Below are 56,272 nucleotides of genomic sequence, written 5' to 3'. Positions count from 1 at the left end.
TCGGCTTGCCCTCGAACAGCACGCTGGTGCAGCCATGCAGAAGCGGTCCGTAGACCATGTACGAATGGCCGACCACCCAGCCGACGTCGGAAGCTGCCCAGAACACTTCGCCCGGCTTGACGCCGAACTCGTTGTCCATGGTCCATTTCAGCGCGACCATATGGCCGCCATTGTCGCGCACGATGCCCTTCGGCTGGCCGGTCGTGCCGGAGGTGTAGATGATGTAGAGCGGGTCGGTGGCCAGCACCGGCACGCAGTCGACATTGGCGCCGGCGGCGCGCTCGCGGGCGACCGCATCGGCATAGTCGATGTCGTAATTGTCCTTCATCTCGCAGCGCAGTTGCTCGCGCTGCAGGATGAGGCAGGCGTCGGGCTTGTGCTTCGACATCTCGATCGCCTTGTCGAGCAGCGGCTTGTAGGCGACGATGCGACCGGGCTCCAAGCCGCAGGAAGCGCTGACGATCAGCTTCGGCTTGGCGTCGTCGATACGGGTGGCGAGCTCATGCGAGGCGAAGCCTCCGAACACCACCGAATGCACTGCGCCTAGCCTCGCGCAGGCCAGCATCGCGATCGCCGCTTCCGCCACCATCGGCATGTAGATGATGACGCGGTCGCCCTTGCCGACGCCGCGATGCCGCATCACCGAGGCCAGCGCCACCACCTCGCGCTTCAGTTCGGCATAGGTGAATTTCCGGATCGTTCCGGTGATCGCGCTGTCATGGATCAGCGCCAGCTGGTCGGCGCGTCCGCCGGCGACATGGCGGTCGATGGCGTTGTAGCAGGTGTTGCAGGAAGCGCCGACGAACCAGCGGCCATAGACGCCTTGCGCCGGATCGAAGACCTTCTCGGCCGGCTTGTCCCAGTCGATCGCCTTCGCCGCTTCGGCCCAGAACCCTACGGGGTCGCGCTTCCAGCCCTCATAGACTTCGTGATAGCGTGAGGCCATCGACATTCCCTCCCAGGACATTTTTTTGCCGTCTGGGAATAGCCTAAGTCGCTTTCATAGGCCATGTCTTCCTGACTTTCGTCGATATCGCCAGTCAAGCTCACCTGTCCGGCGCCGCCATGGCGTCGCCGCTCTTGCTGTCCGTGATGTAAGCCGGCTTAGAGCGGCAGCGCCGCCAGCATCAGCCCGACGCCGCCGGCGATCAGGATCGCCGCCGCAAGCGCCTTCCGATGGCGTTCGAACGCCGTCGGAGCCCGTTCCCAGTTGTAACGCATACAGATCATTCCCCCAAAGCCCGGCGGACTCATAGCTTACGCTAGGGCAGGAAGGCAAGACCTCGCTAATATTCGCCCCACGGCGGGCCGCGCGGCACGGCCTGTCGTTCCCTCCGCCGTCCATGGCGATGGACAGCCTCGCGGTCCCGCGCTATTTGCTCCCGGGCGAAGGGGAGCGGGCGCATGGCCGAGATTGGTTCCAAAACGGTGCTTCGGATGGCCGACGATGCGTCGGTGCAGCATGTCGGCGATGGCGCCGTCGTGCTGTTGGCGCGCAGCGGTCAGCTCTACACCTGCAACGACACGACCGAGGCCTTTCTCGACAAGGTTGATGGCGCGCGCAGCCTCGACCAGATCATTGACCTGTTGTCGGACGAATTCGAGGTCGACAAGGCAACGCTCGACGAGGATATGGCCGAATTGGCCGCCGAGTTGGTGGCTGAAGGCATCCTCGCCGACCCGGGCGTGTGATGACCGACGGGCCGGTCCTGCGCGCCCTGTTCCGCGCCCATTTGTGGCTCAGCGCCAGGCTGCTGCCGGTGCTGGTCGGCCGGCGCGATTTTGAAAGCGTGTTGAAACTGGCGCCGCTGCGCTCGCCCGCGCCCTATCGTGACTTGCCCTGGACCTATATCGTCCAGCGCGTTAACCGAACGGTGCGGCGGCCCTGGTTCATGCGCGACCGCAGATGTCTTCGCGAGGGTCTGCTCGGCTTCCGTTTTCTGCGCATGGCCGGTCTCGACCCGGAGCTGCGTTTCGGCGTCGATGCCAAATCGATGCACGAGCCCCGCCTGTCGGCGCATTGCTGGGTCTGCCTCGACGGCAAGCCGGTGGTCAGCGACAGTCAGCCAGGCATGGTGGAAATCTACCGCCATCCGCCCAGCGTGAAGGCGTCCGCTGCTTGAGCGACCGGACAACGACTTTCTTCTACGATCTCAAAGGGCAGGTCATAAGCGTCACTGCCGCCCGCGCCGACCTCTGGCCGAGCTTCGACCTGATGCTCGGCGCGCTGCGTGTGAGCGAGGCTGCCCGGCCCGGCTTTCGTGTCGATATCATCGAAACGCTTGATCTGCAGGAAAACCCTGAAGGGAAATTGGCTTTCGATGGCGAAGTGCCCTTCGACGGCCATTGCCGGATGATCGACGCCGGAGACGTCTTCCACCTCGTCTTTCCAGGTCAGCAGACGCTGTCGATCCTCGACAAGGAAAGCTGCGCCGAAATCCGCGTCCATCCGGACAGCAAGATCAAATGGACGCTGCTGATGATGGTGCTGGATGCCGCGCTCGATGCCGGAGGGCAGCACATGCTGCACACGGCCGGCCTGACGCTGCCGGGCAGCGAAGCGCTTGTGCTGATCCATGCGCCGAGCGGCACCGGCAAGTCGACGACGTCGCTGGCGCTCGCCTCGCAGGGCTTCGGCCTCTGTTCCGACGACGTCATGATCCTCAGGGCGACACAGGACGGCGTCACGGCCTGGGGCATGCCGCGTAAAGTGAAGATCCATCGCAACACCGCGGCGATGCTGCCTTTCGTGTCGCCCTACCTTGGCGAGACATGGGATGCTGAGGGCGAGCAGGCCGTGTCGCTCGATCGCCTTGGCGAGATCATCCGTGTCGAGGATGTTCGCGCCAGGCCGGTCGCGGCTCTTCTTCATCTTGCCCGCTCGGCCGATGGCAAGACAAGGCTGGTGCCCATGGCCAGGACCGATGCCATGGTGGCTTTGGCCGCCGACAATGTGAGGACCGGCATGACCGGCCTTTTGCCGCTGCAGAAAAGGCGAATGGCGACGATCGCAATATTGGTCAAGACGGTGCCGACCTTCACGCTGGAAGTGGGCGCGAGGCCGGTCGAAGCGGCGCAGCTGATCCGCGCCGCTCTGGGTCAAGCCGGATAGGGCCGTGCCCGCGCCAGCCTCTGCACCCAGCGGAAAGCGTCGCGGCTGAGGCGCGAGCGCAGCTTTTCGCGCGAGTTGACGCGCAGCAGCATGTTGCCGGTGATCAGCCATTTCGCCAGCCTTATCGAGAGGTTCGGCTTGATGCGGTTCGCAAGCTCGATCGCGCGCGGCGCGCCGAACAGACGTCCGGTGACGTTGAGGACCGTCGCCAGCTCAAGCTCTATGCAGGTCATGCGGGCCGCCTCCAGCAGGCGCGCTTCATCTTCCGGCGATCTCAGCGCCCGCACGCCTTGCAGCACGTCGACACATAGCTGCAGCCGGTGGAATTTGTGGCCGCCGGCGGCATGGACGATGGCGATGGTCAGAAGCGCGGCGGGCGTATCGGTTTCGCCGCCGTCGATCGCCTGCAGCTCGGGGACGCCGAGCGACAGGCGCCGGCGCATGCCGGTGTCGTGCACCAGATTGCCGTGCAGCTCGATCAGCAGGCTGGAATTCTCTTTCTCCAGCCATTTGAATTCCTGCAGCTCGTGCGAGAGGGTCTCGCCGCTGCCGAGCTCAAAGCCGCATTCGGCGATCGTCCTGTTGGCTTCCTCGATGCCGGTCGGGTCGACGAGAATGTCGATATCGGTGAACGGCCGGTCGGCAAGTTGGCTATAGAGCCTGCGCGCGAATACCGGCCCCTTGACGATCCGGGCCGGAACGCCTTTCGCCGCCAGCGCCTTCATAATGCGATCGCCGTGATATTGCAGCAGCATCGACTGCCCGGTCGCCATCGTCATCTGGTCGCGCAACTCGGCAAGCTTTTGCCGCAGACCCGCGTCTTTCGGCAGATTGGCGTCGCCGCGTTCCCTGAACTTGCGCAGCACGATCGGCAGCACGCCGTGGAACTCCGCATTGGCGAGCAGCGCCAACAGGTCACCTGCGGAAACGTCCTTGCCCCAATCGGAGGGCGCCTCGGGGTCGGCAAGGTTGATCAGCAGTTTTTCCTGGGCAGGCGAAAGCTCGGGCAGCATCGTTGAGGCAACAGTGGCAAGGTTCCGCGCATGCTTGCCAGAAAAGTACCGGTGAAGCCAGAGACGCCTAGAGCGGTTCACCGTTTCAGGGAAACGCAGAACCGCTCTATCTCGTTGTTTTGGCGCAATTCCGGACGGAAAACCGCTTCACACTTTTCCTGGAATTGCGCTACATCCCCCAGCGCAGCGCCGCCGTGTGCACCGGAGCATCCCACAGCGCGGTCATGTCATCGTCGAGCATGGTCAGCGTGATCGAGCATCCTGCCATGTCGAGCGAGGTCACATACGAACCGACGAGCGAGCGGATCACCGTCACGCCCTGTTTCTCGAATATCCTGCGGGCGCTGTTGTACATCAGGTAGAGCTCCATCGACGGCGTGCCGCCGAAGCCGTTGACGAACAGCAGCGCCGGCCCTTTGGCGCGTTCACCCAAGTCGCCGGCAATCGCGGCGCAGACCTCCTCGGCGATGGCGTCGGCGCTCTTCAGCGCGTCGCGCCGCCGGCCGGGCTCGCCATGAATGCCGACGCCGAACTCCATCTCGCCGTCGTCGATCTCGAAGGTGGGCTTGCCGGCGGCGGGCACCGTACCGCTGGTCAACGCCACGCCCATCGAGCGCGTCGCGGCGTTGACGTGGTCGCCCAGCGCTTTGAGCGCGGGCAGCGCCATGCCTTGCTCGGCGGCGGCGCCGACGATCTTTTCCACCACCAGCGTGCCGGCGACACCGCGCCGTCCGGTCGTGTAGGACGAGTTCTCGACCGCGACGTCGTCATTGGTCACGACCTGCAGCACGCCGTCCGCCATCTCGGCCGCCATGTCGAAATTCATCACATCGCCTTCGTAATTCTTGACGATGAACAGGCAGCCGGCGCCGGTGTCGACGGCCTGCACGGCCGCGAGCATCTGATCCGGTGTCGGCGAGGTGAAGACCTGGCCGGGACAGGCGGCGTCGAGCATGCCGTGACCGACCAGCCCGCCATGCAGCGGCTCATGGCCCGAGCCGCCGCCCGAGATCAGCGCCACCTTGCCCGGCTTCAGCTTCTTGCGGCGGATGAATTTGTGGTCGTCGCCAAGCACGAGGATATCGGCGTGAGCCGCCGCGAAGCCATCGAGGCTTTCGGTCAGCACCGTCTCCACCGAGTTGATGAATTTCTTCATGGCGTCCTCCCAAACAGCCCGGCAACAAAGGTCAGCCGCTGCCCTTGCCGGCGATGCTGGTTATTTTCTGGATGAAGTCGTTGATCGCCCGGTCGAGCGCCGCGTTCTGCTTGTCATCGCCGAAATCCGGCACGATCAGCGAGACGTGGCGTGTCTTGCGCGGCCCGGACGCCGCGGGCGCCTTGCCGGGATGCGCCTGGTGATAGGCGGCCATGAACTGGTCGCGCTCGGCCTGGCTGAAATGGCAGACGGAAAAGATGGAAGGCAGATGCTTTGACGGGATCGGGATCGAATAGGCGGGGCTCGATATCTGCGTGACGAAGCTGCGGTGCTTGCCGAGCGCGTCGGCCAGTCGCTGGCGCATGCCGGACGGGCGCTGGTCGATGACCTGCGACAGGATCGTCTTGTAGGCGCGGATTGCCTCTTCCGAGCCTGCTTCCGGTATTCTTTCCATCCTGGCCATGCGCCTACACCGCAACGCCCGCGATGGCCGCCTTGGCCATCGCCAGTTGAGCAGGGGCGACCGAGAGGTCGCGCAAACCGGCCTCGAGCAGCGCCGGGATGGTTGCAGGGTCGCCACCGGCATCGCCGCAGAGGCTGACTGGAATTCCCTTCTCCAGTCCGAACGCGGCAACCGCCGCGATCAGCCGCAGCACCGCCGGGTGGCGAACGGAATTGAGATGCGCGACCGCCGCGTTGTCCCGCGCGGCCGCCATCACATATTGCGTCAGGTCGTTGGAGCCGATCGAGAAGAAGGCAATGTCGGCGAAATCCTCCGGCGCCAGCGCCACGGACGGCACCTCGACCATGATGCCGAGCGGCGGCAGCTTGTGCGCTACGCCCTGCGCGACAAGCGCGGCCTGTTCCTGCGCGAACAGCGCGGCAGCTTGGCTGTATTCGTCAGGCGTGGCGATCATCGGGAACATCACCCTCAGATTGCCGTGGATGGCGGCGCGCAGCAATGCCCGGATCTGCACGCGGAAGATATCGAGCCGCTTGAGTGACAGCCTGATGCCGCGCAGGCCGAGAAACGGATTGGTCTCCTCGACGGTGAAACCCGGCACCGGCTTGTCGCCACCGGCATCGACGGTGCGGATGGTCACCGGCTTGCCGCCGGCCCATTCCAGCACCTTGCGGTAGGCGTGGTATTGCGTCTCCTCGTCCGGCAGTGTCTTGCCGAACAGGAATTCCGTTCGCATCAGGCCGACGCCGTCGCAGGTCTCGATATCGATGCCTTCGACATCGGAAGGGTAGGCGACGTTGACCTGCACGCGCACCGCGGTGCCGGCTTTGGTCACCGCCGGCGCCGTCAGGAATGTCCGCGCCGCGCCCTGGCGGTCGGCGAAGGAGGAGGCCGATTGGCGGAAGGTTTCGACCTCGGCCGGCAATGGTGAGAAAATGATCGCGCCGTGTTCGGCATCGAGCAGCGCGTCGCCCGCGGGCGGTGCGGCCAAGGCGCCGAGACCGACGACCATTGGCACGCCGCGCGAGCGCGCCAGCATGGCGACATGGCTGGCCGTGCTGCCGCGCTTGAGCGCGATGCCGCCGCCTTTGCTCCAATCGGTTTCGAGGAAGCGCGTCGGCGCGATGTCCTCGCCATGGAGGATCGCGCCCGGAGGCGCCGCGGCCTCGCCATCCTCGCTCAGCGCCCGCAGGACCTGGTCGCGGATGTCGCCCAGATCGGCGGCGCGGGCGCGGAAATAATCCTGGTCCGACGCTTCATAGCCGGCGATCTCACGGTCGAGCGCCGCGCGCCAGGCGGCGTCCGCCGGCTGCCCGGAGCCGATCGCCGCCAAGGCCGGACCGCTCAAGGCATCGTCCTCCAGCATGGCGATGTGGAATTCGAGGATGCCGGCGGCCTCCCCATCGGCGGTTTCGGCCAGAACCGCCAGCCGGCCGACAGCCTTGCCGATTGCGCTCACCAGTGCGGCTTGTTCTTCCCCGGCGCTCGCCTTGGCCTTGTAGCTGACCGGAGGCTGGTCGAGATCGAACAGCGGACCTTCGGCATAACCGGGAGAGGCGGGGATACCCTCAATCCGCATGACCCGGTTTCCCACGGACATGCGGATCCGTTTCAAGCGGACCGGGCATGATCCGCGTCCTCGTCGAAGTCACGCTGCACCAGATCAACCAGCGCTTTCACCGCCTGGGTCGCGCCGTCGCCCTTGGCCCGGATATGCAGCATGGTCCCTTTCGGCGCCTTCGCCGCCATCACCTTGACGATGCTCTTGGCGTCGAACCAGGGGCCGTTGGCGGCCACCGCCACCTCCACCTCGGCCGCGAACGTCTTGGCGAGCTTCGTGAACTTCACCGAAGGGCGCGCATGCAGGCCCGCCGCGTGGGTGATCAGGACCGTTGCTTCGGCGGATGCGGACATTCAGTCAGTTCCTGTTCGTTCACGACGGCGACAATTCATGCGCCGTCGCCACCACTTCCTTGAGCGAGGCGCCGCCGGAGGATTCGGTCGCGGCCATCACCGCGCCTTCGACGATCGGCGCGTTGCAGACCACGATCTTATGCGAGCGCGGCTCGCCGATCATCTCGACCGCCATCTCCGAGTTGGTCTCGGCGCCGCCGAGATCCACCAGGATGGCGACGCCCGCTTCCGACCAGGCCTTGTCGATCGCGCCCATGATCGCCTCGACGCTGGTGCCGAGCCCGCCATGGCCGTTTCCGCCACACCATGCAAGCGGCACTTCGTCGCCCACCATCTGGCGCACCATGTCGGCCGTGCCCTCGGCGACGAGGGGCGAATGCGACACGATGACGATCCCGACATTGCTCATCAATTGCCCTCTATCGCTTCCGCGACCGCGCGCACCAGAAGCGCGGTCGAGCGCGCTCCGGCGTCCATATGCCCGATCGAGCGTTCACCCAGGAAGGAAGCGCGCCCGCGCAGGGCCTTCATCGGCACGGTGGCCTCCGCCGCCTTGTCGGCTGCGTCGGCGATCTCGCCGGCCGTCTTGCCCTGCGCCAGCGCCTCATACACCGGCTGCAGCACGTCGAGCATGGTTTTTTGTCCCGGCTGCGATTTGCCGCGCGCGGCCACCGCCTCGATCGCCCTGCCGAACGCAGCCGTCAGCCCGTCTCTATCCGGTGCCGCCGGCAGGTCCTTGCCGAGCGCCATGAACAACGTGCCAAACAGCGGCCCGGAGGCGCCGCCCACCGTCATCACCAGCTTGGTGCCCACCGCTTTCAGCGCTTCGGGCAGCGGCTTCGCTGAAAAGACGTCCGCCTCCGCGCGCACCGCCTCGAAGCCGCGCTTCATGTTCAGCCCGTGGTCGCCGTCGCCGATCGCCTGGTCGAGCGCGGTCAATTCATCGGCATGCGCCGCGATCGTATCGGCCGCCGCCGCGATCAGTCTGGAGAACTCGACTGCGGCCATTGTCCGTCCTTCATGCCGGGGCGAACAGCGCCGCCACGGCTGCGAAAACCTCGGCAACCGCGAAGGCGCCCGGATCCGCTGTGTCGAGTTGCCTGCCGATGTAGGCGGAGCGGCCCGCTTTTGCCTTCTGCATCGTGGCGGTCGCCTCGGCGCCCTGCCGGGCCGCCTTGGCGGCCGCTTCCAGCCCGCTCGCGTCAAGGGCTTTCAGCGCCGGCTCGAGCGCGTCGACCATGGTCCGGTCGCCGACCTTGGCGCCGCCATAGAAGGTCATCCGGTCGAGCCCGGCGAGCAAGGCCTTGGTGAGCGGGGCGCCGGCGCCGAGCGATTGCGAGGCCGCGGTGAGGAAGATCGACAACAGCACGCCGCTGGAACCGCCCATCGAGGTGCCGAGCGTATCGCCGATCGCGGCAGCGGTTGCGGCCCTGTCGGCAAGCGGCAGCGCATCGATGCGCTCGAGAATGCTGCGAGCCCCGGTCGCAACGGTCGAGCCGGTGTCGCCGTCGCCAGCCTTGGCGTCGAGCGCGTTGAGCGGCTCTTCGAGCGCGATCAGCCTCTGGCAGACGGCTCTGATCAGCCGCTCGGCGGCCGCATCGCGGCTGGCGGGCTTTGTGGCTGTGCCGCTGGCAGGCTTGGCCATCGCCACGGCGACCGGTGCGCGAACCGGCTTTGCCGGCAGCCAGGCATGCGGGCCGACGGGCGCCAGCAGCGCTTTCTCGCGTTCCGCATCCAGATTGATCAGCGACAGCGAGAAGCCGTTCATGTTGAGCGCCGTCATCAGGTGCCCCGGCCCGATCGTCAGCGCCACCGCCTTTGCCAGCGATGAAGACAGCACGGCATTCGCGATCAGCGCCATTTCGAGCGGCGGCACCGAGCCGAGATTGTTGATCAACAGGGCGTAGCGGCTGTGCGGATCGAGCCGCGCCGCGAGGCGCTCCGCCATGATGGCGACCAGCTTGCTGGCGGCCTCCAGGGCGATACGCTCGACGCCGGGTTCGCCATGGATGCCGAGTCCGAGCTCGCCATCGTCAGCGCCGAAACGCTCCTCATGCGCCTGCCCGGGGATCGAGCAGGAGGAAAGCGAGATGCCGAGCGAAACGATGTCCTTGGCCGCCGCACGCGCCGCCGCGGCAACCGATGCCAAGTCATGGCCGGATTCCGACAGGTGCCCGGCGATCTTGTGCACGAACAGCGTGCCGGCAACGCCGCGCGGCTGCGCGATGTCGGGAAGGGCGATATCGTCGGCGACGATCACCATCTCGACCGCGAGACCTTCGGCACGCGCCTTCTCCGCCGCCAGTCCGAAATTCAGCCGGTCGCCGGTGTAGTTCTTCACGATCAGCAGGCAGCCAGCGGGCCCGGTCGTGGCGCGGATCGCCGCCAGCACCGCCTCGACGCTCGGCGAGGCGAAGATCTCGCCGGAGACGGCCGCCGTCAGCATGCCGGCGCCGACGAAGCCCGCATGCGAAGGTTCATGCCCGGCGCCGCCGCCCGAAACCACGGCCACTTTCGTCTTGTCCCAGTCGGCGCGCAGCACGACCTTGATCTCGGGATAGCCGTCGAGGCGGGCCAGCGCGCCCGATCCCGCCGTGGCGAGGAAGCCGTCGAGCGCCTCGGTGACGATCGTGTCCTTGCGGTTGAAAAAGTGCTTCATTGATTTCGTCCAGTCCGTATCTGCGGCCGTCAATCGGTATGCCAATATATCTGGGATGTCTCGGCTACATCAGTCTTTGCCCGTCCGAGCCGAAATAGAGCGGCGCGATGTAGCGGATCGTCACCTTGTCCCCCTTGGCTAAAGACGTGTCTGGATCGGTCAGCGTCACCAGCTTCTTCGCCCCCACCGTCACATGCAGGTGATTCTGGTCGCCGAGATGCTCGACCCAGTCGACGACGCCGTCGGCATGGCCGTTCGTTGCCTTCTCGATCGCGAGATGCTCGGTGCGGGCGCCGATCGTTTTCGTTCCGGTCGGCGCGCCCCCGTCGGGCAGGAGCCCGGCCGGCAGGAGGTTGATCGCCGGCTGGCCGAGGCGGGCCGCGACATGCAGGTTTGCAGGCTCCGAATAGATCGCGCGCGGCGTACCAATCTGCACCAGCACGCCATCGGCGAGGATGCCGATGCGGTCGGCCATTGTCATCGCCTCGATCTGGTCATGCGTGACATAGAGCATGGTGGCGCCGAGCTCGGACTGGATGCGCTTCAGCTCGAGCCTGAGATCGGCGCGCAGCTTGGCGTCGAGCGAGGACAGCGGCTCGTCCATCAGGTAGATCGCCGGCTTGCGCACCAGCGCGCGGCCGATGGCGACGCGCTGCATCTCGCCGCCCGACAGCTTCGTCGAGCGGTTGTCGAGCTTGTGGTCGATGCGCACCATGCGCGCCACCTCTTCGACGCGGCGGCGCACCGCCTCCTCCGGAAAGCGCCGCGCCGGCGAGCGCAGCGGGAAGGCGAGATTGTCGAACACCGACAGATGCGGATAGAGCGAATATTGCTGGAAGACGAAAGCGGTGTCGCGTTCGGCCGGCGACAGGGTCGTGGCGTCATGGCCGCCGATATGGATCGTGCCGCTATCCGGCCGCTCCAGGCCGGCAATCAGCCTCAGCGTCGTCGTCTTGCCGGCGCCGGTCGGCCCAAGCAGCACGACGAACTCGCCGTCCTTGATCGTAAGGTCGAGATCGTCGATCGCGACGGTGTCGCCAAAACTCTTGGTCACGCCCTGGATACGGACATCAGCCATGGCGCGCCTCCGCTGCCTGATCATGCATGGCGGTCCTGACCGCGCGTCCGGAACCCTTCTCGAACAGCGACAGCCGCGCGCTGCTCAGCGTCAGCCCGACTTGCTCGCCGGGGCTGAGATGGATGCCGGCCGGCACCCGCGCCTTGATGATGCCGTCGGCCGTCTCTACCGCGACGATCTGCGTGGTGCCGAGATATTCGGTGCCATAGATCGCGCCGCGCAGCTTCGAGCCGTCGTCGAAGCGGATGTGCTCGGGCCGGATGCCGAGCGCCATGTCGGCGGGCGCGATGTCCTCGCGCACTTCCGGCACCGCCACCTTGGCGCCCTGAACGACGATCTCCTTCGCGCCCTTGGCGAGCCCACCGCCGAATTTCAGGAAATTCATCGGCGGCGAGCCGATGAAATCGGCGACGAACATGGTCGCCGGCCGGTCGTAGATCTCGCGCGGCGTGCCGAACTGCTCGATGACGCCGTGGTTCATCACCGCTATCTTGTCGGCCATCGACATCGCTTCCATCTGATCGTGCGTGACATAGACGGTCGTGGCGTGGATGCGGTTATGCAGCTCGCGCAGCTCATGCACCATCAGATCGCGGAACTCGGTGTCGAGGGTCCCCAGCGGCTCGTCCATGAGAAAACATTTCGGCCGCCGCACGATGGCGCGGCCGAGCGCGACGCGCTGGCGGTCGCCGCCGGCAAGGCCGGAGACGGATTTGTCGAGCAGGTGATCGATGCGCAGCAGCTTCGCGGTTTCCTCGACGCGGCTGCGGATCTCGGCTGCCGGCATGCCCTGCGCCAGCAGTGGAAAGCCGATATTCTTGCGCACGTTCATATGCGGTAGAGCGCGAAGAGCTGGAAGACGAAGGCAATGTCGCGCTCGCGCGCCCGTCGCATGGTCACGTCCTCTCCGCCAAGCAGGATCCTGCCGCCGGTCGGCAATTCGAGACCGGCGATCATGCGCAGCGTCGTCGTCTTGCCGCAGCCGGACGGTCCGAGCATGACGAAGAATTCGCCGTCCTCGACGACGAAATTGGAATCCTGCACAGCGACGAAGGCGCCGAAGGCTTTCCTCAAGTTCTGAACACGGATCTCGGCCATCTCTATTCCGGGAATTTCGAGACGATGATGAACATCACCGTGCCGGCGAGCATGGTGATGAAGGAATAGGTGTAGAGCGACAGCGCGAAGGACTGGAACAGCATCAGGAAGCCGATCGCGATGATCGCCGTGGCGATGTTCTCCATCAGCCCGCGCCTTGCCCAGACGGGCCAGCGCGATTTGCGTTTTGCAGTCTGGATCGTGCTCATTTGCGCACCGCGCCGAAGGTGATGCCGCGCAAGAGTTGCTTGCGGAGCAGGATGGTGAAGACGAGGATCGGCACCAGGAAGATGGTTGTGCCGGCCGCCACCGCCGGCCAGTCCTGGCCGCCCTCGCCGATGATGGTCGGGATGAAGGGCGGCGCGGTCTGCGCCGTGCCGGAGGTCAGCAGAGCGGCGAACGCGTATTCGTTCCAGGCAAAGATCAGGCAGAAGATCGCGGTCGCGGCGATGCCGGTCGTGGCCTGCGGCAGCACGGTGCGCCAGAACGCCTGCAGCCGCGTATAGCCGTCGATCATCGCCGCCTCTTCATATTCGCGCGGGATCTCGTCGATGAAGCCTTTGAGCAGCCAGACTGCCAGCGAGACGTTGACCGCCGTGTAGAGCAGGATCATGCCGAGCGCGGTGTCGGAGAGGCCGAGCTCGCGATACATCAGGTAGATCGGGATCGCCACCGCGATCGGCGGCATGAAGCGCGTCGACAGGATGAAGAACAGGAGGTCGTCGGCCAGCGGCACCTTGAAGCGTGAGAAGCCATAGGCCGAGAGTGTGCCCAAAAACACCGCGCAGAAGGTCGAGCCGAAGGCGATGATCAGCGAGTTGACGAAGCGCGGCAGGAAGTTCGACGGCCCGGCGATCACCATGTTGCGCTTGCGCACGGTCTCGTCGCAGAAACCGGTCGCCGGTCCGAGCGAGTTGATGTATTCCGGCGTCTGCCGTGTGCGCGTGGTGAACAGGTTGCAATAGCCCTCGATGCTCGGCTGGAAGACGATCTTGGGCGGGTAGGCGATCGAATCCGGCGGCGTCTTGAAGCTGGTGGCGAAGATCCACAACAGCGGCACGATCGAGATCAGCGCATAGGCTATGATGATCGTGCCGGCGATCAGCTTCGCGTTCGACGAGGGTGCTACGACGGAATGGGCGGTGGTCAGGCTCATCTCTGCTTCACCTTGTTGAGCGCCTTGACGTAGATGTTGGCCAGCCCGAACACCGCGACGAACAGGATGATGGCGAAGGCCGAGGAATAGCCGGTGCGCCAGCTTTCGAAGGCCTGCCGCTTCAGCGTGATCGAGGCGACCTCGGTGGTCGAGCCGGGTCCGCCGCCGGTCAAGAGGTTGACCATGTCGAACATCTTGAAGTTCTCGATGCCGCGGAACAGCACCGCCAGCATGATGAAGGGCAGCGCCATCGGCAGCGTGATCGACCAGAACTGCCGCCAGTTGGAGGCGCGGTCGACCTCGGCCGCCTCATAGATGTATTCGGGGATGGAGCGCAGGCCGGCGAGGCAGATCAGCATCACGTAAGGCGTCCACATCCAGGTGTCGACGATGATGATCGCCCACGGCGCCAGCTCGACATTGGACAGCATCTGCACATTCGTCGGCGGAATGCCGGTGACGAAGGAGATGACATAGGAGAAGAGCCCGATCTGCGGCTCGTAGAGGAAACGCCAGAAATTTCCGACCACCGCCGGCGACAGCATCATCGGCACCAGTATGATTGTGGTCCAGAAGGCATGGCCGCGGAACTTGCGGTCGATCAGCCAGGCGAGCGTGAAGCCGATCACCGTCTGCAGCAGGATCGTCCAGAACACGAAATGCGCCGTCGTCTGCATGGCGATCCAGATGTCGTGGTCGCCGAGGATGCGCTGGTAATTGGCGAGCCCGAGGTTCTTCACCACTTCGTTGGGGCGGTTGGCGCGGTAGTTGGTGAACGACAGATAGATCGCCCAGAACAGCGGGAAGATGTTGATGGCAAGCAACAGAAGGATCGTCGGCGAGATGAACAGCCAGGCGAGGCCCTTGTCGCTGATGCCCCGGATCCTCTTGGCCAACGGCTCCGGGGTCGCCCGGGCAACGTTGTCCGCAGTCCGATTGAGCATGGTAAGTCCTGCTTCGGTCACGGGTCAGTCTCGGCTATGGAATTTATCTGAACTGCGTCCCGTGCCAAGGGCGGCACGGGACCAGAGCATGATGCCGAAAAGTGGTTCGCGGTTTTCGGACGACATCATGCTCTACTCTGATTTTTAGAGCCGGAGATTTCAGGTAGATTAGACCTGAAATCTCCGGCGGGCTCGGGAGGAGCCTTACATCTTGCCGTCGTCCTGGAAGACCTGCGTCCAGTCCTTGACCAGGCCGTCGAGTGCGTCCTTGGCCGAGCCCTGGCCGGCCACGACATAGTCATGGAAGCGCTTCTGCGAGGCCTGCAGCAGCGGCGCGTAGCTCGGTTCGGCCCAGAAGTCCTTCACGATGGCCATCGAGTCGAGGAAGGCCTGCGCATAGGGCTGGCTGGAGGGGAACTTCGGGTCCTTCACCACGGAGTTCAGGCAGGAATAGCCGCCGAGTGACCACCACTTGGCCTGCACGTCCTTGTTGGCGAACCACTTGATGTATTTCAGCGCCGATTCCTGCTTGTCGGAATAGGACACCACCGAGATGCCCTGGCCGCCGAGCTGCGCGAACTGATCGCCGTCGGGTCCCTTCGGATTGACGAAATAGCCGATCTTGTCGCCGCCGACATTCTCGTCCTTCTGCAGGCCGGGCCAGGTGAAGGCGAAGTTCATATGCATCGCCACCTGTCCGGATTTGAAGGCGTCGACGCCTTCGCCCATGTAGCTGTTGGAGGCGCCGGGCGGCGTGCAGCAGTCATAGAGCGCCTTGTAGAACTCCAGCCCCTTCACCGATTTGTCGGAGTTGACGAAGCCTTCCATCTCATAGGGCTTCTTCGGGTTTTCATACTGGAAGCCGTAGCTGTAGAGCACATCCATGGCGCCCATGGTGATGCCTTCCGAGCCGCGCTCGGTGTAGATCGAGGCGCCATAGACGGTCTTGCCGTCGATTTGCCGTTTCTGGAAGAATTCGGCGATCTGCTTCAGCTGGTCGAAGGTGGTCGGCGCGGCCAGGTCCCAGCCATACTTCTCCTTGAATTCCTTCTGCAGCTCGGGCTTGGAGAACCAGTCCTTGCGATAGGTCCAGCCGACGACGTCGCCCATCGCCGGCAGCGCCCAGTAGTTCGGCGTGTTCTTCGGCCATTCGGAATAGCCGACAACGGTTGCCGGCACGAAGTCGTCCATGCTGATCTTCTCCTTGTCGAAGAAGTCGTTCAGCTTGACGTAGTGGCCGTTCTCCGCGGCGCCGCCGATCCACTGGCTGTCGCCGATGATCAGGTCGCAGAGCTTGCCGTGCGAGTTGAGCTCGTTCAGGAAGCGGTCGGCGTAGTTCGTCCACGGCACGAACTCGAACTTCATGCCGATGCCGGTTTCCTTGGTGAAGTCCTTGGACAGTTCCACGAGCGCGTTGGCCGGATCCCAGGCCGCCCAGCACAGCGTCAGGTCTTCCGCATGCGCGACGTTCGAGACGGCTGTCGACGCAAACATCGCCGAGGCCAGACCCAACGCCAGTTTCAAGGTCGATTTCATGCCTTACCTCCCATTTGCGAAACGCGTCCGGATGACGGTTTCAAGAGCCCCTCAACCCTCGCTCCTCCGAGGGCCTAAACAGACGCGCTAGCGTCGCCACGAAGCGCGATGCGCTGCCGATGTTTAGTAATTTGTTTAGTGATGCTCTTTTTACTAAACAACGCAAGCGAATTCGTTGCTGCGGCGCAGCATGCCAAAGCGCGTCATTGAAATCGTTGGGAAATGATCACTAGACCCGTTTCGGCCGCGGTCAGCTGGCCCCGGTGGCAGGGCTGGGGCTTGCCATCACTGGCCGGATCGCCGGCGCCGGCGGCAACAGCGCGCGTATGTCGGCGAAGGGGAAAATAGGCTCGAAGCGGAAAGCCTCGGCCAGCGCGCCAGAGGCGCCGTTGCACTGGCCGGCGCGAAACTCGTTCTGCAGGCGCGCCCGGTGCACATAGTGCTCGGGGCCTTGCGACTGGTGCGCCCGGATCGCTTCAGCCTTGATCTCCCAATGCTGCGAGATCTCGACATAATGCGTCGGTGAAAAACCGGTGCCGCCGAGCGTGTCGGCATGCAGCACCGGCACCGTGAAGGACGCCGCGATGCGCACGCCGTCGGACAGCGCGCGGTGGTCACCGTGATAATCATAGGGCGCATGGGTGATCGCGAGGTCGGGCTTCACCTCGCCGATCAGCGCCTTCAGCGCCGCAATGAACGCGGCATCGGCGACGAGTTCGCCGTCGGGAAAGTCGAGGAAGCGCGGCTCGACGCCGAGCAGCCCTGCCGCCTTGGCCGCTTCCTTGCGCCGCAAGCGGGCGAGCGCCGCCGGGTCGCCCGTACCGCCCCTGGCACCATCAGTGGCTATCGCAAAATTGAGCTCTGCGCCTTGCGCGGCATAGGCGGCCAGCGTACCGAACATGAATATCTCGATGTCGTCGGGATGGGCGCCCAGCGCCAGTATCTTCACGTCTTCTCTCCCGGAAATGACATGCCGAACGGAATTCTGCTCGCCCTGATCGCCTATGCAAGCTATTCGTTCAGCGACGCCGTCATCAAGAGCCTGGGCGGGCAGTTCACCGTCTTCGAGATCGGCTTCTTCTCGACCCTGTTTGCCGGCTGCTTCCTGTCCTTCACCAAGCCCGGGGACGAGCGCTGGCGCGATTTCTGTCGCACCAAAAGGCCATGGGCGGTGCAGGCGCGCGCTCTGGCCGGCATCGCCTCGGGCGTGCTCAGCGTCTTTGCCTTCACCACCATTCCGCTGGCGGAAGTCTACGCGCTGATCTTCCTGGCGCCATTGCTGGTCACCATCCTGTCGACGGTCATCCTGAAGGAGAAGGTCGGCCCCTGGCGGTGGCTGGCCGTCGTCGCCGGCTTTGTCGGCGTCATGCTGGTGGTGCGGCCGGGCTTTCGCGAATTGCATCTCGGCCATCTCGCCGCCTTCGCCAACGCCTTCCTCGCCGCCATCAGCGTCATCCTGATGCGCTCGCTAGCCCAGCAGGAAAAGCGCACGACGATCCTCGGCGCGCTGGTTGGCTATGGCCTTGTCTTCAACGGCGTCGGCGCGGCCGCCACGTCGTTCGCGCTCCCCAATCTCGGGCAACTGGTCTGGCTGATGATGGCGGGCCTCTTCACCGCCGGCGGGCAGCTGCTGCAATTGCTTGCGGTCAAATACGCGCCGGCAAACCGCATCGCGCCGACGCATTATTCGCAGATCGTCTGGGCGGTCATCCTCGGCGCGCTGTTCTTCCAGGAATATCCCGACTGGCTGTCGCTGGTCGGCCTGGCGGTGGTCGGCGCCTCCGGCCTGCTGACCATGGTGCGCGAGGAGGTCAGGCTCGGCACCGTGCGCTGGAACCCGTTTTCGCGCACCAGGCTCTGAGCGCACACGTTGCACGGCGACCGCGACCGCTGATATGCGGGCGACATGACGACGAAACCCCTGCCGGAGCTCCCGGTCACGGCCGTGCTGCCGGCACTTGGCGAAGCGCTCGCGCGGCGCAGCAGCGCCGTGCTGGTGGCGCCTCCCGGCGCCGGCAAGACCACGCTGGTGCCGCTGGCGCTGCTCGACGCGCCATGGCGGGGGCAGGGCCGCATCGTGCTGCTCGAACCGCGGCGGCTCGCCGCCCGCGCCGCCGCCCGCCGCATGGCTGAGCTGCTCGGCGAGGAGCCGGGCGGCACGGTCGGCTACGCCATGCGCATGGAGAACCGCACCTCGGCGCGGACAAAGATCCTGGTCGTCACCGAAGGCGTGCTCTCGCGCATGATCCTCGACGATCCGGAGCTGCCGGGCGTCTCGGCGGTGATCTTCGACGAATTTCATGAGCGCTCGCTCGATGGCGATTTCGGCCTGGCGCTGGCGCTCGACGTGCAGGGCGCGCTGCGTCCGGACCTGCGCCTGCTGGTCATGTCGGCGACGCTCGACGGCGCGCGCGTGGCGAAGCTTTTGTCGGAGGCGCCGGTGATCGAAAGCGAGGGCCGTGCCTATCCGGTCGAGATCCGCTACGACGAACAGCCGGCAGGCACGGCGGTCGAGGACGCCATGGCCAAGGCCGTGCGCTCCGCATTGGCCACCGAGCAGGGCAGCGTGCTCGCCTTCCTGCCCGGACAGCGCGAGATCGAGCGCACCGCCGAGCGGCTTCACGGCAACGTTGCGGCCGACACCGATATCGTTCCGCTCTACGGCCAGCTCGACAACAAGGCGCAGGACCAGGCGATCAAACCAGCGCCGGCCGGCCGCCGCAAGGTGGTGCTGGCGACCTCGATCGCCGAGACCTCGATCACCATCGACGGCGTGCGCGTCGTCATCGATTGCGGCCTGTCGCGCCTGCCGCGCTATGAGCCGGCGAGCGGCCTGACCAGGCTGGAGACGGTGCGCGTCAGCAGGGCTTCCGCCGACCAGCGCGCCGGCCGCGCCGGGCGCACGCAGCCCGGCGTAGCGGTGCGCCTGTGGCGCGCCGAGCAGACTGCGTCACTTCCCGCCTTCATGCCGCCGGAAATCCTCGAGGCCGATCTGTCCGGCCTGCTGCTCGACTGCGCCGCCTTCGGTGTCGCCGATCCGTCGAGCCTCTCCTTCCTCGATCCGCCACCGGCCCCGGCGCTCAACGAGGCAAGGGTTCTGCTCAAGGCGCTGCACGCCATCGATGAGGCAGGGCGGCTTACGGAAGCAGGCGCCGCTATGCGCAAGCTGGCGCTGCCGGTGCGGCTGGCGCATATGGTGGCCGAAGCCGCGAAGACCGGCCACGCGCTCGAAGCGGCGACGCTTGCCGTGCTTTTGACCGAGCGTGGGCTGGGCGGCGACAGCGCCGATCTGGAGCGGCGTCTGATCCGGTTTCGCGGCGAGAAATCGCCGCGCGCCAACGCCGCCAGGCAGCTCGCCGAGCGTCTGGCCAAACCCTCCCCCTTGAGGGGAGGGTCGATCCGCGAAGCGGATCGGGGTGGGGTCGCTTCGGGCACGCCAACGCCGAGCACGCCGCCGGCGACCCCACCCCGTCTCCCCCGCCTTGCTGCGCAAGGCGTGCTCGTCGACCCTCCCCTCGAGGGGGAGGGTAAGAACGCCGGCGCCCTCCTCATTCATGCTTGGCCGGATCGCGTGGCGAGGGCGCGCGGCGAACGCGGCCGCTTCGTGCTCGCCAACGGTTCGGGCGCCATGGTCGATGCCGCCGATCCGCTCGCCAACGAAACCTGGCTCGTGGTCGCCGACCTGCAGGGCAAGGCGCAGAACGCCCGCATCACTGCGGCCGCGCCGGTCGGCGAAGCCGATATCCGCGCCGCTCTTGCCGATCGCATCGAGACGAAGCGCGAGACGAGCTTCGATCGCGAGCGCCGCGCCGTGCGCATGCGCGAGACCGCCAGGCTCGGCGCCATCACGTTGTCCGAGCGCATGTTGCCGGCGCCGTCCGGCGCCGATGCCGATCGCGCCATCCTAGATGCCCTGCGCGAGCACGGCCTGTCGCTGCTCGACTGGGGCAAGGAGGCCGAGGCGCTCCGCCAGCGGCTTGGCTGGCTGCATCGCGGCCTCGGCGCGCCCTGGCCAGACGTTTCGGATGATGCGCTTGTCGAGCGCCTCGACGACTGGCTCCTGCCGTTCCTCGCAGGCGACGCATCCTTCGCGGCCATCAAGCCTGCGACTTTGTCGTCGGCGCTCATGGCGTTGGTCCCGCACGATCTGCAGCGCAAGGTCGACACGCTGGCGCCAACTCATTTCGACGCGCCGTCCGGCAGCCATGTGCCGATCCGCTATGACGGCGAATGGCCGGTGCTTTCGATCCGGGTGCAGGAACTCTTCGGCCTCGACCGGCATCCCTCGATCGCCAACGGCACCGTGTCGCTGACCCTGGAGCTTCTGTCGCCGGCGCAACGGCCGATCCAGATGACGCGCGACTTGCCCGGCTTCTGGCGCGGCTCCTGGGCGGATGTGCGTGCCGACATGCGCGGCCGCTACCCAAAGCATGTCTGGCCGGAAAACCCGCTGCTGGCCGCCGCCACCAGCCGCGCCAAGCCGCGGGGGACGTAGGCTTGCGCCGGAAGCCTTGGCGAGCCTCGCGTTACCGGACGGCGTATGTTGGCGATTGGCGCAAACACCCGTCACGTCGTCATCCACGGGTGGAGCTAGGAGCGAAGCGACGCGCGTAGACCCGAGGATCCATGCCGTGACCGGGAAGCGTTGCGACGGCTCAGAATTCTGCTCCGCCGCATTCTACGGTGAAGGTAACGGAATGGATCCTCGGGTCTGCGCTCCGCTTCGCGTCGCTCCGCCCGTGGATGACGAAATCGCGAAGGGCCTCGGCCAATGCGAATCGCGCGAGGCGCCTTTTACAGCACTACTAGCGCTTACTCTCCCGCGGTTATAATCGTAAGTCGATGATCAACATCCTGCGCGCGCCTGATTCCCAGCCAAGCCAGCGGTTGCGGCTCAACACGCTGGTTCGCCTGCGCTGGCTGGCCATCGTCGGCCAGAGCCTGACCGTGCTGGTCGTCGCCTATGGGCTGAAATTCCCGCTGCCGGTCTCGATGTGCTTCGCGCTCATCGCCTTGTCGGCGTGGATGAATCTGTGGCTCACCTTCCGCTATCCGGCCGCGCATAGGCTCACCCCGCTCTCGGCCTTCGCCATCCTGACCTTCGACGGCCTGCAGCTCAGCGGGCTGCTTTACATGACCGGAGGCCTGACCAACCCGTTCTCGGTGCTGCTGTCCGTGCCTGTTGTCATTTCGGCCGCGTCGCTGCCGCTGCGGTTCACCGCGATCCTCGGCGCGCTGGTCATGGTGGCCGCGACGTTGCTGGTGTTCTTCCACCTGCCGCTGCCTTGGTACCAAGACGCGCCGTTGCCGATGCCCTTCATCTATGTCGCCGGCATGTGGATGGCGGTCTTCGCCTCGATCGCCTTCACCGCGATCTATGCTTTCCGCGTCGCGGCGGAAGCGCGCCTGCTCGCCAACGCTTTGGCCGCCACCGAATTGGTGCTGCAGCGCGAGCAGCATCTTTCGGCGCTGGACGGGCTGGCTGCCGCCGCTGCGCACGAACTCGGCACGCCGCTGGCCACCATCACCGTCGTCGCCAAGGAGATGGAAAAGGCGCTCGGCAAGGACCCGAAATACGGCGAGGACGTCAGGCTCCTGCGCTCGCAGAGCGAGCGTTGCCGCGAGATCCTGAAGCGGCTGACCAGCCTGTCCTCGGAAGGCGAAGCGCATCTGTCGCGCATGCCGCTCACCTCGCTGATCGAGGAGGTGACGGCGCCGCATCGCGATTTCGGCATCTCGATCCGGCTGCGGCCCGGCGAGCGGATCGGCCCCGAGCCGGTCGGCCAGCGCAATCCCGGCGTCATCTACGGGCTCGGCAACCTGGTCGAGAACGCCGTCGATTTCGCCCGCAAGATGGTCACCGTCAGCTGGAGCTGGGACAATGAGACGGTCACCTTCTCCATCACCGATGACGGGCCGGGCTTCCCGGCCGAGATCATCGACCGCATCGGCGAGCCCTATATGTCGACGCGCCAGGGCACGGAGGCGGGCGGCGGCCTGGGGCTCGGGCTGTTCATCGCCAAGACCTTGCTGGAGCGTTCCGGCGCCAGCATCGATTTCCGCAATTCGAGCGGGCTCGGCGAAGGCGCGGTGGTCCAGGTCGTCTGGCCGCGTGGCGTCTTCCTCAACCAGGATCAGGCTTCGGCCACCACGTTCGACAATGCGTAAGCTTGGCTGGATGGTGCGTAGACCTTGCAATTACCGCATGGCAGCTCTGTTGCCGGCTCTAAAAATTGGACATTGCTCTTGCGGGACTGTATCTGCGTAAAAGTGAAGCATGTCGCCCAAAATTGTGTCTGGAAAAGCGGCATGCCCGAAAAACATGGACTTCGAGCGCCTTCGCCGGAATTCGTTTCGACGGCTGCGCTTTTGGTCAATAGGGTGCCGATAAGATGAGCGGAGACGAGACGGCTGGCGCAATGGTCGAGGGCGAGGACACCTCGCTGCTCATCGTCGAGGACGACAAGCCCTTCCTCACCCGCCTTGCCCGGGCCATGGAAACCAGGGGCTTCGTGGTCGAGACGGCGGAAAGCGTCGAAGAGGCCGTCGCCAAGGCGCGCGCCCATCCGCCGGCCTATGCCGTGGTCGACATGCGGCTCGGCGACGGCAACGGCCTCGATGTCGTGGCAGCCATCCGCGAAAAGCGCGACGATGCCCGCGCCATCATCCTGACCGGCTATGGCAACATCGCCACCGCGGTGACGGCGGTGAAGCTCGGCGCCATCGACTATCTGTCCAAGCCCGCCGATGCCGACGACGTCTTCGCCGCGCTCACCCGCACCTCCGGCGAACGTGCCGCGCCTCCGGAAAACCCGATGTCGGCCGACCGGGTGCGCTGGGAGCACATCCAGCGCGTCTACGAAATGTGCGACCGCAACGTGTCCGAGACGGCGCGCCGGCTGAACATGCACCGCCGCACCCTGCAGCGGATTCTCGCCAAGCGGGCGCCGCGTTAGGCATCGCTGGGCGCGCAGCATTATGCGCTACAGGTCGGCCTTGGTCCGGCTTGTGGTGAAGGAGCCAACCACCAAAACGGCGCTGCCCCTCACCGCCCTGCCGGGCACTTCTCCCCGTATAGTGACGGGGAGAAGGGGCTGGCCGCGATGCTGGCGCCTCCTCTGCAACGTCGGAGATTAGCGAAATCCTAGGCGAGAGCGCCCCTTCTCCCCGTTCCACGGGGAGAAGGTGCCGGCAGGCAGATGAGGGGCGGCGCCGGCGTTTCGGAAATGACAGATACGCCACGACGATTGCCGTCGATGCTTGCCCGGCCGTTGAAGTTTGCGCATCATCGCGCCGCCGAACGGGAAGTGAGGGGGAGAAATGCAGGCTTTGGATCAACGGCCGAAATCGATCCTGCGCGAATTCCTCGACAGCGAAGCCGCGGGCGGCATCATCCTGATGGCGGCCGCGGCCCTGGCGCTGATCGTTGCCAACTCGCCCTTGGCCGCGACCTATTTCGCCGTCCTGCATGCCTATCTCGGGCCGCTCAGCGTCTCGCACTGGATCAATGACGGGCTGATGGCGGTGTTCTTCCTGCTGGTCGGGCTGGAGATCAAGCGCGAGATGCTGGACGGTCAGCTCTCGACCTGGTCGCGCCGCGTGCTGCCCGGCATCGCCGCCGCCGGCGGCATGGTGGTGCCGGCGCTGGTCTATGTCCTGATCAACCGCGACAATCAGGCGGCACTCTCCGGCTGGGCGATCCCCACCGCCACCGACATCGCCTTCGCGCTCGGCGTGCTCTCGCTGCTCGGCAGCCGCGTGCCGGCCTCGCTGAAGGTCTTCCTCACCGCTTTGGCCATCATCGACGATCTCGGCGCCGTCATCATCATCGCGCTGTTCTACACCAGCGGCCTGTCGCTCGCTTATTTGGCCGCCGCCTTTGCGGTCATCGCTCTGCTGGTCGTGCTCAACCGCATGCGGGCGATGAAGCTCTGGCCGTATCTGCTGCTCGGCGTCGTCCTGTGGGTGCTGGTGCTGAAGTCGGGCGTGCATGCCACGCTGGCCGGCGTCGCGCTGGCGCTCACCATCCCGCTGGAGCGGTCACCCGGCATCAGCCACGATACGGAATATTCGCCGCTGCACCGGCTGGAGCACGGCCTGCACAAGCTCGTGCCTTTCCTCGTCATCCCGATCTTCGGCTTCGCCAATGCCGGTGTCTCGCTCGGCGGCCTGAGCTTCGCGGCCCTTGTCGAGCCGCTGACGCTAGGCGTCGCCGCCGGCCTGGTTCTGGGCAAACTGGTCGGCGTTTTCGGCTCCTCGGCGCTGGCCATCCGCTTCGGCCTCGCCGACCTGCCGGTCAATGCCGGCTGGCTGCATATGCTGGGCATTTCGCTGCTGTGCGGCATTGGCTTCACCATGAGCCTGTTCATCGGCCTGCTCGCCTTCGCCGCCGATCCGGCGCTTCAGGACGCGGTGAAGGTCGGCATCCTCGCCGGCTCACTGGTTGCCGCGCTGCTGGGCGCCGCCGTGCTGCTGACGGCGCCTGCGGCCGGCGCGGATGAGGATGTGGACTAGACCCTTAAGGCAAGTGGCTCCGGCGGCAGGCCGAAGGCCTCGAACAGGGCGGGGCCGAGCGGCGGGACATAGATCGTCAGCGAGGCAATCTTGCCGTCGGTGTCTTCGATGACATGCAGCGAATGCGGCCGCCAGATGGAATCCCGGCGGCCGAGCGCGTAGATGCCCACCGCCGGCTGGGCGTTGGCGCCGACGGCCACCGCCCGATAGCCGGCAAAATTGCCCCAGACGGTTCGAAGGAAAGCGCCGATCGCCTGATGTCCGCGGTACCATTCCTGCCATGGCGGCATGTGGTAGATGGCGTCCTCGCGCAGCAGCTCGACGAGTCCGTCCAGATTGTCGGCCTGCCAGGCCTGCATATAGCGTTCGAGCAGCAGGCCCTCGTCCGCACTGGACTGTGAGCGCTGCGGCGGGCGCCTTTGGCGCTCGCCGAGCGTCGCGCGGGCCCGCTGCAAGGCGCTGTTGATCGAGGCTATCGATCCGCCCAGCAATTGCGCGGTCTCGATGGCGGACCATCCAAGCACATCGCAAAGCAGCAGGGCCGCGCGCTGCCTTGGCGGCAACAACTGGATCGCCGCGACGAAGGCGAGCCGCACGGCCTCGCGGGCCTCGTAGCGCGCTTCCGGACCGGGTCGGTCATCGGCAATGTCAGGCAGTTCGGCGTCCGGATATGGCTCCAACCAGGTGAATTCGGTGGCCGGTCCGCCGGTTGCTCTGCCTTCGGAGGGCGGTCGCTCGGGCTGATCGAGAATGCGCCGCGCCGACGACCTTGCCTTGATCGCGTTGAGGCAGCTTTTGGTGGCAATCGCGTAGAGCCAGCCGCGCGCCGAGCCGCGCCCGTCGAATTGCGACCGCGCGCGCCAGGCCTTGAGGAACGTCTCCTGGACGAGATCGTCCGCCTCGTTGAGCGAGCCCATCATCCGGTAGCAATGCAGCTTGAGCGCCCGGCGGTGGGCGACGCTCAGGCGTTCGAAGGCCAGCCGGTCGAGGACCGGCTGGCCTTGCCTACCTAAAGGCTCGATAGGGCCGGAGGCGTCAGTCATGGGAAGCCCGGCGCGCTGAATTCGGCCGCCATCCTGCTCGCCTCACGCCGCTGCCGCAAGGCCGCTGCCGCTCACGGTAAAGGAACTGCCCTGCGGCTTGCCCGTCGCCAGCTCGACCACCGCCCGTCCGACATCGTCCGGCGTCTGCATGTCGCTCAAGCTGGCGAGGAAGTCGGCCGGGCGGATGCCCATGTAGGCGGCAATGCTGTCGATGCCGCGATCGCCGACCCCGGTGCCCGGCATGATGCGGGCCGGCGAAAGCGCCATGAAGCGCAGGCCGAGGCCGAGCTTGTCCGCTTCCTTCTGGCAGTGGCCGGCCAGAAATATCTGCATGCGCTTGGCGCCGGCATAGCCGCCTGAATTCGGCGGGCCGCCGGTGATGGCGGCGCCGCTGGCAATCAGCAGCACGCGGGCTCCGGGCTTCAGCCGACCCTTGAGGGCTTCGCGGCAGAACAGGAACGATGCCTTGACGTCCATTTCCCAATTCGCCGAGAAGATTTCCCAGCTCTGCTCCTGGATCGGCGCGGCAGCGGCGAGCGCGCCCGCGCAGATCACCAGCACGTCGGGTGCAAGCGCATTGAAAACCGCTTGCGGCGCGGCTTCCGTCGTCGCGTCCATGCTGAGGGTCTTCAAGCCCGGCCGTTCCCAGGCAAGCTGCTTCAGGTCGGCGGCGCCTCGGGCGACGGCAAGCACGGTCGCTCCCGCGCCAAGCGCGGCTTCCACGATCGCGCGGCCGACGCCCCGGCTGCCTCCAACCACGACGACATTCTGATTTTGCAACGGTTTCATGTGATCACCTCTTTTCCGGGCCGCCGGCCATCCGGACGCGCCTGTAGGTGAAGACAATCGAGATCGGCGTAAATCATCGGTGCGAGACGAAAATTCTCGTCGGCCGCAGGCGAGGGGTTCGCTTTGAGCCCTGGCTCGACGCCGGGCGTCAGCGGCAAGACGCCGGCGCTCAATCCTTGCGCAGAGGATCTACTCGCTCTCGCCGTCCAGCGCCGGCACGGCGACGCCGGCAAGCTCGGCTGCCAAGAGCCGCGCGGCGCCGGCGCGGGCAATCCGCAGCATCAGCGCCTTGCGCGTCGCGGCCGCCATGCGGTGCTCCGGCGCATCGCGCAGGATCTCCGCGCCATAGCCGTCGGAAAGGATGAAGCCGCATTCCTCGGGGAAGATGTCAGCCGGAACCCCGGGATGGGTGGCGAAGAAGAAACGGTCGGAATGCAGCCGGTAGTCCGGCCATTTGCGGTCGACGCGAAAATCCTCGATCGAGGATTTGATCTCGATGATCCAGATGTCGCCCTGCCTGGTCAGCGCGACGAGATCGGCGCGCCGGCCGGTGGCGAGCGAAAGCTCCGGCAGCACATGCGCGCCCATTTCTCTGAGCAGCCGCTGCACGCCGCGCCGCACCAGCATGGCGCGCTCCGACTGGCGGCCGTCGATCAACGGGTTGAGGGGAATCGGGGAAACGATTGGCATGGGAGCCACCATGCCAGATTTTGTTCACGGTTTGAACCCTGAGGGGCGGGCGATTATATATTTGAACCACCCTACTCTTGGATATCAAATCCGGTTGCCAGCCCTGCCAAGAGCATGGCTGACAGTTCGCGGGACCTCTCTGTGAGCCGGCGGTTGGTCTCTATGAGTTCTTGAGTTTCCTTGATGCGGACCAGGCTTTCCCATTCCCGCTGATAGACTTCCTTAGCAAGCTTTTTGGTGTCTTCGATCTGGTGCATCACGATGGCAGCCTTCAAATCGGGACGCGCGTCCGCCTAGCTCTAGAAACTCGCGACGCGGGAAACTGTTCCTTGGCGGCGAACGGCAAGCGCCGCACTTGTAGAGGCCGTGGCGCTCGACACAATGCAGCTCTTTCTTCGACGGCTGCGAGCGAACGCTTCCAGCTTGTAGTGGCACCTCGCGACTATCGCATTCGGGCCAACTAGCGTCCTTTGCGATTATAGTTGGGAAAGCCGAGCAGACGCACCTGCGGACTGTCGCGCATTGTATGGCTAACGGGTTTGCGGCTCAGCCCTTGGGGATGAAGACTGCCACACCGTAACTGCGAATCCTTCGCCCGAAACTCGTCCGCCAGAAGCCTGCCGAGGTGATCCCGGCTCAGGCTCCGCGTTTCCTTCAGGAACCACAGGAAGTTGCGCGGGCCGTCCGTCGGCAAGCCGCTTTCCTCGGCTTGGGTGATCACCCCGCGCTGGCGCTCTATCCGCTGTTCAATCTCGCGGATGTGCTGCTCGACGCGTTCGATATCTTCCTGGATGCCCAATGGCCCATGATGGCGGCGAAGATGGACAAAAGCAGCGTGATGAAACCCCAACGCCCGGATGGATAGGGGTCCTTGCAAGCGCTCGCTCGAAATGGCGGTGCAAGCGAAGAGAAGTTCTTGCTAATCATATGCCTCGGCAGCAATCTCGCCGTGAGAGGATTTCCCCATGACCCGTGATCAGATGCTCGCCCACCTCCGCTCCGCCGATGCCGTCGCGCGCGAGGCGGCGGCGCATGGGCATCATCCGTTCGGCTCCGTGCTGGTTGGACCCGACGATCAGGTGCTGATGCGGCAGGGCAATCTCGACACGGTGCGCCATGCCGAGACCGAGCTCGCCCGCCGCGCGGCGGCGGCCTATGAGCCGGAGTTCCTGTGGCAATGCACGCTGGTGACGACAGGCGAGCCCTGCGCGATGTGCGCCGGAACGATGTATTGGGCCAATATCGGGCGGCTGGTCTACGGCTACGAGGAGACCGATCTCCTCGCGCTCACCGGCGATCACGAGGAGAATCCGACGATGAACCTCGCTTCGCGCACCGTATTCGCTTCCGGACAGAAGAAGATCGAGGTCTTCGGTCCGTTCCCAGAAATCGCGGACGAGCTGCTCGCCCCGCACCGCGATTTCTGGAAGCGCTGACCCGGTCTCAGAAGCGGGCGTTCCCCGCCTCGTTGAATCGGTAGACCAGCGAAAACGAAAGGGTCTGCACGGTCGGTTTGAAGGCAATGGCGCTGTCCGGCGCGCCGGTTGCGGTGACATACATGCCGGCGCTTTTGCGGCCGTAGTCGGCAAAGCGGTGTTCGGTCTTCATAGACCAGCCCGGTGAAGAAATGCCCGTGTCCTGAGCGGTTCGGTAAGGTTGCCGCGCAACCTGCGACATAATTAGCCGGGCAATTAAGTGTGATATAACTGTAATAATTGGCACATTTGGCACATTCTCGGGATTTCTTAGTGTTTCGATTGTATAAAGTGTGCAAGTTGTCCCAATTTTACAAATATATGACGTGATATTTGAGCAACAAGATCTTTATAAGATTCAAAAAGACTCTTTTCGAACGCAATCTCTGTTGTACGTGACGACCGATTAAGTCATGTCCAGAGCGAAGAAGCGGCGCCGGTGCGCGTACTTTTTCAACGATGGGGACGGGGGTGGCAAACGCCGAACGGCATGTCAGGCCTGTCTTGAACCTTTGACTGGAGATTCAAGAAAATGAACATCAAGAGCCTTCTTCTCGGCTCCGCTGCGGCCCTGATCGCAGTTTCGGGCGCCCGCGCCGCCGACGCGGTGACCGTTGCCGAGCCGGAACCGGCCGAATACGTGAAGATCTGCGACGTCTATGGCGCCGGCTACTTCTATATCCCCGGCACCGAGACCTGCCTGCGCGTCGGCGGCTACGTCCGCTATGACGCCGGCGTGGGCGATGTCGGCTCGTTCGACGGCGCCAAGAGTGTCGACGTTCGGGACGGCGACGTCCAGAACACCTGGTTCAAGAACACCCGCTTCACGCTGAAGACCTGGACCGGTCAGGAAACCGAACTCGGCACGTTGAAGACCTACACCGAGACGCGCTTCAATTTCGGCGACAAGAACCTGGTCACCGCCGACGGTGACGTCGACAGCAATCCCGCCGCCAACAAGGCGACCGACCTGCATTTCGCCTGGATCCAGCTCGGCGGCCTGCGCGTCGGTAAGGATGAGACGCCTTATGACCAGTTCATCGGTTATGCCGGCAATGTCATCCAGGACACGATCATCCCGTATGGCATCAAGGACACCAACGTCGTCAGCTACTATTTCGACGCCGGCAGCGGCTTCTCGGGCGTCGTCTCGCTCGAAGAAGGCTCCGGTACCACCGGCACCATCGACAGCTATGTTCCACACGTCGTCGGCGGCCTGAAGTACAAGGGCGACTGGGGCGCGCTCACTGGCGTCGTTGCCTATGACAGCAACTACGAGGAAGTGGCTGGCAAGGTTCGCCTCGATGTCAACGTCAACAAGGAACTATCCCTGTTCATCATGGCCGGCTACGGCACCGACGACAACCTGAGCGACGATGCGGGCAACGCAGTCGATGCCCACGGGCGCGGCTTCTACAAGCCATGGGGCGGCAACTGGGCCGTATGGGGTGGCGGCACCTACAAGTTCAACGACAAGACGTCCTTCAATGTCCAGGCATCCGCCGACGACGACAAGAACTATGCGTTGGCGGCAAACGTCGCCTACACCATTGTCCCGGGCTTCACGATCACGACCGAAGTTGATTGGGATCATTTCGGCCACTTCGACGGCGGCACCCCGTTCGGCAATTGGACCAAGGCCGACAAGAAAGACAGCGTCGGCGGCATCGTCCGCTTCCAGCGCTCGTTCTGATTGACCCTACCACCTCATACGGAAAGGGCCCGTGGCATCGCCGTGGGCCCTTTTGTTTGATCCCAAGCAGGGCCTTTGACGCGCCGGCCCGTCAATTCCCCGCCGTATAGGCCGCGATCGCCGCCATGTTGACGATGTCCGAGTCCTTGGCGTTCAGCGAGACGATCTGGACCGGCTTGTTCAAGCCGACCAGCAGCGGGCCGATGACGGTCGAGCCGCCGAGTTCTTGCAGCATCTTGGTCGAGATCGAGGCGGAATGGAATGCCGGCATGATCAGCACATTGGCCGGGCCGGTGAGCCTGATGAACGGATATTGCGCCATGGAGCGCGGGTTCAGCGCCACGTCCGCCGCCATCTCGCCGTCATACTCGAAATCGACGCGGCGCTTGTCGAGGATGCGCACCGCCTCCTGCACGCGTTCGGAGCGCTCGCCCTGCGGGTGGCCGAAGGTGGAGTAGGCAAGCATGGCAATCCTCGGCTCGTAGCCCATGCGGCGGGCAAAGCCCGAGGCCTCCTCGGCGATGTCGGCGATCTGCTCGGCGTTCGGCATGTCGTGCACGGCGGTGTCGGCGACGAGCACGGTCCTGCCGCGCGCGAGCACGATCGACACGCCGATGACACGGTGGCCGGGCTTGGCGTCGATGATGCGGCGCACATCGTCGAGCGCGGTGGAATAGTTGCGGGTAACGCCGGTGACGATGCCGTCGGCATCGCCCAGCGCCACCATGCAGGCGGCGAAATGATTGCGGTCGTTGTTGATCAGGCGCTGGCAGTCGCGGAACAGGAAGCCTTTCCGCTGCATGCGTTCGTACAGATAGTCGGTGTAGATGCCGTTGCGGCGCGACAGCCTGGCATTGATGATCTCGATGCCCTGCTTGTTCAAGTCGATGCCGGCATTGCGGGCATTGTCCTTGATGACGTCGTCGCGGCCGAGCAGGATCGCCGTGCCGAGCTTCTGGTTCACATAGGAGACGGCGGCGCGCATCACCTGCTCCTCCTCGCCTTCGGCGAAGACGATGCGCTTGGGCTGGCGGCGCACGCGGTCGTAGATGCGCTGCAGGGTCGAGGCGATCGGATCGCGGCGGGCGGACAGTTCCTGCGCGTAGCGGTCGAGATCGAGGATCGGCTTGCGGGCGACGCCCGATTCCATCGCGGCCTTGGCCACCGCCAGCGGAATCGCCGAGATCAGGCGCGGATCAAACGGCACGGGGATGATGTAGTTGGGGCCGAATTTCGGCCGGTTGCCCTGATAGGCGGCGGCGACATCGTCCGGCACGTCCTGGCGCGCCAGCTCGGCCAGCGCCCTGGCCGCCGCGATCTTCATCGCGTCGTTGATGGTGGTGGCGCGCACATCCAGCGCGCCCCGGAAGATATAGGGGAAGCCCAGCACATTGTTGACCTGGTTGGGGTAGTCCGAGCGGCCGGTCGCCATGATGGCGTCGGTGCGGATCTCGGCCACTTCCTCGGGCGTGATCTCCGGATCGGGATTGGCCATGGCGAAGATGATCGGGTTCTTCGCCATCGACTGCACCATGGCGGTGGTCAGCGCGCCCTTGGCGGATAGGCCGAGGAAGACGTCGGCGCCGTCCAGCGCCTCGGCAAGGCTGCGCGCCTCGGTCTTGACCGCATGCGCCGACTTCCACTGGTTCATGCCTTCGGTGCGGCCCTGATAGACGACGCCCTTGGTGTCGCACAGGATGACATTTTCCGGCGCGAAGCCCATCGCCTTCATCAGTTCGATGCAGGCGATGCCGGCCGCGCCCGCGCCGTTGCAGACCAGCTTGGTGGTCTTCATGTCGCGGCCGGTGATCTCCAGCGCGTTGATCAGCCCGGCGGACGAGATGATTGCCGTGCCGTGCTGGTCGTCGTGGAAGACCGGGATATCCATCAATTCGCGCAGCCGCTGCTCGATGATGAAGCACTCCGGCGCCTTGATGTCCTCGAGATTGATGCCGCCGAAGGAAGGCCCGAGGAAGCGCACGCAGTTGACGAACTCGTCGGCATCCTCGGTATCGACTTCGAGGTCGATCGAGTCGACATCGGCGAAGCGCTTGAACAGCACGGACTTGCCTTCCATCACCGGCTTGGAGGCCAGCGCGCCGAGGTTGCCGAGGCCGAGGATGGCGGTGCCGTTGGAGATGACGGCGACCATGTTGCCGCGCGTCGTGTAGTCGAAGGCGCGGCTCGGATCCTCGGCGATGGCGCGCACGGGAACGGCGACGCCCGGCGAATAGGCGAGGCTCAGATCGCGCTGCGTCGCCATCGGCTTGGTGGCGACGATCTCGAGCTTGCCGGGCCGCCCCATGGCGTGGAATTCCAGCGCCTCCTCGGGACTGACGGAAGGGCCGCTGCTTTCGGTTTTCCTAGCCATGATGCCTGACGTTTTCCTCACCAAATTCGCGCTCTTGAGGCGAGCGCATCGTTTTGAACTACCGCTTAAGGCCATACTCAGCCGCTGTAAACCGCCAAGCGATCAAGTGACGGCGTTCCTCCGCGCTGCCGGCGACAGTCAAATCTTGCCCGATGAAATCGCCGCAATCTCACGAAGGTGCTCGCTGACCGAAGCCCAGCGCGTCAGCCCAGAGGTGCCGGCGAACGGCCATTCGGAGAAGGGCGGATCATCGCTTCCCAAGCGTCGCTTAAGCGCCGAGAGATAGGCCATCAGTTCCAACCGTTCCGCCTTTACCCTTTCAAGCGTGCGGCCGCGAATCTCCTCCCGCGGTATGGCCCGGTCGCGAAGCCGCTCGACCGCGCGGCGGATCGCGGCCGGCTCCGGCTCGGCGATAATGCAGTAGTCCGGATCGAAATAGACGTCGCGGCCGCCGATGCTCGGTGTCGAGACGATCGACAACCCGGCCAGCAGATACTCCATGCTGGAATACATTGCCCCTTCCACCGCCGACAGGCAGAGCCCGACCGCGGCCTGGTTGTAGACGCGGTTGACTTCGGCGGAGGTCAGCCGGCCGGGCAGGCCATCGACGAGCGGATTGGCGATGCTGTGAAGCGGCGATTGCGCCTGCAGGCGGCGAAGGAAGGCGCGGTCGCCGGCCGGCGGCAATTCGCCGATCGAGGACGTCACATGGACCAGTCTTTCGATCTCGAAGGCGAGATAGTGCCGCTTGGTGTGCGAGATGCGGCCATTGTAGACGGCATCGTACTCGACCGGCACGTCAGGCAGCGGCCGGAAGACGTCTTCCGAGATCATCAGATTGTGATTGGAGAAGATTGCATTGCCGCCAACGCCTGCAATCAGGCGTCGCTCTTCCTCTGTGTTGCAGAGAAAGATCAGCTCGTGTTTGGGGCAGGTCCTGGCGAACCAGGCGAGATCCTTGCGTATCTGCTCGACGACGGCCGGCCGTTCCAGCGTCCAGTTCGGCATCAGAAGGAAGGTAGCGCGCCGTGGCGCAAGGCGTCGGCAGAAGGCGGCGAGCGCGTAGAGAGGGCGCCTGCCGCCGACAGGTACATAGAGGATCAACGGATCGCGACTGAAGATGTGGAGAGGCATGTCGATGCCGCCATCGAGGCCCGAAATCGGCCCGCGCGCCGGAAGGATGAAGGGCAGCCGTATCCGCGTCCACGCCTTGATTTTGGTTCTGGTTCGGTTGGCTCGGTTAGCGGCAAGAAGCCGAATGCGGCCGAGCGAGCCGGCGGGGCCGACCATCTCCTCGAACGTCTCGTGTCCGTCCTGCTTCATCGCCCCACCATGTTCTCATGGGCCCGGACGATCCATATGTCGGCCGACCTCGTGAGGCAACATGCCTTGCGCACCCTGTTCCTGCTGATGGCGCAACCGTCCAGTCTTCCCCTGCTTTTCGCGCCGCCGGCATTAAACCGGGCTGCCACTTCTGCTAGCGTCCCGGCATGAACATGCACATGCCGACAGACAACGACGCCCAGGAGACGACGACGCCTGCGCCCGCCACCGGGGGCGTCACGCCGATGATGGAGCAGTATATCGAGATCAAGGCGGCGAACCCTGACTCGCTTTTGTTCTACCGCATGGGCGATTTCTACGAGCTGTTCTTCGACGACGCGGAGAAGGCGAGCCAGGCCCTCGGCATCGTTTTGACCAAGCGCGGCAAGCACCAGGGCCACGACATTCCGATGTGCGGCGTACCGGTGCATGCGGCGGACGACTATCTGCAAAAGCTGATCGCGCAGGGTTTTCGCGTCGCCGTCTGCGAGCAGATCGAGGATCCGGCGGAAGCCAAGAAACGCGGCTCAAAATCGGTGGTGCGCCGGGACGTGGTGCGGCTGGTCACGCCCGGCACCATCACCGAGGACAAGCTGCTCGCGCCCTCGGAATCGAGTTTCTTGATGGCGCTCGGCCGCGTTAAGGCTGGCGGCGCCGCTGCCAGCCAGGCGAGCTTTGCGCTGGTCTGGATCGACATTTCGACCGGCGCGTTCCGCGTTGCCGAGACGAGCGCCGAGCGGCTGCTTGCCGACATCTTTCGCGTCGACCCGCGCGAATTGATCGTCGCCGAGCCGGTTTTCCACGATCCGGAGCTCAGGCCGATCTTCGATGTGCTTGGCCGGGTCGCCAATCCGCAGCCGCCGTCGTTGTTCGATTCGGCCTCGGCCACGGGCCGCATCGCGCGCTTCTTCGAGGTCGCGACGCCGGACAGTTTCGGCACCTTCTCGCGCGCCGAATTGTCGGCGATTTCGGGCGCCATCGCCTATGTCGAAAAGACGCAAAAAGCCGAACGCCCGCCGCTGTCGCGGCCCGAGCGCGAGGAGCAGGGCTCGACGCTGTTCATCGACCCGGCGACCCGCGCCAACCTGGAACTGCTGCGCACGCTCTCCGGTAGCCGCGACGGCTCGCTGTTCAAGGCGATCGACCGCACCGTGACCGGCGGCGGGGCGAGATTGCTCGCCGATCGGCTGATGGCGCCGCTGACCGACCCGGCCGCAATCGCGGCAAGGTTGGATTCGGTCTCCTTCTTCCGCTCCGAAGTGCGGCTCTGCCAGAGCCTGCGGGCGAGCCTGAAAAGCGTCGCCGACATGCCGAGGGCGCTGTCCAGGCTGGCGCTCAACCGCGGCGGGCCGCGCGATCTGGGGGCGCTGCGCGCCGGCTTCGAGGCGGCGAGAGCGATCGCCGAATTGTTCGCGGCAACCGCGCTGCCCGCCGAGCTCGCCGCGGCGCTGGCCGCGATCAAGGCCCTGCCCGAGGCGCTTGCCGGCCACCTCAGCGAAGCGCTCGACGACGAGCTGCCGTTGATCAGGCGCGACGGCGGCTTCGTGCGTACCGGCTATCACGCCGAGCTCGACGAGATGCGGGCGCTGCGCGACGAATCGCGAAAAGTGATCGCCGGGCTGGAGCGCTCGCTCATTGAGGAAACCGGCATCCGCTCGTTGAAGATCCGGCATAACAATGTGCTCGGCTATTACATCGAAGTGACGGCCAGCCACCACTCGATCATGACCGGCAGCGACGCCGCCAAGGCACGCTTCATCCACCGCCAGACCATGGCCAACGCCATGCGCTTCACCACGACGGAACTGGCGGAGCTGGAATCAAAGATCGCCAACGCCGCCGACCGGGCGCTGAGCATCGAGCTCGCCGCCTTCGACCGGCTGACAGCGGAAGTGGTGGCTGAAGCGGACAGCATCCGCGCCGGCGCCGAGGCGCTTGCCGCTCTGGACGTGTCGGCGGCGTTGGCGCTTCTTTCGGAAAGCGAGGGCTGGTGCCGGCCGGTAGTCGATGCCGGCCTCGCTTTCGAAATTGTCGGCGGGCGCCACCCGGTGGTCGAGCAGGCGCTCAGGCGTTCCGGCGAAGGGCCGTTCGTCGCCAATGATTGCGACCTCTCGCCCGAAAGCGGCGCCAGGGCCGGCGCCATCTGGCTGCTCACCGGCCCCAATATGGGCGGTAAATCGACATTCCTCAGGCAAAACGCACTGATCGCCATTCTGGCCCAGACCGGCTCCTTCGTGCCGGCGCAAAGCGCCCATTTCGGCGTCGTCGACCGCCTGTTCTCACGCGTCGGCGCCTCGGACGACCTGGCGCGCGGCCGCTCGACCTTCATGGTCGAGATGGTCGAGACGGCGGCGATCCTCAATCAGGCGGGCGAGCGGGCGCTGGTGATCCTGGACGAGATCGGCCGCGGCACCGCCACCTTCGACGGATTGTCGATCGCCTGGGCGGCGGTTGAATACCTGCACGAAAAGAACCGCTGCCGGGCGATTTTCGCCACGCATTTCCACGAGATGACGGCGCTGGCCGGCAAGCTCCCCCGGCTCCACAACGTCACCATGCGGGTCAAGGAATGGGAAGGCGACGTCGTCTTCCTGCACGAGGTCGGCAAAGGCGCGGCCGATCGCTCCTACGGCGTGCAGGTGGCGCGGTTGGCCGGCCTGCCGGAGGCGGTCGTCGCCCGGGCCAGGGAAGTCCTGCATCAGCTGGAAGAGGGCGAGGTTTCGGGCAAGACAAACCGGCTGGTCGACGATTTGCCGCTGTTTTCGGTGGCGGTGAAGCGCGAAGCGCCGAAGCCGGTCAAGAGCGATGCGCTGGGCGAAGCGCTGGGCGCAATCAATCCCGACGAGATGACGCCGCGCGAGGCGCTGGAGGCGCTCTACCGGCTGAAGGGGCTGGCGAGCCGGTAATCAAAACAATCGGAACATCGGCGTCACCAGCCCTGCCGACTGGAGCCAGCCGAACAATTCGACCGCGAGTATCGCCGCAAGGAAGTAGGAGCCGTCGATGGCGGTCCGCTTCAGCGCCACCGAGTCGAACGTGACGAGAGACGAGCCCAGGACGTCGACGGCATCGCGCCGCAGACGGGGAAAGAAGGCAGGCACGCTTCCACGATAGCGCCGATAGGCCTCGCCAAACATGGCATCCAGCGCGACCACTTCGCGCGTCGCGACATAGGAAAAGACCAGGCAGGTGAAGACAAAGAGAAACGCCGAAAGGATCAGCGAGCCGAATGTCAGCCCGACGCCGGCCAGTCTAAGGGCCGAGAATAAATAGAGCGGGTTGCGCGTATAGGCATAGGGGCCGGTCGTGACGAGCTCTCGGTTCTTGCGTCCGCCAACATACAGGGACGCCCAGCAGCGGCCGCCGATGCAGATGAGGATCAGCACGGTACCTGCAAATTCCAGCATTTCGCGAAAGGTACTGCCTTGCGGCCAGCCACTTTCCGCAAGCAGGGCCGGCGCCAGGGCAACGGGAGCAACCAGCCAAAGGAAACGGATCCTTCTGCCCTGTTGAAAAACCGTCGCGGAAAGCGGCATCGGTGACTTCTTCTGCATTTGCGTCATCGCCTCAATCATTGCGCACCGCGGCTCCCTTGTCGGTCCAGGCCGGCGGCAGCCCCATCCGATCGCCGACGAAGCCGACCAGTCCAGGCGGTTTGCCGAATGTCTTGCAGGCAGGGTATTTCGGCTCCCTGCCGACCATGGCGCGCATCTCCGCCCTGGTTGGCAGCGACGGCAGCGTGCCGAAGGGCGTCTTGCCGGTGACCAGGAGCTTGCTGAAATCGTGGCCGAACTTCGCCGCCAGCTCGTAGGCGTCGCCCTCGCGGGCGACCCGACCCGAATCCAGCAGCGCGTTCGCGCCGCGTCCCCAGATCATGGCCGCCGCCTGCTTGCCGTTGACGCCAACCGCTTCGGCTTCAAGCGACAGGCTGCCCAATCCGATCGGCAGGCGCGGAACCGGAATGTGCATTTCGGGAAGCGCGACGGAAACCGCCGTGGACGCAACTTTCGAAACGCCGACCGCCAGCGCATTCGTCGGCGTCGCATGCGTTACCATGGAGTGGACCGTCAGGTCGGCCGGCTCGGTCAGGGCGACCACTTGAAAGCGCTGGCTGAGGCCTGAGCAGAGGGTCCTGTCGACGGCATTCGTGATCAGGCCGCGCTGCGCCGGCGTCAATGTCGATTTTCCGGCGGCGGGCGGTGAAAAGCCTGTCGGAATGATCCGAACGGTTCTTGCCGCGAGCACGTCGTCCTTGCTCACCCGCATCAGCGAGCGGGCCAACCAACCGTCCGACGGTTTCAGCTCGTCATAGGATTGCAGCGAGCCTACCTGATCCAGCGGCGCGGACGCGCAGCCGACCGCGAGCATGCTCAAGACCAGCACAAACGGCCATATTATGCTGTGGTCGGCGCGGCATACCTGCCGATCGGCCAGGCCGCGACCGATGTGAGCCTCGCGACGTGAACGCAAGCAAGCTGCCATGGATGCCTCTGCATGGATGGGCCCGGCGGGGCGTGTTGGGGAGCGTCAATAATTGCACTCAGTGCAATAAATTGATGGCTCCATTATGGCGAGGTGCAATGACGGGACTTGAACATGCGCCAAATTTCCTGTCGCATCCGGCGAGCGGTCATGGCAGGAGCGCTCCATGAACGATGCGCCAAAACCAGAAGGCCTGCGCGAGCGGAAACGGCGGGAAACATCCCGCCGCATCGCCGACGCCGGCCTGAAGGCTTTCCTGGCCAATGGCTATGACGCGACCACGCTCGACGAGATAGCCGCCGCCGCCGGCATCTCGCGCCGGACGTTCTTCCACTATTTCAAAAGCAAGGACGAGGTGCTGTTTGCATCCCTGGGCAACCACGCGAGCGTGGTCAAAGCATCGATCCTTGCGGAGCCACCCACGGGAACGGCGATCGACATCGCCCGCGATGCATTGCTCAATATCATCGGCAGCTTCCAGGGGGCGCAAATGATGGCGACGGCAAAGATCATGCGGGAGAGCAAGACGCTGCGCTCGCGCAGGCACACGGGCTACCTGCAGCTTGAGCAAGCCATTTTCGAAGGGTTGTGCGAGTTACGGCCGGACCAGGCCCGCGACAGTCTGCGACTGGTCGCCTTGGTGACGGTCGTCGCGTTGCGCCTAGCGGTGGAGACATGGCAGCAGCAACACGCCAGGCATCCGCTGGAAGGATATGTCCGGGATGCCTTTGAAAGGCTGAAAACCGAGATTCGATAAATCCAGCCGCTCGAGGGACCGCAAAAGAACACAAGCGGTGTTGACTCATTGTACCGATCGGCGATTGCGGATGCGACTTGAGCAAGCGGCCAGGATGTGGCGTTCCTACAGAGGTTCGAAGCGAAAGCCTGTTTCGCCTCGCGAAATCCGGCCGACGCCCGGTGAATCGAGATGCGCTCCGGCGACGCACCAGGCATTGTCGGCGGCAAGCGCCAAAATGCGCAGCCGGGTCTCGCGCGCCTGGTCCTGATCGGCGTCGAATTCCCATGTGATGTCCGGTCGCTCGAACTGAAGCGACGGCACATGCACGATGTCGCCCCAGACCAGCAACGTCTCGCCGCCGCTCGTGACACGAAAGCCGGTATGGCCGATTTCATGGCCGGGAGCGGCGACGGCCTCGATATTCGCGCTCAGGCGCTGTCCTGGATCCAAAGGCAGCGCTCGATCATGGAAGGGGCTCAACCTCGCTACCGACCGGAACATGTCGAGCTCTGCTCGAGGGACAAACAGGCGGGAGAGCCGCGGGAAACCGTCGCGACCATCGGCAAGGACAAGCCCGTGGATGTGGTCGAGATGGGTGTGGGTGAAGGCAATTGTGCGTATGCGATCGACGGCGATCGTCGCCTCGCCCAGCGCCTGCGGCAGAAAGCCCATCGTCGGGTGCCAGGCGTTCGAGGAGCCCGTATCGATCAGCGTGATGTCTTCGCCGTCGTCGATGGCAAAGGCATTGACCGACAATCTGAGCGCGCCGTCGAAGAGCGGCACCTGCGGGGGGAGATCGTCGCCGAAGGGCTCGCCTCCCGGCTTATGCAGCCGCCGGACCGGCATGTCGACATAACCGTCGCGGAGCGAGGTGACGGTCAAGTCGCCGATTTTATAGGCCGTGTGATGCGGTCCGGCGGAAATTCGTTCCAATGCCTGCTCCCGGCTCACTTGCAAATCCGGATCGAAGTTGTGGCTATATCATCTCCAGGCCGCGCCTGCGCGTCGGCGGCGGGAAGACGCGGTCGAGTTCAGCGAAATCCTCAGGCGTCAGCTTGATGTCGAGCGCGGCGGCGTTCTGGCGGACATGCTCCTGGCGGCCGGCCTTTGGAATGGCGATGACGCCGGGCTGCGCCATCACCCAGGCGAGCGCGATCTGGGCGGCGGTGGCGTTGTGGCGCGAAGCTACGGCTTCGAGCCGAGCATTCCGGGCGAGCGCACCCTGCTCCACCGGCGAATAGGCCATCAGCGGGATGCCGCGCTTCAGGCTCCAAGGTGCCAAGTCGAATTCCGTCCCGCGCCGCGAGAGATTGTAGAGGATCTGATTGGTCTGGACGTTGCTGCCCGAGGGAAGACCGACCAGTTCCTCCATCTCGTCGGTGTCGAAATTGCTGACGCCCCAGTGGCGGATCTTGCCTTCCCTCTTCAAGGTTTCGAAGGCCTCGACGGTTTCGGATAGCGGCACGCTGCCTGGCCAATGCAGCAGATAGAGATCGATCCGGTCGGTGGAAAGCCGCTTCAGGCTGTTCTCGCAGGCTCGCTTCACGCCGGCACGCGACGCATTGGTCGGCAGCACCTTGGAAACCAGAAAAGTCTCGTCGCGGCGCCCGGCGATCGCCTCCGCCACCACCTCCTCGGCGCCGCCGCTGGCATACATTTCGGCGGTGTCGATGAGGGTGATGCCGAGGTCGAGCCCGAGCTTCAGCGCCGCCACCTCATCGGCGCGGCGGCGGCGGTCCTCGCCCATCTTCCAGGTGCCCTGGCCCAGCACCGGAACGGCCTCACCGGACGGCAGCTTGAGGGTCCTGATTGTTGACGGCATGGGCTTCCTCCGCGTGGGCCAGATGGCAGCATAGCCAAAACCGGAAATCCAGACCAAAGCCGTCTGGCCGCCTAGATTTCCCGGTAGCGGCTACTTCGCCGGGTGCTTGGCAAGCCAGTCTTTCATTTCCTTGATCTCGGCTTCCTGCGCCTTGACCACGCCTTCGGCGAGCTTGCGGATTTCCGGATCCTTGCCGTTGGCGATCACCACCTTGGCCATGTCGATGGCGCCCTGATGATGCGGGATCATGTCGCGGACGAAATCGACATCGGCATTGCCGGTGTATTTGATCGCCATGTCCTTGTGCATCTTCTTCATCGCCGCCTCATAGCCCGCCGTTGCCGGGCTCTGGGCGCCCATCGCCATCTTGGACATGTCGTGCTTCATCTCCTCCGACGAGGCCGGCACGCTTTCGAGGAAGACGGCAAGCAGCATTCCCGCCGCCATCAACAGCAGCACGATTTTCTTGGCCAGGGTCATTCAAGGTCTCCTTGTGGTTGAGGTTCGTATCTGGGAGCTTCGTTCAGAGTTTCAACGTCCTCAGCCGCAAAGCATTGGTAATGACCGACACCGACGACAGGCTCATCGCCGCCGCCGCTATCATCGGCGACAGAAGCGTGCCGGTGAGCGGATAGAGCACGCCGGCCGCGACCGGCACTCCAAGCACGTTGTAGAGGAAGGCGAAAAACAGATTCTGGCGGATGTTGCGGATCGTCGCCTGGGCCAGCGTGCGCGCCCTGACGATGCCGTTAAGGTCGCCCTTGACCAGCGTGATGCCGGCGCTTTCGACCGCGACATCGGCGCCGGTGCCCATGGCGATGCCGACATCTGCGCCGGCCAGCGCCGGCGCATCGTTGACGCCGTCTCCGGCCATGGCCACGCCAGCGCCGCTCGCGCGCAGCTGCTCGACCAGCGCGCCCTTCTCATCCGGCAGCAGGCCGGCGCGGACCTCGTCGATGCCAAGCTTGCCGGCGATCGCTTTTGCCGTGCGCTCGTTGTCGCCGGTTGCCATGATGATCCTCAGACCCCTGTCGTGCAGGGCCTTGATCGCCTCGGCCGTCGTTGCCTTGACGGGATCGGCCACGGCGACGATGCCGGCGAATGCCCCGTCGACGGCCACGAACATGGCCGTCTTGCCTTCGGCCTGCATCGCCTCGGCATTGGCCGCCGGCGTATCGACGCCGAGGTCCGCCATCATCGCCGCATTGCCGAGCGCGACCTTCCTGCCCGTAACCGTGCCCGAGACGCCCTTGCCGGTGACGGCTTCGAACTCGACGGCTTCGGCCAGCTTCAAACCGCGCGCGGCGGCGCCCTCGACAATCGCCTCGGCCAGAGGATGTTCCGAGCCCTTTTCGAGCGCGGCGGCGAGGCCCAACAATTCGTTCTCATCGATGCCCTCGGCCGCGACGACATCGGTAAGCCGCGGCTTGCCTTCGGTCAGCGTGCCGGTCTTGTCGACGATCAGCGTGTCGACCGAGGCGAAACGCTCCAGCGCCGCCGCTTCCTTGATCAGCACGCCGGCATGCGCGCCGCGTCCCGTCGCCGTCATGATCGACATCGGCGTCGCCAGACCGAGCGCGCAGGGACAGGCGATGATCAGCACCGACACAGCCGAGACGATGGCGAAGATCAGGCTGGGCTCTGGGCCGAGGAGTGCCCAGGCGACGAAGGCGATGATGGCGACCAGCACCACGGCCGGCACGAAATAGAAGGACACGCGGTCGGCTAGCCCCTGGATCGGGGCGCGCGAGCGCTGCGCCTTGGCGACCATCTCGACGATGCGCGACAGCGTGGTCTCGGCGCCGACCTTGTCGGCGCGCATGACCAGCGAGCCGTTCTTGTTCAGCGTGCCGCCGGTAAGCGCGGAGCCTTCCGTCTTTTCGACCGGCAGCGGCTCGCCCGTGATCATCGATTCATCGATCGCCGAGCGGCCTTCCAGCACGGTGCCGTCGACCGGAACGGCGTCGCCCGGACGAATGCGCAGCTGGTCGCCGGTCTGCACGCTGTCGAGCGGCACATCCTTCTCGGAACCGCCGGCGCCGATCAGACGCGCCGTCTTCGGGGCAAGGTCGAGGAGCGCGCGAATGGCCGAGCCGGTGCGCTCGCGGGCCCTGAGTTCCAGCACCTGGCCGAGGAAGACAAGCGCGACGATGACGGCAGCGGCTTCGAAATAGACCGGCACGGCGCCGTCATGGCCGCGGAACTGATGCGGGAAGATGTCCGGAAAAAGGGCGGCGACCACACTGTAGAGATAGGCGGCACCCACGCCCAGCGAAATCAGCGTCCACATATTGGGGCTGCGGTTGACAACCGATTCCCAGCCGCGGTGGAAGAACGGAAACGCCGCCCAAAGCACCACCGGGCTCGCCAGCGCCAGCTCTGCCCATGTCTTCGTCCGGCCGTCGATGAGACTTTCGAAGCTGAGGCCCAGCATCGGCGCCATGGCGAAGATCAGGAGAGGAGCGGAAAGCGCCGCGCTGACCCAGAACCGGCGCGTGAAATCGACCAGCTCGGGATTTGGGCCTTCATCGCCGGTCGGCACGCCCATCGGCTCCAGCGCCATGCCGCAGATCGGGCAGGAGCCGGGCTTGTCGCGGATGATTTCAGGGTGCATCGGGCAGGTGTACTGCGTGCCCTTCGGCATCGGCTGCGGCTCGGGCCGGCCGGCGAGGTATTTTGCCGGCTCCGCCTCGAACTTGCCTTGGCAAGCGGCGGAGCAGAAATAGAAGCCCTTGCCATCATGACGCACAAAGTGCCTGGCGCTGGCGCGGTCGACGCTCATGCCGCAGACAGGATCGGTGGCCGTCAGGTAGCTCTCCGGCTCGGCTAGGAATTTCGTGCGGCAGCGCTCGCTGCAGAAATGAAAGGTTCGTCCGCCGTGCTCGGCCGTCGGCTTGCCGGCCGCCGGATCGACCGTCATGCCGCAGACAGGATCGCGAATCACAGCTTCGGCCGCTGACGCTGCACCTTTCGCGGAGCAGCAGGATGCGCCATGCGAGTGATGATGGTTGTGGTCGGAATGGGTCATCAGCAATGCCTCGGAATTCTTGAATTGAGGCGGAGGTAGTCCTTCCAGCTACTGGAAGGTCAAGCGCCAGTTTCGACTTTCGGAAATTCTGGTCGTTTGCCCTTGCTCTGCATCAATCGCGCGTCATCGGAAACGCGGACGCCAGCCCCATACCAGCCAGCGCGATGAGCGCAAAGGCAAAGATCTCCCTGAAACTCAACGAAATCATCGATGGCGACGCCTTGCGCCGCGACTTGACCGCGCTGACGTCGGCAAGCGCCGGCGACGGTTCGGGACCGGCGGTTCGCACCGCCGTGCTCCAATTGCTCAAAGCCAGGCTGGCGGAGGGGCGCAAGATCGCCGAGGCCATGCTCAAGGAGGATGGCGGCGGCAATGCCTGCGCCGAGCGGCTCTCGCATCTGATGGATGAGCTGATCCGGGCGCTCTATGATTTCGCCGCCACCCATGTCTACCGGGTCAAGAACCGTTCGGTGGCCGAGCGCATGGCGGTCGTGGCGGTCGGCGGCTACGGCCGCGGCACGCTGGCGCCGGGCTCCGACATCGACCTCCTGTTCCTGCTGCCCTACAAGCAGACGCCATGGGGCGAGCAGATCGTGGAGTATATGCTCTACATGCTGTGGGACATGGGGCTGAAGGTCGGCCACGCCACCCGCAACATCGAGGACTGCCTGCGGCTGTCGCGCAGCGACATCACCATCCGCACCTCGATCCTCGAGGCGCGTTTCCTGTGGGGCGAACAGAAGCTCTATGAAGAGCTGCTCACCCGCTTCGATCACGAGGTGGTGCGCACGACCGGGCCGGAATATGTGCAGGCCAAGCTTGCCGAGCGCGACGAGCGCCACGCCAAGGCCGGCGAAAGCCGCTATCTGGTCGAGCCCAATGTCAAGGACGGCAAGGGCGGGTTGCGCGACCTGCAGACACTGTTCTGGATCGGCAAATATTTCTATCGCGTGCGCACCGGCGAGGAGCTGGTCGAGAAGGGCGTCTTCACCCAAGCCGAATATCGCGAGTTCCAGAAGGCCGAGGATTTCCTCTGGGCGGTGCGTTGCCACATGCATTTCCTCACCGGCAAGGCGGAGGAGCGGCTGCATTTCGACATCCAGCGCGAGATCGCCGAACGTCTGGGCTACACGACGCATCCCGGCCTGTCGGCGGTCGAGCGCTTCATGAAGCATTATTTCCTCGTCGCCAAGGATGTCGGCGACCTCACCCGCATCTTCTGCGCGGCGCTCGAGGAAGAGCAGGCCAAGCACGTGCCTGGCTTCAACCGCATCTTCCTCACCTTCCAGCGGCGCAAGCGCAAGCTTGCCGGCACGTCCGACTTCATCGTCGACAACCACCGCATCAACATCGCCGACGATGGCGTGTTCGAACGCGACCCGGTCAACCTGCTGAGGTTGTTCTGGTTCGCCGACAAGCATGGGCTGGAGTTCCATCCCGACGCGCTGAAGCTGCTCACCCGCTCGCTCGGCCTGGTCAACAAGTCGCTCCGGCGCGACGAGGAGGCCAACCGGCTGTTCCTCGACATATTGACCTCGGACCGCAACGCCGAGCTCAATCTCAGGCGCATGAACGAGGCCGGGCTGCTCGGCAGGCTGATCCCCGACTTCGGCAAGATCGTCGCGATGATGCAGTTCTCGATGTACCACCACTACACGGTGGACGAGCACCTGATCCGCTGCATCGGCGTGCTGGCCGAGATCGAGCGCGGCGATGGCGAGAAGATTCACCCGCTGGCGCATTCGCTGATGCCGGGGCTGAAGAAGAGCCGCGAAGCGCTTTATGTCGCGGTGCTGCTGCACGACATCGCCAAGGGCAGGCCGGAAGACCATTCGGAGGCCGGCGCCCGCATCGCCCGACGCATCTGCCCGCATATGGGGCTGTCGCCGGCCGATACCGAGACCGTCGCCTGGCTGGTCGAAAACCACCTTGTGATGTCGATGACGGCGCAGACGCGCGACCTCAACGACCGCAAGACGATCGAGGATTTCGCTTCGATCGTGCAGTCGGTGGAGCGGCTGAAGCTGCTTTTGATCCTCACCGTCTGCGACATACGCGGCGTCGGGCCGGGCGTGTGGAACGGCTGGAAGGGCCAGTTGCTCCGCACGCTCTATTACGAGACCGAGCTGCTGCTGACCGGCGGCTTCTCGGAAGTGTCGCGGGCGCAACGCACCGCCGCCGCGCGCGAACGGTTGGCCGAGGCGCTCTCGGCCTGGCCGGCCAAGGAGCGCAAGCGCTATGTCGCGCAGCACTATGAGAACTACCTGCTGACGGTCGACCTCAACGACCAGCTGCGCCACGCCGACTTCATCCGTGAGGCGGATGCGGCGGGCAAGAAGCTCGCGACCATGGTCAAGACGCATGAATTCGAGGCGGTGACCGAGATCACCGTGCTGGCGCCGGACCATCCGCGCCTGCTTTCGATCATCGCCGGGGCGTGTGCCGGGGCCGGCGGCAACATCGTCGACGCGCAGATCTTCACCACTTCCGACGGGCGGGCGCTGGACACCATCCTGATCTCGAGGGAGTTCGACCTCGACGAGGACGAGCGCCGCCGCGCCGAGCGCGTCGGCCGGCTGATCGAGGACGTGCTGTCCGGCAAGAGCTGGCTGCCGGAGATGATCGAGAAGCGCACCAAGCCGAAGCGTGGCGCCAAGGTTTTCAGGATTCCGCCGCGCGCCGAGATCCGCAACACGCTGTCGAACCGTTTCTCGGTGATCGAGGTCGAGGGGCTGGACAGGCCGGGCCTGCTGTCCGAGATCACCGGCACGCTCTCCGACCTTTCGCTCGACATCGCCTCGGCGCATATCACCACCTTCGGCGAGAAGGTCATCGACACATTCTACGTCACCGACCTGACCGGACAGAAGATCGACAGCCCGACACGCACCGCTACCATCCACAAGCGGCTGATCGATACGCTGGAAGGCAATTCGTCGGAACGCAACGGCAAGGCCAAGGCGGCGGCCGAGTGACCATCCATTTGACGCAATTTCCCTGGCAGTCCTTCCCGGCATGAGCCTCGTCAAGAAATTCGCCACCGTCGCTTCCGGCACGCTGATGAGCCGAGCGCTGGGTTTCGGCCGCGAGATGCTGATGGCGGCGGCGCTCGGCACCGGGCCGGTCGCCGACGCCTTCAACGCCGCCTTCCAGTTCCCCAACACTTTCCGCCGACTGTTCGCCGAAGGCGCCTTCAACGCCGCTTTCGTGCCGCTCTTCGCCAAGGAGATCGAGCAGCATGGCAATGAGGGCGCCAAGCGCCTTTCGGAGGAAGTGTTCGGCGTGCTGTTCTCGGCGCTGCTGGCGCTGACGATCGCCATGGGACTGGCGATGCCGCTGATCGTGCGCTACCTGGTGGCGCCGGGCTTTGCCGATATCCCGGGCAAGTTCGAGACGACCGTCACGCTCGCCACGATCATGTTCCCCTATCTGATCTGCATGTCGCTCGGCGCCATGATGGCCGGCATGCTGAACTCGCTGCGCCGCTATTTCGCGGCGGCGATCGCGCCCGCCTTCCTCAACATCATCCTGATCGCCGTGCTGGGTTACGCCTGGTATCACGGGCTGGATGCGCATGGTGTCGGCTTCGGCCTGTCCTGGGGCGTGCTGGCGGCGGGCATCGTGCAGCTCGCCATCGTCTGGATCGCGGTGCGCCATGCCGGCATCTCGATCGGCTTTCGCCGTCCGAAGATGACGCCCAACGTCAAGCGGCTGCTGATCCTGGCGCTGCCGGCGGCGATCACCGGCGGCATCACCCAGATCAACCAGCTGATCGGCACGGCGATCGCCTCGGCGCAGAATAGCGCGGTCTCGTCGCTCGCCTATGCCGACCGCATCTATCAATTGCCGCTCGGAGTCGTCGGCGTGGCGGTGGCCATCGTGCTGTTGCCGGAACTGTCGCGGGCGCTGAAATCGGGCAACCTCGTCGAGGCCGCGAACCTGCAGAACCGCTCGGTCGAGTTCACCCTGTTCATGACATTGCCGGCCGCCGCGGCGCTTTGGGTGATGTCGGAACCGATCGTGCGGCTGGTCTATGAGCGCGGCGCTTTCGCCGCCAACCATTCGACGCCGATCGTCGCCTCGATCCTGGCGATCTTCGGCCTCGGCCTGCCCGCCTTCGTGCTGATCAAGGCTTTCACGCCGGGCTATTTCGCGCGCGAGGACACGCGCACGCCGATGATCTTTGCGGCCATTTCGGTCGGCGTGAACGTCGCCACGGCGCTCACCCTATTCCCGTCCATGGGGGCGCCGGGCATAGCGGTGGCCTCGGCCGTCGCGGGCTGGGTCAACGCGCTGATGCTGCTCGCCATGCTGATCCGGCGCGGTCATTGGGGCCGCGACATCCCGCTCTTGAAGCGCATTCCAAGGCTGGTGCTGTCGGCGGTGATCATGGCGACCGCGCTTTACTTCGCCGAGCACTACTTCGCCGCAAGGCTAGGGCCCGGCTCGCCCCTGGTGGTGAAGGCGACGATGCTGTTCGCGCTGGTCGGCGGGGGTGCGGCGCTCTATTTCATCGCCGCCTTCGGCACCGGCGGCGCCGATTTCGGCATGATCCGCAGGAACGTGAAGCGGGGCGAAGCAAAATCTGCGCCGCCAGTCACGAAACAGTCTCCAGATCAGTGAGCCTGAATTCGTCGGCGGTGGAAAGCATCGGAACTGCGTAGTAGCGGGCGCAAGCGTAGTGAAAACAATCCGCCATGTTCAGGCGCATGGCGTTGCTGCGAAACCGCGACGCGGCCTCGATAGATAGCGACGCTGCCTCGGGTGCGGGCGGAAGCTCGCGCAACGCAATTGCCCGCTCTTCCAGAAAGCGGCCCACAATCTCCGCACTTCTGACGACCGGTATGGCTAACTTTTCCGGTCGCGCTAGCGCCATCGCCGCCTCCCACACGGCGATGGCGGAAGTGAACGGTGCCGACGCTTCCGTGACCGCTCGCGCGCAGCGCTCGGCTTCGACCTCGTTGCTTAGCATCGCGACGATGGCTGCAGCGTCGACAAACATCAGTCGTCGCCAGACAATTCATCGTAGACCGAACGAGGCAGCGGCTTGCGCGCCTGCTCGCTCAACTCAATTCCAAATTCGGCCCTGAGCCGAGCAGCCGTCTCCAACGGCGTCTCACGATTGCGGCGACGCTCCAAGGCTTCGCGCATGGCGATCACGATGGCCTCGGTGATGCCGACACCCTCGATCCTCGCCAAGGTGCGAGTCAGGCTGTCCGCTTCCTTATTGTTGATATTGATTGTCATCGCTATCCTACATTTCTCTATGTAGCTAACACAATGTAGCAAACTATGCGAGATACATCAATGGCGGACCCCGGAACGGGAGATACGGGAGCCAGATCAAATCCCAAGATAGGAAGATTGTAGGCGCTAAGCCGGCAGCCTCTTGATCCCGCTGTCCCCTTCGGCCATAAGCGCGCCCGTCGAAAGACTTTCGCGGCGCGCGAAACGGCCCTCCACAAGCCATGAGGAACTCATGTCCCCCTTCAAGCCACTCGTCTTTTCGGGCGTCCAGCCGACCGGCAATCTGCATCTCGGCAACTATCTCGGTGCCATCAAGAAATTCGTCGCCCTTCAGGAACAGTCCGACTGCATCTATTGCGTCGTCGACCTGCATTCGCTGACGGCGCAGCTCGTCCATCAGGACCTCGGCGACCAGACCCGCTCGATCACCGCTGCGTTCCTGGCCTCCGGCATCGACCCGAAGAAGCACATCGTCTTCAACCAGTCGCGGGTCATGCAACACGCCGAGCTTGCCTGGATCTTCAACTGCGTGGCGCGCATAGGCTGGATGTACCGGATGACGCAGTTCAAGGACAAGGCCGGCAAGGACCGCGAGAATGCCTCTCTCGGCTTGCTCGCCTATCCCAGCCTGATGGCCGCCGACATCCTGCTCTACCGCGCCACCCATGTGCCGGTGGGCGAGGACCAGAAGCAGCATCTGGAGCTCACTCGCGACATCGCGCAGAAGTTCAACAACGACTTCTCCGAGAAGATCGCGGCGCTCGGCGTCGGCGTCGAGATGCAGGTCGGCGAGGAGACCGTGAACGGCTATTTCCCGATCACCGAACCGGTGATCGGCGGTCCGGCGGCGCGCATCATGAGCCTGCGCGACGGTTCGAAGAAGATGTCGAAGTCAGACCCGTCGGACCTGTCGCGCATTAACCTGACCGACGATGCCGACACCATCTCGAAGAAGATCCGCAAGGCCAAGACCGACCCCGAAGCCTTGCCGAGCGAGGTCGACGGGCTGGAAAGCCGGCCCGAAGCGGAGAACCTCGTCGGCATCTATGCCGGCCTGGCCGAGATCTCGAAGGAAGACGTGCTGAAAGAATATGGTGGCCAGCAGTTTTCCGTGTTCAAGCCGGCGCTGGCCGACCTTGCGGTCGAGAAGCTGGCGCCGATCGCTTCGGAGATGCGCCGCATCCAGGGCGACCGCGCCTATGTCGACGCCGTGCTCAAGGACGGCGGCGACCGGGCCCGCGCCATCGCCGAAGGCACGATGAAGACGGTTCGCGACATTATCGGCCTGCTGCAGGACTGACCGACAAGTAGTTGTTTCGACGCAATTCCGGACGGAAAACCGCTTCACACTTTTCCTGGAATTGCTCCAGGACCATCGCCACGCCGGCCGGCGGCTTGCCGCCGGTTCGCGGCGGTGGCAGATTGCGGCCGAATTGATACCGAGCAGATAGACATGGTTTCCAAACGCCTCAGCCGCGAAGCCGGCCATCGCCGCAAATTCCTGGCGATCATCGACGACACGCCCGAATGCGAGCGTGCGGTCGCCTACGCCTCGAAGCGGGCGCAGCACACCAACGGCGTGCTGGTGCTGCTCTATGTCATCGAGCCTGACGACTTCCAGCACTGGCTGGGCGTGGAAAAGATCATGCGCGAGGAAGCAAACGCGACGGCGCGCGGAGCCCTCGACGGCCACGCCAACACGGTACGCCAGAGCGTCGGCATCGAGCCGGAACTGGTGGTGCGCGAGGGCAAGCCAACCGACGAGATCCACAAGCTGATCGAGGACGACCAGGACATTGCCATTCTGGTGCTGGCCGCCGGCGCCGGCAAGGAAGGCCCGGGACCGCTGGTCAGCGCGGTTGCCGGCCGGGGAGCGGCGTTCCCAATTCCTGTCACGGTGGTGCCGCAGAATCTGTCGGATGAGGAGATCGACAGCCTCGCCTGAGATGTGCTGATATTCAGGTGAGGCCGGTCTGCTAACGGCGGTTTTCTGCGCTTCCGGTGCTCACGTACTTGAATTACGCTCCGCTCCGGTTCTCGAAAACCACCGTTCTCGACTCGGCCTAACCTGAATCTCAACACATCTCAAGTGGATGAGGGACGAAAACATTCCGCCAGCCAGCCGTTCAGGGCGACGCGTTTCGCTTGAATGTCCAGCCGATAGAGCCTATTTAGAACTATTCCAAACTATCGGCCCAGAAGGGCCTGGAGATACCCATGTTCATCCAGACCGAATCGACGCCGAACCCGGCGACGCTGAAATTCCTGCCGGGCAAGGAAGTGCTGCGCGAAGGCACAGCCGATTTCCGCAACGCCGAAGCCGCGGCGGAGGCCTCGCCACTGGCCGGCCGTCTGTTCGAGATCCCGGGCGTTACCGGCGTTTTCTTCGGCTATGATTTCATCACTGTGACCAAGGACGGCCCGGACTGGCAGCATCTGAAGCCGGCCATCCTCGGCGCCATCATGGAACACTTCATGTCCGGCGCGCCGGTCTTGGCCTCGGCCGCTCCGGCGAGCGAAGCCGGCGAGACCGCCGAGTTCTACGACAAGGCCGACGAGGAGCTGGTGCTGACCATCAAGGAACTGCTCGACACGCGCGTGCGCCCGGCGGTTGCCCAGGACGGCGGCGACATCACCTTCCGCGGCTTCGAGAACGGCACCGTGTTCCTGCACATGAAGGGCGCCTGCGCCGGCTGTCCGTCCTCGACGGCGACGCTGAAGCACGGCATCCAGAACCTGCTTCGCCACTTCGTGCCGGAGGTCCAGCAGGTCGAGCAGGTCGCCTGACGCCCATTGATAGTTCTACCCTGCTGACCATCTGCTTCGGTTTTCTGCGCTTCCGGTGCTCACGTACTTAAACGTACGCTCCGCTCCGGTTCTCGAAAACCAAACCATGTGGATTCAGCAGGACGAACTCTCAAAAGGGCGTCGAGCCGCACCACCCAAAAAACAAAAAACCGGGCCCCAACAGCCCGGCTTTCTGTTTTCAGGACGTCTTGTTGTTGCCTAGACGGTCCGCCTGCGAAACTCTTTAGTTGACCATGATCTTTCCCGAAAACCGGCTTCCACTTTTCGGGATCATGGTCCTTACATCACGATGACCTTGGCGCCGACCGACGTGCGGTCGTAGAGGTCGATAATGTCCTGGTTCATCAGCCGGATGCAGCCCGACGACATCGCTTTGCCGATCGAGAACCATTCCGGGCTGCCATGCAGGCGGTAACCCATGTCGCCGCCCTTGTTGAAGAGGTACATGGCGCGCGCGCCGAGCGGGTTCTTCAGGCCCGGTTCCATGCCGCCGGCGAACTTGGCGAGCTCAGGCTGGCGCTTGATCATCTGCGAAGGCGGCGTCCAGGTCGGCCATTCGCGCTTCAGCGCGATGTGGGCGGTGCCGTGCCACTCGAAACCCTCGCGGCCGACGCCGATGCCGTAACGCATCGCCATGCCGTCGCCCTCGATGAAGTAGAGGAACTTGTTCTGGGTATCGACAATGATGGTGCCCGGCTTTTCCGAAGTGTCATAGCGCACTTCCTGGCGGTGGTACCTGGCGGGGACCTTCTCGATCGGGATGCGCGGCAGCTGATAGCCGGCATCGGTCATCGCGCCATAGTTGTTGGTGAACAACTGCCCGCCGATGGTGCTGCAGCCGCTGACCGCGGTCGACAGCGCAAGGGCGGCGAGGATTGCAAACGACTTCAAGCGCATGAAAAGGTCCGACGCCCTGTCTCTGTATCAGCGGCACGAGTCGGCCGCTTTCTTGCCATCATTCATGCTGGCATTTCTTTTGCTTGCCAAGCGCGCACTGCCTATATGCAAGGCCTTACCTGACGGTAGATGCCGAACTGCGGCATTTCCGCAACAGGCCTCACAGGATTGTGAAACAAAATCAATGAGGCGGCTTCAAGGGCCGCCAGGGACTCGAGGAGAGCGCCATGAATGTCGGAGACGCCGCCGAACGTTCCGGCCTGCCGGCCAAGACGATCCGCTACTATGAGGAGATCGGCCTGATCCGTCCGGCGCGGGCCGACAATGGCTATCGCGATTATTCCGGCGAGGATATCCACCGGCTCGCCTTCCTGCGCCGCGCGCGCAATCTCGGCTTCTCAATCGACGATTGCAGGCAGCTTATGGCGCTCTATCAGGACCGCGACCGCGCCAGCCACGACGTGCGCGAGATCGCCGCCGCTCATGTCAGGGCGATCGAGGAAAAGGTGCGCGAATTGCAGTCGATGCGCTCGACGCTGCAAAAGCTGATCCACGCCTGCCACGGCGACGACCGGCCGGACTGCCCGATCCTGGACGACATGGCGGGCGCGGCGGATCAGGTACCCGCCTGACGGGACAGCCAGCGCTATCCCCCGCGATATTGCGTGGGCGAGGCGCCGAACCGGCCCTGGAACCGCCGGTTGAAATAGGACACATCGTTGAACCCGGCGGCTAAAGCGATGTCGCTGACCTTGGCGGCGTCGTTGCGTACATCCGACAGCATGGCGCATGCCTTTTGCAGCCGCAGTTCCAGGACGCGCTCGGCAAAGGTGCGCCCGCTTTCGAGCAAAAGCGTATTGAGATAGCGGCGCGAAAGCCCGACCGCGCGAGCCACCGTCTCCGTCGACAGCGCCGGGTCGGCGAAACGCGCCTCGATCACCGCCAGAGCCTCGCGCAGCCGCGCCGCGCGCAGCCCGCGGCCGATGGCGATTTCCGCGGCATCCCCCCTGGCCCCCAGCGCCAGCACGATCAGATCGGCCAGCGCCGTTCCGGCCTGGTGCGACAGGCCCGGCTCTCCGTCCAGCTCCTCGGATTGCAGCAGGAAGTCGATCGTGCGCTCCAGATGGCGCACGGCGGGACTTGCCGGGTCGAGCCGCGTCACCGGGCGGTCGTCGGCATGCGGCACCTGCCTCAGCAACGAGGCGCGGGGGATGGAGGCCAGGACCCATGACGTGACGCCGTCCGTGAAACTGCGGCAAGGCTGGGGCGACGTTGTAGGCGATGCCGTTGCCGCGCTGCAGCGACAGATCGCAATCGGCGACGGACCAGACCTGCGGCCTGGGGCTGCGGTAGAACCCCACGAAAATATCGTCGCGGTCGTTCGCGACATGCCGGCGTGTGCGCACATAGTACTCGGTCGTGGTCTCGAACAGGCCGACGCGAAGGTCGCCGAGGAAGCGGATTTTCGTCGCCGTCGCGAAACGCTTGTCCTCGGCATGCCTGATCTCGGCATCGCCGAGCTGCTCCATCCACATGTCGCGCCAGAGGCGAAAGCGATCCTTGTCGCTCAGATGCGCTGGCAGGCTGTCGGACGAAAAATCGATCTTCTGCATTGGCGGAAAACTGTTTCATCGGCCGCAGCCTATCACAGCCTTCGTGTTTCGGGAGCGGCCAAAGAGGCGGTGTAAGCCCCACCGTCCAATCTCGGAGCCTGCCAGTCCAATCGACGATCATTTGAGCCGCCGTTCGTTGCGCCGGCGCAACATTTCCGGTCGATCTCGCGGCGGGCCTGCCCGTCCAACGCTGGAGCCCGTACGTCCAAGACAATCGCCGCCAAATCGACGATGGCTGCAGGGACAAGATAAACATCGAGGACTTTCGCATGAGACTTTTGGGCGCGGTCGGTATCGTGATCGCAAGCATGCTGCCGCCGATGCGACGGCGGCCGACATGAACGCCGCGGGGCAAGAGCCGGCCCGGGACTGGAGCGGGTTTTATCTTTCGGCCGGCGGCGGGGTCGGATGGTGGAGCGCCAACCAGTACACCGATTTCGGAGGCTTCCCCGCCCCTGGTCCCTCCGAGCCACCAAGGGGAGCGGCGGCTTTGGCACCATTGGCGGCGGCTACGACTGGCAATTCGCCCCCAATTGGGTGGCCGGCGCCTTTGCCGACGTTCAGTTCGGCGACATTCGAGGCTCGATCCGCGCCCCCTTCGAGCAATATTCCGGCACCACGAACGACAGGCTCAACCTTGCCGCGGGGTTTCGTTTGGGCGCGATGGCGACACCGGACGTGCTGATCTACGCCAATGGCGGTTACAGCCACGCCGAGTTCACGGGGTCCGGTCTCGACCCGACGCCGCTCGTCCCGTTGAGCGTTGCCGGGCAACATTATGACGGCTGGTTCGTGGGCGGCGGCGTCGAAAACACGCTCGATTTCACGGTGCGCGCGGCGCGGACCACGTCCGCGACCATGTCTTCCCTCAACATCTCTATAGGGACGCGGCCATTAAGCTCGGGCGCGGGGCGGGTCAGCCAGAACCAGGCAAGCCTCGGATTGGCGATCGCCGACAGCACGTCGCTTATGCCCAGGACCGGCCTGCCGTCGACGAACTGGGCCAGTGGGAAGACATGTTTGCGGCCGCCCTTGCGCAGCGCGACGACCTCGCCGCGCCTTTGCCAGCGATGCAGCGTCGAGCGCGGGATCCGGAGCTTCTCTTCCAAATAGGTCGAGCCGGCGACTTCGCCTGCCCAATCCTCAAGCAGCATCGATTGAAGACCGGCCGCGCGTTCCGCGATATTCTGAAGCCGTCCCGCCCCCGGCGGCGCGCGCCCGGAAGCCTGATCGGATACCATCGGATTTCCGCTTGCAATTCTGTCGGGCACCGTCCGGAAGAACGCGGAGATGAGCGCGGTCCAATCGGCCTTCAAGGAATCGATTGCATGGCGCTGCGCCGGCGGCAGGAAGGGCAGGGCGGCCGCCACGCTGCCGGCGAGCACACTGGCTGAAACCAGGGCCTGTGCGTCCAGCAGGACACCATGCTGCATCAATGTCTGCTGCACGGCTTCGGTCACTAGGCCAGCCAACGTCTCTTGCGAAATCCCCTCGGGCAGGGTCTGAAGTCTGGTCATGCGTTCGTCTTGTGGCCCGCGCTCCTCCCCAGGCGCCGGCGGCTGCTGAAATTCTATCGCGGAAAGCACAGATTGCGGCGGCAATGGACGCC

At 64.8% G+C, this 56,272-nt stretch carries 53 protein-coding genes and 1 pseudogene (1 of these 54 running past the window's edge); 19 read left to right on the top strand and 35 right to left on the bottom strand.

Annotated features, from left to right (window positions below):
• Positions 1–946: the start of a propionyl-CoA synthetase gene (locus EJ072_RS11380; protein ID WP_126079784.1), read on the bottom strand. It extends 962 nt beyond the left edge of the window; 946 of the gene's 1,908 nt are visible here — the first part of the coding sequence; the start codon lies at positions 944–946; its stop codon lies off the left edge, out of view.
• 458 nt (positions 947–1,404) lie between these two features.
• On the opposite strand from EJ072_RS11380, the gene EJ072_RS11375 reads away from it, so the two are divergent.
• From EJ072_RS11375 to EJ072_RS11365, 3 genes are read left to right on the top strand one after another with little or no spacing between them, the layout of a single operon-like run.
• Positions 1,405–1,692, top strand: a complete 288-nt coding sequence (locus tag EJ072_RS11375; RefSeq protein ID WP_042645095.1) for a PqqD family protein — start codon at positions 1,405–1,407, stop codon at positions 1,690–1,692.
• Positions 1,692–2,123 (top strand): lasso peptide biosynthesis B2 protein, encoded by a 432-nt coding sequence (locus EJ072_RS11370; protein WP_126079783.1) that lies wholly within the window; start codon positions 1,692–1,694, stop codon positions 2,121–2,123. Before EJ072_RS11375 ends, EJ072_RS11370 begins: the two co-directional genes overlap by 1 nt.
• The gene (locus EJ072_RS11365) at positions 2,120–3,112 is read left to right on the top strand and encodes a serine kinase (protein WP_126079782.1); all 993 of its coding nucleotides are present in this window, start codon (positions 2,120–2,122) and stop codon (positions 3,110–3,112) included. The genes EJ072_RS11370 and EJ072_RS11365 overlap by 4 nt, the downstream gene beginning before the upstream one ends.
• Here EJ072_RS11365 and EJ072_RS11360 read toward each other — a convergent pair.
• The 15 genes and pseudogenes from EJ072_RS11360 to EJ072_RS11290 form a co-directional block, all read right to left on the bottom strand.
• On the bottom strand, positions 3,100–4,125 hold the full coding sequence (locus EJ072_RS11360) for a nucleotidyltransferase family protein (RefSeq protein WP_126079781.1): 1,026 nt from the start codon (positions 4,123–4,125) through the stop codon (positions 3,100–3,102). The genes EJ072_RS11365 and EJ072_RS11360 overlap by 13 nt on opposite strands.
• Positions 4,126–4,294: 169 nt before the next feature.
• Positions 4,295–5,281: a dihydroxyacetone kinase subunit DhaK gene (dhaK, locus tag EJ072_RS11355; protein WP_126079780.1), complete on the bottom strand. Its 987-nt coding sequence runs from the start codon at positions 5,279–5,281 to the stop codon at positions 4,295–4,297.
• Between the two features lie 31 nt (positions 5,282–5,312).
• Complete coding sequence (locus EJ072_RS11350) at positions 5,313–5,744, bottom strand: hypothetical protein (RefSeq protein ID WP_189343294.1); 432 nt, start codon at positions 5,742–5,744, stop codon at positions 5,313–5,315.
• A gap of 4 nt (positions 5,745–5,748) precedes the next feature.
• Positions 5,749–7,323, bottom strand: coding sequence for a phosphoenolpyruvate--protein phosphotransferase (ptsP, locus tag EJ072_RS11345; RefSeq protein WP_126079779.1), 1,575 nt, complete (start codon positions 7,321–7,323; stop codon positions 5,749–5,751).
• A 32-nt stretch (positions 7,324–7,355) separates the two neighbouring features.
• Entirely contained in the window at positions 7,356–7,658 is a 303-nt protein-coding gene (locus EJ072_RS11340; RefSeq protein WP_126079778.1) for an HPr family phosphocarrier protein, read from the bottom strand.
• A 19-nt stretch (positions 7,659–7,677) separates the two neighbouring features.
• Complete coding sequence (dhaM, locus tag EJ072_RS11335) at positions 7,678–8,067, bottom strand: dihydroxyacetone kinase phosphoryl donor subunit DhaM (protein ID WP_042645089.1); 390 nt, start codon at positions 8,065–8,067, stop codon at positions 7,678–7,680.
• Positions 8,067–8,666 (bottom strand): dihydroxyacetone kinase subunit DhaL, encoded by a 600-nt coding sequence (dhaL, locus tag EJ072_RS11330; protein ID WP_126079777.1) that lies wholly within the window; start codon positions 8,664–8,666, stop codon positions 8,067–8,069. The genes dhaM and dhaL overlap by 1 nt, the downstream gene beginning before the upstream one ends.
• A 10-nt stretch (positions 8,667–8,676) precedes the next feature.
• Positions 8,677–10,317, bottom strand: coding sequence for a dihydroxyacetone kinase subunit DhaK (locus EJ072_RS11325; RefSeq protein ID WP_126079776.1), 1,641 nt, complete (start codon positions 10,315–10,317; stop codon positions 8,677–8,679).
• A gap of 64 nt (positions 10,318–10,381) precedes the next feature.
• Complete coding sequence (locus EJ072_RS11320) at positions 10,382–11,395, bottom strand: ABC transporter ATP-binding protein (RefSeq protein WP_126079775.1); 1,014 nt, start codon at positions 11,393–11,395, stop codon at positions 10,382–10,384.
• A pseudogene (locus tag EJ072_RS11315) lies at positions 11,388–12,493 on the bottom strand (ABC transporter ATP-binding protein). The gene EJ072_RS11320 and the pseudogene EJ072_RS11315 overlap by 8 nt, the downstream one beginning before the upstream one ends.
• A 2-nt stretch (positions 12,494–12,495) precedes the next feature.
• On the bottom strand, positions 12,496–12,702 hold the full coding sequence (locus tag EJ072_RS11310) for a hypothetical protein (protein WP_126079774.1): 207 nt from the start codon (positions 12,700–12,702) through the stop codon (positions 12,496–12,498).
• Positions 12,699–13,649 carry a carbohydrate ABC transporter permease gene (locus EJ072_RS11305; protein WP_041001244.1) on the bottom strand — a complete coding sequence of 317 codons (951 nt, stop codon included), beginning with the start codon at positions 13,647–13,649 and terminating at the stop codon, positions 12,699–12,701. The genes EJ072_RS11310 and EJ072_RS11305 overlap by 4 nt, the downstream gene beginning before the upstream one ends.
• The gene (locus EJ072_RS11300; protein WP_126079773.1) at positions 13,646–14,593 is read right to left on the bottom strand and encodes a sugar ABC transporter permease; all 948 of its coding nucleotides are present in this window, start codon (positions 14,591–14,593) and stop codon (positions 13,646–13,648) included. Before EJ072_RS11300 ends, EJ072_RS11305 begins: the two co-directional genes overlap by 4 nt.
• A gap of 204 nt (positions 14,594–14,797) precedes the next feature.
• Positions 14,798–16,129, bottom strand: a complete 1,332-nt coding sequence (locus tag EJ072_RS11295; RefSeq protein ID WP_126079772.1) for an ABC transporter substrate-binding protein — start codon at positions 16,127–16,129, stop codon at positions 14,798–14,800.
• Positions 16,130–16,379: 250 nt separating this feature from the next.
• Positions 16,380–17,078: a PIG-L deacetylase family protein gene (locus EJ072_RS11290; protein ID WP_126079771.1), complete on the bottom strand. Its 699-nt coding sequence runs from the start codon at positions 17,076–17,078 to the stop codon at positions 16,380–16,382.
• 21 nt (positions 17,079–17,099) lie between these two features.
• On the opposite strand from EJ072_RS11290, the gene EJ072_RS11285 reads away from it, so the two are divergent.
• The 5 genes from EJ072_RS11285 to nhaA all read left to right on the top strand — a co-directional run bounded on the left by EJ072_RS11285 (position 17,100) and on the right by nhaA (position 24,643).
• The gene (locus EJ072_RS11285) at positions 17,100–17,990 is read left to right on the top strand and encodes a DMT family transporter (protein ID WP_126079770.1); all 891 of its coding nucleotides are present in this window, start codon (positions 17,100–17,102) and stop codon (positions 17,988–17,990) included.
• 45 nt (positions 17,991–18,035) lie between these two features.
• Positions 18,036–20,624 carry an ATP-dependent helicase HrpB gene (hrpB, locus tag EJ072_RS11280; RefSeq protein WP_126079769.1) on the top strand — a complete coding sequence of 863 codons (2,589 nt, stop codon included), beginning with the start codon at positions 18,036–18,038 and terminating at the stop codon, positions 20,622–20,624.
• A 347-nt stretch (positions 20,625–20,971) separates the two neighbouring features.
• Positions 20,972–22,297, top strand: coding sequence for an ActS/PrrB/RegB family redox-sensitive histidine kinase (locus EJ072_RS11275; RefSeq protein WP_126079768.1), 1,326 nt, complete (start codon positions 20,972–20,974; stop codon positions 22,295–22,297).
• 224 nt (positions 22,298–22,521) lie between these two features.
• Entirely contained in the window at positions 22,522–23,085 is a 564-nt protein-coding gene (locus tag EJ072_RS11270; protein ID WP_108703014.1) for an ActR/PrrA/RegA family redox response regulator transcription factor, read from the top strand.
• A 364-nt stretch (positions 23,086–23,449) separates the two neighbouring features.
• Positions 23,450–24,643 (top strand): Na+/H+ antiporter NhaA, encoded by a 1,194-nt coding sequence (nhaA, locus tag EJ072_RS11260; RefSeq protein ID WP_126079767.1) that lies wholly within the window; start codon positions 23,450–23,452, stop codon positions 24,641–24,643.
• Here nhaA and EJ072_RS11255 read toward each other — a convergent pair.
• The 5 genes from EJ072_RS11255 to EJ072_RS11235 form a co-directional block, all read right to left on the bottom strand.
• Positions 24,640–25,686, bottom strand: coding sequence for an RNA polymerase subunit sigma-70 (locus EJ072_RS11255; RefSeq protein ID WP_126079766.1), 1,047 nt, complete (start codon positions 25,684–25,686; stop codon positions 24,640–24,642). The two genes, nhaA and EJ072_RS11255, sit on opposite strands and share 4 nt — an antisense overlap.
• 42 nt (positions 25,687–25,728) lie before the next feature.
• Complete coding sequence (locus tag EJ072_RS11250) at positions 25,729–26,475, bottom strand: SDR family oxidoreductase (protein WP_126079765.1); 747 nt, start codon at positions 26,473–26,475, stop codon at positions 25,729–25,731.
• A gap of 189 nt (positions 26,476–26,664) precedes the next feature.
• A complete protein-coding gene (locus EJ072_RS11245) occupies positions 26,665–27,165 on the bottom strand; it encodes an MmcB family DNA repair protein (protein ID WP_042645842.1) in 501 nt (166 codons plus the stop codon).
• A 71-nt stretch (positions 27,166–27,236) separates the two neighbouring features.
• The gene (locus tag EJ072_RS11240; protein ID WP_126079763.1) at positions 27,237–27,425 is read right to left on the bottom strand and encodes a hypothetical protein; all 189 of its coding nucleotides are present in this window, start codon (positions 27,423–27,425) and stop codon (positions 27,237–27,239) included.
• Between the two features lie 200 nt (positions 27,426–27,625).
• Positions 27,626–27,964, bottom strand: a complete 339-nt coding sequence (locus EJ072_RS11235) for a hypothetical protein (protein ID WP_126079762.1) — start codon at positions 27,962–27,964, stop codon at positions 27,626–27,628.
• 166 nt (positions 27,965–28,130) lie between these two features.
• Between EJ072_RS11235 and EJ072_RS11230 the strand changes: the two genes are divergently transcribed.
• Positions 28,131–28,601, top strand: a complete 471-nt coding sequence (locus EJ072_RS11230) for a nucleoside deaminase (protein ID WP_126079761.1) — start codon at positions 28,131–28,133, stop codon at positions 28,599–28,601.
• A 7-nt stretch (positions 28,602–28,608) separates the two neighbouring features.
• Here EJ072_RS11230 and EJ072_RS35930 read toward each other — a convergent pair whose 3' ends face one another.
• Positions 28,609–28,773 (bottom strand): hypothetical protein, encoded by a 165-nt coding sequence (locus EJ072_RS35930; RefSeq protein ID WP_189343293.1) that lies wholly within the window; start codon positions 28,771–28,773, stop codon positions 28,609–28,611.
• Between the two features lie 399 nt (positions 28,774–29,172).
• Here EJ072_RS35930 and EJ072_RS11225 point away from each other — a divergent pair, with 399 nt between their 5' ends.
• Positions 29,173–30,333 (top strand): porin, encoded by a 1,161-nt coding sequence (locus tag EJ072_RS11225; RefSeq protein ID WP_126079760.1) that lies wholly within the window; start codon positions 29,173–29,175, stop codon positions 30,331–30,333.
• Between the two features lie 91 nt (positions 30,334–30,424).
• On the opposite strand, the gene EJ072_RS11220 is transcribed toward EJ072_RS11225, so the two are convergent.
• Both EJ072_RS11220 and EJ072_RS11215 read right to left on the bottom strand, forming a co-directional pair.
• The gene (locus EJ072_RS11220) at positions 30,425–32,704 is read right to left on the bottom strand and encodes an NADP-dependent malic enzyme (RefSeq protein WP_126079759.1); all 2,280 of its coding nucleotides are present in this window, start codon (positions 32,702–32,704) and stop codon (positions 30,425–30,427) included.
• 138 nt (positions 32,705–32,842) lie between these two features.
• On the bottom strand, positions 32,843–34,027 hold the full coding sequence (locus EJ072_RS11215) for a glycosyltransferase (RefSeq protein WP_126079758.1): 1,185 nt from the start codon (positions 34,025–34,027) through the stop codon (positions 32,843–32,845).
• A 167-nt stretch (positions 34,028–34,194) separates the two neighbouring features.
• Between EJ072_RS11215 and mutS the strand changes: the two genes are divergently transcribed.
• The gene (gene mutS / locus EJ072_RS11210; protein ID WP_126079757.1) at positions 34,195–36,933 is read left to right on the top strand and encodes a DNA mismatch repair protein MutS; all 2,739 of its coding nucleotides are present in this window, start codon (positions 34,195–34,197) and stop codon (positions 36,931–36,933) included.
• Here mutS and EJ072_RS11205 read toward each other — a convergent pair whose 3' ends face one another.
• Together EJ072_RS11205 and EJ072_RS11200 are read right to left on the bottom strand one after the other, a co-directional pair.
• Entirely contained in the window at positions 36,934–37,581 is a 648-nt protein-coding gene (locus EJ072_RS11205) for an isoprenylcysteine carboxylmethyltransferase family protein (RefSeq protein ID WP_189343292.1), read from the bottom strand.
• Between the two features lie 13 nt (positions 37,582–37,594).
• The gene (locus EJ072_RS11200) at positions 37,595–38,395 is read right to left on the bottom strand and encodes a DUF3313 domain-containing protein (RefSeq protein WP_245463472.1); all 801 of its coding nucleotides are present in this window, start codon (positions 38,393–38,395) and stop codon (positions 37,595–37,597) included.
• Positions 38,396–38,675: 280 nt separating this feature from the next.
• On the opposite strand from EJ072_RS11200, the gene EJ072_RS11195 reads away from it, so the two are divergent.
• Positions 38,676–39,266 carry a TetR/AcrR family transcriptional regulator gene (locus EJ072_RS11195; protein ID WP_126079754.1) on the top strand — a complete coding sequence of 197 codons (591 nt, stop codon included), beginning with the start codon at positions 38,676–38,678 and terminating at the stop codon, positions 39,264–39,266.
• Positions 39,267–39,371: 105 nt separating this feature from the next.
• Here EJ072_RS11195 and EJ072_RS11190 read toward each other — a convergent pair whose 3' ends face one another.
• The 4 genes from EJ072_RS11190 to EJ072_RS11175 form a co-directional block, all read right to left on the bottom strand.
• Entirely contained in the window at positions 39,372–40,181 is an 810-nt protein-coding gene (locus tag EJ072_RS11190; protein WP_126079753.1) for an MBL fold metallo-hydrolase, read from the bottom strand.
• Positions 40,182–40,224: 43 nt separating this feature from the next.
• The gene (locus tag EJ072_RS11185; protein ID WP_126079752.1) at positions 40,225–41,070 is read right to left on the bottom strand and encodes an aldo/keto reductase; all 846 of its coding nucleotides are present in this window, start codon (positions 41,068–41,070) and stop codon (positions 40,225–40,227) included.
• Positions 41,071–41,160: 90 nt separating this feature from the next.
• A complete protein-coding gene (locus EJ072_RS11180) occupies positions 41,161–41,550 on the bottom strand; it encodes a DUF305 domain-containing protein (RefSeq protein WP_126079751.1) in 390 nt (129 codons plus the stop codon).
• Positions 41,551–41,593: 43 nt separating this feature from the next.
• The gene (locus EJ072_RS11175) at positions 41,594–44,098 is read right to left on the bottom strand and encodes a heavy metal translocating P-type ATPase (protein WP_126079750.1); all 2,505 of its coding nucleotides are present in this window, start codon (positions 44,096–44,098) and stop codon (positions 41,594–41,596) included.
• A gap of 164 nt (positions 44,099–44,262) precedes the next feature.
• Here EJ072_RS11175 and EJ072_RS11170 point away from each other — a divergent pair, with 164 nt between their 5' ends.
• The gene (locus tag EJ072_RS11170; protein WP_126079749.1) at positions 44,263–47,073 is read left to right on the top strand and encodes a [protein-PII] uridylyltransferase; all 2,811 of its coding nucleotides are present in this window, start codon (positions 44,263–44,265) and stop codon (positions 47,071–47,073) included.
• A gap of 40 nt (positions 47,074–47,113) precedes the next feature.
• Positions 47,114–48,721, top strand: a complete 1,608-nt coding sequence (gene murJ, locus EJ072_RS11165) for a murein biosynthesis integral membrane protein MurJ (RefSeq protein WP_126079748.1) — start codon at positions 47,114–47,116, stop codon at positions 48,719–48,721.
• On the opposite strand, the gene EJ072_RS11160 is transcribed toward murJ, so the two are convergent.
• Entirely contained in the window at positions 48,696–49,100 is a 405-nt protein-coding gene (locus tag EJ072_RS11160) for a type II toxin-antitoxin system VapC family toxin (protein WP_126079747.1), read from the bottom strand. The two genes, murJ and EJ072_RS11160, sit on opposite strands and share 26 nt — an antisense overlap.
• Positions 49,100–49,345 (bottom strand): PSK operon transcription factor, encoded by a 246-nt coding sequence (locus tag EJ072_RS11155; RefSeq protein ID WP_042645823.1) that lies wholly within the window; start codon positions 49,343–49,345, stop codon positions 49,100–49,102. Before EJ072_RS11155 ends, EJ072_RS11160 begins: the two co-directional genes overlap by 1 nt.
• Before the next feature lie 232 nt (positions 49,346–49,577).
• Between EJ072_RS11155 and trpS the strand changes: the two genes are divergently transcribed.
• From trpS to EJ072_RS11140, 3 genes are all read left to right on the top strand, one after another.
• Positions 49,578–50,645, top strand: coding sequence for a tryptophan--tRNA ligase (gene trpS, locus EJ072_RS11150; RefSeq protein WP_126079746.1), 1,068 nt, complete (start codon positions 49,578–49,580; stop codon positions 50,643–50,645).
• A 153-nt stretch (positions 50,646–50,798) separates the two neighbouring features.
• Positions 50,799–51,290, top strand: a complete 492-nt coding sequence (locus EJ072_RS11145; RefSeq protein WP_126079745.1) for a universal stress protein — start codon at positions 50,799–50,801, stop codon at positions 51,288–51,290.
• Positions 51,291–51,562: 272 nt separating this feature from the next.
• Positions 51,563–52,132 carry a NifU family protein gene (locus EJ072_RS11140; RefSeq protein ID WP_126079744.1) on the top strand — a complete coding sequence of 190 codons (570 nt, stop codon included), beginning with the start codon at positions 51,563–51,565 and terminating at the stop codon, positions 52,130–52,132.
• 300 nt (positions 52,133–52,432) lie between these two features.
• On the opposite strand, the gene EJ072_RS11135 is transcribed toward EJ072_RS11140, so the two are convergent.
• The gene (locus EJ072_RS11135) at positions 52,433–53,050 is read right to left on the bottom strand and encodes a L,D-transpeptidase (RefSeq protein WP_042645832.1); all 618 of its coding nucleotides are present in this window, start codon (positions 53,048–53,050) and stop codon (positions 52,433–52,435) included.
• Positions 53,051–53,277: 227 nt separating this feature from the next.
• On the opposite strand from EJ072_RS11135, the gene cueR reads away from it, so the two are divergent.
• The gene (gene cueR / locus EJ072_RS11130) at positions 53,278–53,682 is read left to right on the top strand and encodes a Cu(I)-responsive transcriptional regulator (RefSeq protein WP_126079743.1); all 405 of its coding nucleotides are present in this window, start codon (positions 53,278–53,280) and stop codon (positions 53,680–53,682) included.
• Between the two features lie 14 nt (positions 53,683–53,696).
• Here the strand turns inward: cueR and EJ072_RS35925 are convergent, their stop codons facing one another.
• The gene (locus EJ072_RS35925; RefSeq protein ID WP_189343291.1) at positions 53,697–54,236 is read right to left on the bottom strand and encodes an AraC family transcriptional regulator; all 540 of its coding nucleotides are present in this window, start codon (positions 54,234–54,236) and stop codon (positions 53,697–53,699) included.
• A 25-nt stretch (positions 54,237–54,261) separates the two neighbouring features.
• Here EJ072_RS35925 and EJ072_RS35920 point away from each other — a divergent pair, with 25 nt between their 5' ends.
• Positions 54,262–54,738 (top strand): hypothetical protein, encoded by a 477-nt coding sequence (locus EJ072_RS35920; protein WP_189343290.1) that lies wholly within the window; start codon positions 54,262–54,264, stop codon positions 54,736–54,738.
• Between the two features lie 701 nt (positions 54,739–55,439).
• Here EJ072_RS35920 and EJ072_RS11115 read toward each other — a convergent pair.
• Positions 55,440–56,123, bottom strand: a complete 684-nt coding sequence (locus EJ072_RS11115) for an antitoxin Xre/MbcA/ParS toxin-binding domain-containing protein (RefSeq protein WP_348639282.1) — start codon at positions 56,121–56,123, stop codon at positions 55,440–55,442.
• Positions 56,124–56,272: the final 149 nt, after the last annotated feature.

This window comes from Mesorhizobium sp. M2A.F.Ca.ET.046.03.2.1 (genome assembly GCF_003952425.1).
Taxonomy (GTDB): Bacteria; Pseudomonadota; Alphaproteobacteria; order Rhizobiales; family Rhizobiaceae; genus Mesorhizobium.
This window is presented reverse-complemented; position numbering and strand designations above follow the sequence as displayed.

Bases quoted from the DNA above. Each gene is read 5' to 3' on its own strand.
- EJ072_RS11175 (WP_126079750.1), bottom strand. From the start codon at position 44,098: ATGACCCATTCCGACCACAACCATCATCACTCGCATGGCGCATCCTGC.
- EJ072_RS11370 (WP_126079783.1), top strand. From the start codon at position 1,692: ATGACCGACGGGCCGGTCCTGCGCGCCCTGTTCCGCGCCCATTTGTGG.
- EJ072_RS11155 (WP_042645823.1), bottom strand. From the start codon at position 49,345: ATGACAATCAATATCAACAATAAGGAAGCGGACAGCCTGACTCGCACC.
- EJ072_RS11320 (WP_126079775.1), bottom strand. From the start codon at position 11,395: ATGGCTGATGTCCGTATCCAGGGCGTGACCAAGAGTTTTGGCGACACC.
- ptsP (WP_126079779.1), bottom strand. From the start codon at position 7,323: ATGCGGATTGAGGGTATCCCCGCCTCTCCCGGTTATGCCGAAGGTCCG.
- EJ072_RS11295 (WP_126079772.1), bottom strand. From the start codon at position 16,129: ATGAAATCGACCTTGAAACTGGCGTTGGGTCTGGCCTCGGCGATGTTT.
- EJ072_RS11160 (WP_126079747.1), bottom strand. From the start codon at position 49,100: ATGTTTGTCGACGCTGCAGCCATCGTCGCGATGCTAAGCAACGAGGTC.
- hrpB (WP_126079769.1), top strand. From the start codon at position 18,036: ATGACGACGAAACCCCTGCCGGAGCTCCCGGTCACGGCCGTGCTGCCG.
- dhaM (WP_042645089.1), bottom strand. From the start codon at position 8,067: ATGAGCAATGTCGGGATCGTCATCGTGTCGCATTCGCCCCTCGTCGCC.
- EJ072_RS35930 (WP_189343293.1), bottom strand. From the start codon at position 28,773: ATGAAGACCGAACACCGCTTTGCCGACTACGGCCGCAAAAGCGCCGGC.
- EJ072_RS11285 (WP_126079770.1), top strand. From the start codon at position 17,100: ATGCCGAACGGAATTCTGCTCGCCCTGATCGCCTATGCAAGCTATTCG.
- EJ072_RS11220 (WP_126079759.1), bottom strand. From the start codon at position 32,704: ATGGCTAGGAAAACCGAAAGCAGCGGCCCTTCCGTCAGTCCCGAGGAG.
- EJ072_RS11250 (WP_126079765.1), bottom strand. From the start codon at position 26,475: ATGAAACCGTTGCAAAATCAGAATGTCGTCGTGGTTGGAGGCAGCCGG.
- EJ072_RS11205 (WP_189343292.1), bottom strand. From the start codon at position 37,581: ATGCAGAAGAAGTCACCGATGCCGCTTTCCGCGACGGTTTTTCAACAG.
- EJ072_RS11350 (WP_189343294.1), bottom strand. From the start codon at position 5,744: ATGGCCAGGATGGAAAGAATACCGGAAGCAGGCTCGGAAGAGGCAATC.
- EJ072_RS11340 (WP_126079778.1), bottom strand. From the start codon at position 7,658: ATGTCCGCATCCGCCGAAGCAACGGTCCTGATCACCCACGCGGCGGGC.
- EJ072_RS11180 (WP_126079751.1), bottom strand. From the start codon at position 41,550: ATGACCCTGGCCAAGAAAATCGTGCTGCTGTTGATGGCGGCGGGAATG.
- EJ072_RS11230 (WP_126079761.1), top strand. From the start codon at position 28,131: ATGACCCGTGATCAGATGCTCGCCCACCTCCGCTCCGCCGATGCCGTC.
- EJ072_RS11375 (WP_042645095.1), top strand. From the start codon at position 1,405: ATGGCCGAGATTGGTTCCAAAACGGTGCTTCGGATGGCCGACGATGCG.
- mutS (WP_126079757.1), top strand. From the start codon at position 34,195: ATGAACATGCACATGCCGACAGACAACGACGCCCAGGAGACGACGACG.
- trpS (WP_126079746.1), top strand. From the start codon at position 49,578: ATGTCCCCCTTCAAGCCACTCGTCTTTTCGGGCGTCCAGCCGACCGGC.
- dhaK (WP_126079780.1), bottom strand. From the start codon at position 5,281: ATGAAGAAATTCATCAACTCGGTGGAGACGGTGCTGACCGAAAGCCTC.
- EJ072_RS11195 (WP_126079754.1), top strand. From the start codon at position 38,676: ATGAACGATGCGCCAAAACCAGAAGGCCTGCGCGAGCGGAAACGGCGG.
- EJ072_RS11225 (WP_126079760.1), top strand. From the start codon at position 29,173: ATGAACATCAAGAGCCTTCTTCTCGGCTCCGCTGCGGCCCTGATCGCA.
- EJ072_RS11305 (WP_041001244.1), bottom strand. From the start codon at position 13,649: ATGAGCCTGACCACCGCCCATTCCGTCGTAGCACCCTCGTCGAACGCG.
- EJ072_RS35920 (WP_189343290.1), top strand. From the start codon at position 54,262: ATGGAGGCCAGGACCCATGACGTGACGCCGTCCGTGAAACTGCGGCAA.
- EJ072_RS11135 (WP_042645832.1), bottom strand. From the start codon at position 53,050: ATGCGCTTGAAGTCGTTTGCAATCCTCGCCGCCCTTGCGCTGTCGACC.
- murJ (WP_126079748.1), top strand. From the start codon at position 47,114: ATGAGCCTCGTCAAGAAATTCGCCACCGTCGCTTCCGGCACGCTGATG.
- EJ072_RS11300 (WP_126079773.1), bottom strand. From the start codon at position 14,593: ATGCTCAATCGGACTGCGGACAACGTTGCCCGGGCGACCCCGGAGCCG.
- EJ072_RS11140 (WP_126079744.1), top strand. From the start codon at position 51,563: ATGTTCATCCAGACCGAATCGACGCCGAACCCGGCGACGCTGAAATTC.
- EJ072_RS11245 (WP_042645842.1), bottom strand. From the start codon at position 27,165: ATGCCAATCGTTTCCCCGATTCCCCTCAACCCGTTGATCGACGGCCGC.
- cueR (WP_126079743.1), top strand. From the start codon at position 53,278: ATGAATGTCGGAGACGCCGCCGAACGTTCCGGCCTGCCGGCCAAGACG.
- EJ072_RS11360 (WP_126079781.1), bottom strand. From the start codon at position 4,125: ATGCTGCCCGAGCTTTCGCCTGCCCAGGAAAAACTGCTGATCAACCTT.
- EJ072_RS11145 (WP_126079745.1), top strand. From the start codon at position 50,799: ATGGTTTCCAAACGCCTCAGCCGCGAAGCCGGCCATCGCCGCAAATTC.
- EJ072_RS11185 (WP_126079752.1), bottom strand. From the start codon at position 41,070: ATGCCGTCAACAATCAGGACCCTCAAGCTGCCGTCCGGTGAGGCCGTT.
- EJ072_RS11270 (WP_108703014.1), top strand. From the start codon at position 22,522: ATGAGCGGAGACGAGACGGCTGGCGCAATGGTCGAGGGCGAGGACACC.
- EJ072_RS11310 (WP_126079774.1), bottom strand. From the start codon at position 12,702: ATGAGCACGATCCAGACTGCAAAACGCAAATCGCGCTGGCCCGTCTGG.
- EJ072_RS11170 (WP_126079749.1), top strand. From the start codon at position 44,263: ATGAGCGCAAAGGCAAAGATCTCCCTGAAACTCAACGAAATCATCGAT.
- EJ072_RS11200 (WP_245463472.1), bottom strand. From the start codon at position 38,395: ATGCTCGCGGTCGGCTGCGCGTCCGCGCCGCTGGATCAGGTAGGCTCG.
- EJ072_RS11325 (WP_126079776.1), bottom strand. From the start codon at position 10,317: ATGAAGCACTTTTTCAACCGCAAGGACACGATCGTCACCGAGGCGCTC.
- nhaA (WP_126079767.1), top strand. From the start codon at position 23,450: ATGCAGGCTTTGGATCAACGGCCGAAATCGATCCTGCGCGAATTCCTC.
- dhaL (WP_126079777.1), bottom strand. From the start codon at position 8,666: ATGGCCGCAGTCGAGTTCTCCAGACTGATCGCGGCGGCGGCCGATACG.
- EJ072_RS11275 (WP_126079768.1), top strand. From the start codon at position 20,972: ATGATCAACATCCTGCGCGCGCCTGATTCCCAGCCAAGCCAGCGGTTG.
- EJ072_RS11255 (WP_126079766.1), bottom strand. From the start codon at position 25,686: ATGACTGACGCCTCCGGCCCTATCGAGCCTTTAGGTAGGCAAGGCCAG.
- EJ072_RS11215 (WP_126079758.1), bottom strand. From the start codon at position 34,027: ATGAAGCAGGACGGACACGAGACGTTCGAGGAGATGGTCGGCCCCGCC.